We start from the raw sequence: 56086 nt of genomic DNA, 5'->3' as shown, positions 1-56086 counted from the left end.
GGTCAGCACCCAGATATCCGGATGACGGCGGATATGCTCCAGCGCCCGGTCGCCCATCAATTGCCAGCGCGGCTTGCGGGCCAGGAGTTTGCGGCCATGCTTGCGCCCCAGGAAATACCACAGCTGGTCGCCGGCATAGCTGCCGAAGAACGCCACGATAACCACCAGGTTGATGTCCATGTATCCGCGGAACGCGAGGAAGCCGGCCAGTACCAGAATGGTCTCGCCTTCGAAAAACGTGCCGAGAAACAGGGCGAAGTAGCCGAAATCCTGCAGAAATTGTTGGAGCATTGTCTGGATGCTGGCGAAATGAACGCGCAGCCTAACCCTTCGAGGACAGAGAGGAAAGTGTCGAAATGTGTCTCGACGTTAACATTTCCTACACAGGCGGCGACTGTGGCGACAGGTCGCAGGAGTAAGCACAACTGTAATTCCTTCGTCATAATGGCCGCTTATAACTGCCATGCTCGCCCGCTTGTGCGGGCTCAGGAGTCTGCCGTGAGCTTTACCCCCGCCAATCGCTTGTTTCCCGCCACCCGTCTGCGTCGCAATCGCCGTGATGATTTTTCTCGCCGCCTGGTGCGTGAGAATGTTCTGACAGTCGATGATCTGATCCTGCCGGTGTTTGTGCTGGACGGTGAGAATCGCCGCGAAGCCGTGGCGTCGATGCCAGGGGTGGAGCGTTTGACCATCGACCTGCTGCTCGAAGAAGCCGAGAAATGGGTCGAACTGGGGATTCCGGCACTGGCGCTGTTCCCGGTGACACCGCCTGAACTCAAGTCGCTGGACGCCAGCGAGGCCTGGAACCCGGAAGGGATTGCCCAGCGCGCCACCCGCGCCCTGCGTGCACGTTTCCCGGAACTGGGGGTGATTACCGACGTCGCCCTGGACCCGTTCACCACCCACGGGCAGGACGGCATCCTCGACGAGCACGGCTACGTGCAGAACGACATTACCGTCGACGCACTGGTCAAGCAGGCCTTGTCCCATGCCGAGGCGGGCGCCCAGGTGGTGGCTCCTTCCGATATGATGGACGGACGCATCCAGGCGATTCGCGAAGCCCTGGAACTGGCCGATCACGTCAATGTGCGGATCATGGCCTATTCGGCCAAGTACGCCAGCGCCTACTATGGACCTTTCCGCGACGCCGTCGGCTCTGCCCTGAACCTGGGCAAGGCGAACAAGGCGTCGTACCAGATGGACCCGGCCAACAGCCACGAAGCCCTGCATGAAGTGGCCGCGGACCTGGCCGAAGGCGCCGACATGGTCATGGTCAAGCCGGGCATGCCGTATCTGGATATCCTTTTTCGGGTCAAGGATGAATTCAAGGTGCCGACTTTTGTCTATCAGGTGAGCGGTGAGTACGCCATGCACATGGCGGCCATCCAGAATGGCTGGCTGGGCGAAGGCGTTATTCTTGAATCCCTGACCGCTTTTAAACGGGCGGGTGCCGATGGCATCCTGACCTACTTTGCCGCCCGCGCCGCCCAACTGCTACGAGAGCAGAAATAGCCCTCACAGGAACACTCGATGAATACCGAAGGACTCAGCGAAGTTGAAGTAAAAGACGCTCAACCGGTGGTCGAGCAGATCGCCGAAACGCCGCCGGAGCTGGAACCCGCGCCGGTGGTTGCCGAAGCCCCCCATGTGGCGGTGCCGTCGGCGGTGGCGATTCCGGGCCTGGATGACAGCAGCCTGTATATCCACCGTGAGCTGTCGCAGCTGCAGTTCAACATCCGCGTGCTGGAACAGGCGCTGGATGAGTCCTACCCGCTGTTGGAGCGGCTCAAGTTCCTGCTGATCTTCTCCAGCAACCTGGATGAGTTCTTCGAAATTCGCGTCGCCGGGCTGAAGAAACAGATCACCTTCGCCCGCGAGCAGGCCGGCGCCGACGGCCTGCAGCCGCACCAGGCCCTGGCGCGCATCAGCGAGCTGGTGCACGGGCATGTCGATCGCCAGTACGCGATCCTCAACGACATCCTCTTGCCGGAGCTGGAAAAGCACCAGGTGCGCTTTATCCGCCGGCGCTACTGGACCACCAAGCTGAAGACCTGGGTCCGCCGTTATTTCCGTGACGAGATCGCACCGATCATCACCCCGATCGGCCTCGACCCGACGCACCCGTTCCCGTTGCTGGTGAACAAGAGCCTGAACTTTATCGTCGAGCTCGAAGGTATCGACGCCTTCGGTCGCGATTCGGGCCTGGCGATCATCCCGGCGCCGCGCCTGCTGCCGAGGATCATCAAGGTACCCGAAGACGTGGGTGGGCCTGGCGATAACTATGTATTCCTGTCGTCGATGATCCACGCACACGCCGACGACCTGTTCCAGGGCATGAAGGTCAAGGGCTGCTACCAGTTCCGCCTGACCCGTAACGCCGACCTGGCGCTGGACTCCGAAGACGTCGAAGACCTGGCCCGCGCCCTGCGCGGCGAGCTGTTCTCCCGCCGCTACGGTGACGCGGTGCGCCTGGAAGTGGCCGATACCTGCCCGAAACACCTGTCGGACTACCTGCTCAAGCAGTTCAACCTGAACGAGACCGAGCTGTATCAGGTCAACGGTCCGGTGAACCTGACGCGGCTGTTCAGCATCACCGGCCTCGACAGCCATCCGGAACTGCAATACACGCCGTTCACTCCGCAGATCCCGAAACTGCTGCAGAACAGCGAGAATATTTTCAGCGTGATCAGCAAGCAGGACATCCTCCTGCTGCACCCGTTCGAATCCTTCACCCCGGTGGTCGACCTGCTGCGCCAGGCGGCCAAGGACCCGCACGTCCTGGCCGTGCGCCAGACCCTGTATCGCAGCGGCGCCAACTCGGAAATCGTCGACGCCCTGGTGGACGCGGCGCGCAACGGCAAGGAAGTCACCGCGGTGATCGAGCTGCGGGCGCGCTTCGATGAAGAGTCCAACCTGCAACTGGCCAGCCGCCTGCAAGCGGCCGGCGCGGTGGTGATCTACGGCGTGGTCGGCTTCAAGACCCACGCCAAGATGATGCTGATCCTGCGCCGCGAGGCCGGCGAGATCGTCCGCTACGCGCACCTGGGTACCGGTAACTACCACGCCGGCAACGCCCGCCTGTATACCGACTACAGCCTGCTGACCTCCGACGACGCCCTGTGCGAAGACGTCGGCAAACTGTTCAGCCAGTTGATCGGCATGGGCAAGACGCTGCGCATGAAGAAGTTGCTGCACGCGCCGTTCACCCTGAAGAAGGGCATGCTCGACATGATTGCCCGGGAAACCCAGTTCGCCATCGACGGCAAGCCGGCGCACATCATTGCCAAGTTCAACTCGCTGACCGATCCGAAGATCATCCGCGCGTTGTACAAGGCCAGCCAGTGCGGCGTGCGTATCGATCTGGTAGTGCGCGGCATGTGCTGCCTGCGTCCGGGCATCGCCGGGGTTTCGCACAATATCCATGTGCGCTCGATCATCGGCCGCTTCCTGGAACACACCCGGGTCTTCTACTTCCTCAACGGCGGCGAAGAGCAGATGTTCCTCTCCAGTGCCGACTGGATGGAGCGCAACCTCGACAAGCGCGTCGAGACCTGCTTCCCGGTGGAGGGCAAGAAGCTGATCCTGCGGGTCAAGAAAGAGCTGGAAAGTTATCTCACCGATAACACCCACAGCTGGAGCCTGCAGTCGGACGGTCGTTATATCCGCAACACGCCGACCGGCAACCAGAACCCGCGCAGTGCCCAGGCCATCCTGCTGGATCGCCTGAGCAACCCGGTCCTCAGCGTACGTTGAGGGTAATGTTGACTCGGGTCAGCCACTCCGCTTCCAGCGCGAAGTCGGCCTGAGTCAGCTGGTTCTGCTCCAGCCAGTCCTTGGGAAACACCACATCCAGGCTATCGCCGTCGGCACGCAAGGTGACCTGCGGCATTTCCTGGGTGCCGCGGATGTGATGGAACAGGATCGCGAAGCGCAGCAGCACGCACAGGCGAATCAGCTTGATGCCTTCATCGCCGAACTCGGCAAACTTGTCCTTGGGAATATTACGGCGGTGCCCGCGCACCAGCAGGGCGAGCATTTGCTGGTCTTCCCGGGAGAAGCCGGCCAGGTCCGAGTGCTCGATCAGGTAGGCACCGTGCTTGTGGTACTGGTAGTGGGCGATGTCCAGGCCCACTTCATGGACCTTGGCGGCCCAGCCCAGCAGTTCGCGCCAGACCCCGTCAGCCAGTTCCCAGGCATCCTTCACTTGATCGAAGGCGTGCAGCGCCTTGCGCTCGACCCGTGCCGCCTGTTCCAGGTCGACGTGGTAACGCTCCATCAGCGAGCTGAGGGTGCGTTCGCGCACGTCTTCATGGTGATGGCGGCCCAGCAGGTCGTAGAGCACGCCTTCGCGCAGTGCGCCGTCGCAGTGATCCATGCGTTGCAGGTCGAGGGCGTCGAAGATCGCTTCGAGAATCGCCAGGCCCGCCGGGAAGATCGCGCGGCGGTCGGGCTTGATCCCTTCGAAATCGATTTTCTCGGCATCGCCGAGCTTGAACAGCTTGCGCTTGAGCCAGGCCAGGCCTTCGGCGTTCACCTCGCCGCTGCCCTGGCCGCCGGCCTTGAGGGCCAGGCCGATGGCGCGGATGGTGCCGGAGGAGCCGATGGCCTCATCCCAGGTCAGGCGGTGCAGCGCGTGCTCGATGCTCATGATTTCCAGGCGCGCCGCGGTGTAGGCCTGGGCGTAGCGGGCCGGGGTGATCTTGCCGTCGCGGAAATAGCGCTGGGTGTAGCTGACGCAACCCATTTGCAGGCTTTCGCGCAGCAGCGGCTCGAAGCGCTGGCCGATGATGAATTCGGTACTGCCGCCGCCGATGTCGGCCACCAGGCGCTTGCCCGGGGTGTCGGCGAGGGTGTGGGACACGCCGAGGTAGATCAGGCGGGCTTCTTCACGGCCGGAAATGACTTCCACCGGATGACCGAGGATTTCCTCGGCGCGGCGGATGAACTCGCCACGGTTGCGCGCTTCACGCAGGGCGTTGGTGCCGACGATACGCACGGCGCCCAGGGGCATGCCGTTGATCAGTTGGGCAAAACGCTTCAGGCAATCGAGCCCGCGCTGCATGGACTCTTCGGTGAGCTGACGGTCCTCGTCGATGCCGGCCGCCAGTTGAACCTTCTCGCCGAGGCGCTCCAGGATCCGGATTTCTCCGTTCTGGGCCTTGGCCACGACCATATGGAAGCTGTTGGAGCCCAGGTCGATGGCGGCGATCAGGGACAGATTCTTGGCTTGGGAATGCGGCATGGTTGAAGGATCTCGGTCGATAACCTCGCCATCGTGCCACGATCAGGCCCGGACGCCAACGTAGGACGCCTGGGAGCATCAGGCCTGGGGCTTGTGGCGAGGTGATTGGAAAATCATTACTTCAATTTTCCTACATAAATATTTCACATTGATGACCTGCGTCATGAATTGTGATGACAGCGATATTTATGAAAGTTGGCAGTGCCTGTCTATCCGTCGCACCAAGAGCGTGGCGACTTCCGGTTTTTTTGTCAGCGGTCAGCGTGGAAACTAGCGTCCGGCGATTATGCCTGGGTGTTAATTATTTATCGGGCTGCATTCGGTGGGTCTAAGTGCTTGCCCTGTTTCGGGTGTGATCCCGGACCGAGTCGTGCAGTCCTGAATAACCTGCATCTGCACACACTTAATAACAGGGAGTAGGAAAATGAAGTTGGTATCCGGATTAGCGATCGGTGCTCTGTTGGCTGCGTTGGGGGGCAATGCCAACGCGGCGGACTTGTTGGTGAAGGGGACCATCGTGCCGGCCAGTTGCACACTCAGCCTGCACAATGGCGGTGTGGTCGATTTCGGGAAAATCCGTGCCGCGGATTTGGGCCTCAACGCCTACACGGCTCTGCAGCCGAGGGGCGTGCCGTTTGCGGTGAACTGCGACGGCGGCACCCGGGTCGGGGTGAAGGCGCTCGACAACCGCTCCAGCAGCAAGATCCCGGGGATCCTGCAGTCGGCCCTCGGCCCGGACTATAGCGATGTGTACAACTACGGCCTGGGGACCACGGCGGGTGGCCAGCGGATCGGCGGTTACGCCCTGAGCGTGACCGACTCCGTGGCCGATTTTCCGCTGGTCAACACCATCGTCTCGACCAATAACGGTTTGAACTGGAATCGTGGTAACGGGGCCTTGGGCCAGTATCAGAACATCATGTCCTGGAGCGGCTTCCTCGCCACTCATCCGGCATCGGTACAGCGGGTCAGCGGTACATTGGAAGTTAAAGCGGTGATCAATAAGACTTCCGACCTGGATGTCACCCAGGAACTGTATCTGGATGGCCTGGCGACGTTGGAACTGCGTTATCTCTAAAGCGCACTGATATTTGCCGGCGCAGGACGCTGTGCCGGCACTCTCTTTCTATGTCTGTTGAATAATAAAAATATATTCGCAAGGAGCGTATGGCTTGAAAGTTGTGCCCCTTATTCCGATGTTCAGGTCATTGTTTATCGGTGTGCTGTTCTTTTTCCTGGGTGTGTTCTGGAGCGCCGCCCGTGCCGATGGCATGCAGCCGGAAACCACGGTGGTGATTCTCTATGAGGAGGAGGGCGAGGCGAGTATCCAGATCAAGAACACCGACGGCGGTCCGGCCTTGCTGCATTCGGCTGTCGAATCCATTCCCGAGGATCTGGAGGCGCTGGTGGTGATCACGCCTCCCGTGATCCGGGTCGATGCCGGCGAGAGCCAATTGGTGCGGTTTCTCAGCGCCAACGGCGAGCCCCTCAAGACCCAGCGTCTGAAACGCGTCACCTTCGAAGGTATTCCCCTGCGCAAGACCGGTCCCGGCGCTACCGTCGGCGTCACGCTGCGCCAGAACCTGCCGCTGATCCTGCACCCCAAGGGGCTGGCCCGACATCCGGCGCCCTGGAAGGAACTGACCTGGCACCTGGAGAAATCCCGGCTGGTGGTGCGCAATGACAGTCCCTATGTGGTGCGCCTGTCGCCGGAACTGGAGCTTAATCCGCACAAGGTCAGCGTGATGCTGGGTCGTGATTATGTCCTGCCAGGGGAGGCGCTGGCGGTGGAAATAGATGCGACGCAGCCCGCGGCCACCTCGGTCACCCTGCAGCCGGCGACGGTCTATGGGTTTGCCGTGGCCCGTCACGAAGCGCCCCTTCTGGTCGAGGCGCTGTGACGCCTCCATGAGAAACCCAAGACAGCCAGCCAGGTTCGTCCCTGCATCGGGGCTGGCGAAGGCACTCGGTGTGGCGGCCTTGCTGGGGCTCGGCGAGCCAGTCGTCGCCGAGAAAAACGACGATGCCACTGAAGCGGAGTTTGACCTGTCGGTGCTTTCCGAGCGCGGCCTCGATCCCCAGGTGGCCGATTATTTCCGCTCGGCGCCACGTTTTCGCCAAGGGACGCAGCGGGTGGCGCTGGAGCTCAACGGCAATCGCCTGGGGCTGGTGCAGCTGCGTTTCGACCGCGACGGCGAGCTGTGTTTCACCAGCGGATTGCTGGACAAGGCCGGCTTGAAAATGCCTGGCGTCGGTGCGGATGCCGATGAGGAGGCCTGTCACGCCTTTCTGCATGAGTACCCGCAGACCCAGGTCATCCTGCGTCCCAACAGCGAGGAGGTTTCCCTGCTGGTGCCGACCCGGGCCCTGCGCGGGCCGGCGCTCGACAGTGGGGTCTACGCCCGTGGCGGCACGGCCGGGCTGCTCAACTATGAGGTGCTGGGGTTCGATACGCGCTCGCGCCAGGGTGGCGGGCGTTTCTTCTCGGCGACCACCGAGGCCGGTTTCAATGCCGGCGACTGGATTGTCCGCAGCCGCCAGTTGCATGTTTCCAATAACGGGCAGGAGCAGACCGAGCATCTGTATGCCTATGCGCAGCGCGACTTCCGACCGTGGCAGACGACCTTCCAGGCCGGTCAGCTCAACAGTGCCGGACCGGTGTTTGCCGGGGTCCAGCTTTCCGGTGTGCAGTTCATGCCCGATGGCGCGCAGCGCGGCCAGGCCGGGCGTGGTGTCCTGGTCGAGGGTGTGGCCTTCGACGCATCGCGGGTCGAGGTCCGCCAGTCCGGGGCGCTGATCCATACCAGCCTGGTGCCGCAGGGCCCGTTCAGCCTGGGCGGCTTGCCGTTGCTCAACGGCACCAGCGACCTGGAGGTCAGGGTGATCGGCCAGTCCGGCAGCGAGCGCCGTTTTGTCGTGCCGGCCGCGTCCTTTCCGGGCGCCACGGCGGTCCAGCCCGGCTACTACCTGGCCCTGGGCCGGCTGCGCGGCGCCAGCGGTCGCGCCGAAGAACCGCCGTTGCTCGCCACCGGCAGCGGCACCTGGGGGCTTGGCCAGGCGGCGTCATTCAGCGCCGGGCTGCTGGGCAGCGATGACTACCGCGCCAGCGGCTGGGCGCTCGACAGCCGCCTTTGGCAGCAGGTTGGCGTCGGCCTGCGCAACAGCCTGTCCCATGACACCCGGCGTGCGCTGGCGGGGAGCCAGAACAGCGTGTCGTTGAACAGCCCGCTGGGGGCGGGTGTCGATCTGGACCTCAGCGCCACCCTGCGCAGTGCCGGTTATCGCGATCTGCTGCAGGCCGGCGAAGTGGGCCTGAGCGACGATCCCGGTTCACGTTTCAAGCACCAGTACACCGCCGCGTTCGGCTGGTCGGACCTGAAACTCGGTGGTTTCAGTCTCGGTTACTCGCGTAATGTGATGTTCGACGGGAGCTTGTCCCGGCGTCTGCACGGCACGTGGAACAAGAGCTACCGCTACGCCAGCCTGAGCCTCAGCGTGGATTCCGACGTCGGCTCGGGTGACGACCGCCATGCCATCGACTCGGGCCTGGGGGTGCGGCTGGGGGTCAGTGTGCCGCTGGGTGGCGACCGGCGCATCAGCAGCTACCTCAATCGCCGTGGCAAGCGCCTCGATATCGGCGGCGACTACCGCGAGCGGGTCAACGAGACGCTCAGCTATGACCTGGGGCTGGAGCAGGACCTCAAGGGCGACCGGCAGATCAGCCGTGGCAACCTGAACCTGATGCCGCGCTACACCCAGGTCGGCCTGGGGGTGACCCGCAACGACTCCAGCAACAGCTACAGCGGGCAGTTGTCCGGAGGCCTTGTGCTGCACGAGGGCGGCCTGACGTTTTCGCCCTACGCGATCCAGGAGACCTTTGGCGTGGTCTCGGTCGGCGATCTTTCCGGCGCCCGGATCGCCACGCCCCAGGGCCCGGTCTGGACCGACTTCAGCGGCCAGGCGGTGGTCGCCGGCCTGCCGGCCTATCGCAGCAGCCAGTTGGAGGTCGACACCCGCTCGTTGCCGCGGCGGATCGACCTGCGCAATGGGGCGAAAACCCTTGAAGCCGGGCGCGGCTCATTCAATCGGGTGGACTTCACGGTGGTGAAGGTTCGACGGCTGCTGCTCAAGGTCACCGACGAAAACGCCGAGCCGTTGCTCCAGGGCGCCTCGGTGTTCGGCGAGGGAGAGACCTTCCTGACCACGGTGGTCGGCGATGGCAGTGTGTTCCTGAGTAATGTCGAGGCCGGTCAACGGCTGACGATCAGGCGGGCGGATCACACGGCCTGCACCTTGTCGGTCGAGTTGCCCGAGACCGTGGACAGCGATCGGCTTTATGAAACGGCCACGGCGGTTTGCCGGGCGAGCCCAGCTTCTGGAAGACCTTTATGAATTCTCGTGTCCGCGTGGTTTTGCGGCGTTGTTGCGTCGCGCTTGTCCTGTTTTCAGCTCCGGCCGGGGCCAATGACTGCACGCTGTCGCTGAGCCAGTCAGAGATCGAACTGGGAGCGCTGCGCTCGGGAGGTTTGTCGCGGGTGCCCGGGCAGCCTGACCTGTTCCTCGGGACGCGCCGCCTGAGCCTGAACATTGCCTGCCCCTGGCCGACCTCGATGGTGCTGCGCTTCGACGGGCCGGCGGCGGGACCGCAGGCCTTTCGCTTCGATCGCCAGGGACGTTTCACGGTCGGCCTGAGCAATGCCCAGCTCGATGGCAAGCCGGTGACCCTGGCCGCGGCGCAACGTCCGGCCGAGGCCGCGGCCAGCCACTTGATGGCGCCGGGCCAGAGCCTGGTGGTGCTGGCCCGGGACCTGCCGGTCAAGGGCCGTTTTTTTTCGGCGCAGGTGGAGGTCGACACCCACCTGCCGCTCAGTGCGACCCGGGTACACGACGAGACGTCGGTCGAAGGTCGCGGACGTTTCGAGCTGCTGTCGAGCGAATAACGGCTCAGGCCGGCTGTTCGACGCTGCCGATGAAGTTCGCCAGCTCCGGTGTCTGCGGACGGGCGAACAACTCCTTGGGATCGCCCACTTCATGCACCTTGCCCTGGTGCATGAACACCAGCTTGTCGCCGACTTCCCGGGCGAAGCGCATTTCGTGGGTGACCATGATCAGGGTCATGCCTTCCTTCGCCAGTTGACGGACCACGCTGAGCACCTCGTTGACCAGTTCCGGGTCCAGGGCCGAGGTGATCTCGTCGCACAACAAGACCTTGGGCGACATCGCCAGGGCCCGGGCAATCGCCACGCGTTGCTGCTGGCCGCCGGAGAGGCGATCCGGGAAAGCGTCGAACTTTTCCCCCAGGCCGACCCGTTCGAGCATCTGCCGCGCCAGCTCGGCGGCCTTGGCCTTGGGCACCTTCTGCACCACCTGGGGCGCGAGCATGACGTTTTCGCCGACGCTCAGGTGCGGGAACAGGTTGAACTGCTGGAACACCATGCCGACCGTCTGCCGCAGCTTGCGCAAATCGGCGCGGGCGGCGTCCAGGTAGTGGCCGTCGACCTCGATCACCCCGTCGTTGATCGACTCCAGGCCGTTGAGGGTGCGCAGCAGGGTGCTCTTGCCCGAGCCGCTGCGACCGATGATCGCCACCACCTGGCCTTCCTCGACGCTGAGGTCGATGCCTTTGAGCACGTGGTGATCGCCGTAATACTTATGCAGGGCAGAAACTCTAAGAAGCGGCATGCAGTCTCCTTTCCAGGTAGCGCGCACTGAGGGACAGGGGGTAGCACAGCAGGAAATACCCGAGGGCTACCAGGCCGTAGATCGTGAAGGGTTCGAACGTGGCGTTGGCGAGCATGCCGCCGGTCTTGGTCAGCTCGGTAAAGCCGATGATCGAGGTCACGGCGGTGCCCTTGATCACCTGCACCGAAAAGCCCACGGTCGGCGCCACGGCAATGCGCAGGGCCTGTGGCAGGATCACATGGCGCAGTTGTTCGTATGGGTTGAGCGCCAGGCTCGCCGAGGCTTCCCACTGGCCGCCCGGAATCGACTCGACGCAGCCGCGCCAGATCTCCGCCAGGTAGGCGCTGGTGAACAGCGTCAGGGCGATGGCCGCCGCCAGCCAGGGCGAGATGTCCACCCCGAGCAAGGCCACGCCGAAAAACACCATGAACAGTTGCATCAGCAGCGGGGTGCCCTGGAACAGCTCGATATAGGCCCGGGCGAAACCTCGGGCAAGGCCGTTGTCGCTGATACGCAGGACCATCACCAGCAGGCCGATCAGCCCGCCGCCGACAAAGGCCGTCAGCGACAGGGCGACGGTCCATTGCAGGCCCACCAGCAGGTTGTCGAGGATGTCCCAGAAGGTGAAATCCATCAGCGGTTCCTCGCGATGTAGCGGCGTCCGAGCCAGTTCAGCAACTGCCGGATCAGCAGCGCCATGACCAGGTAGATCAAGGTGGTCAGGGTGTAGGTTTCAAAGGCGCGGAAGTTGCGGGACTGGATGAAGTTGGCGGCGAAGCTCAGCTCCTCGGTGGCGATCTGCGAGCAGACCGCCGAGCCGAGCATGACGATGATGATCTGGCTGCTCAGGGCCGGCCAGACCTTGCCCAGCGCCGGCAGCAGGACCACGTGGCGAAAGGCTTCGAAGCGGGTCATGGCCAGCGCCGCCGCGGCTTCCAGTTGCCCGCGCGGGATCGCCTGGATGCCGGCGCGGATGATCTCCGTGGAATAGGCGCCGAGGTTGATCACCATCGCCAGTACGGCCGCCTGCCACTCGGAAATCTGCAGGCCGAGGGACGGCAGGCCGAAGAAAATGAAAAACAGCTGCACCAGGAACGGCGTGTTGCGGATCAACTCGACGTAGACGCCGAAGATCGCCGCGAAAGGGCGGATCTGCCAGGCCCTGACCACGGCCCCGACAATGCCCAGGCTGACCCCGAGCAAGGTGCCGATGGCGGTCAGTTCCAGGGTGAACAGGGCGCCGCGCAACAGCAGGTCGGCGTTGTGCAGCACCGGCAGGAAGTCGAACTGATAAGCCATGGAGCGGACCTCAGGCGGGCGCGGTCAGAGATCGGCCGGAAGCGGTTGCTTGAGCCACAGCTGGGCGTTTTTCTCCAGGCTGCCGTCGGCCTTGGCCGTGGCGAGGATCTGGTTCACTTTTTCCAGCAGCGCCGGTTCGTTCTTGTTCACGCCGACGTACACCGGCGAGTCCTTGAGCTTGACCTTCAGCGCCGGAATGCGTTTCGGGTTGCGCTCGGCGATGGCGACCATCACCACGTTGCCGCTGGCGATCAGGTCGACCTGCTTGGCCAGGTAGGCGGCGATGGTCGTGTTGTTGTCCTCGAAGCGCTTGATGGTCACGCCTTCGGGCGCCACGGCGGTCAGCTCGATGTCCTCGATGGCGCCACGGGTGACGCTGATGGTCTTGCCCTTGAGGTCGGCCAGGCCGTTGATCGGCGCGTCCGGCGGACCGAACACCGCGAGGTAGAAGGGCGCATAGGCCCGGGAGAAGTCGATGACCTTCTCCCGCTCGGGGTTTTTGCCGAGGCTGGAGATCACCAGGTCGACCTTGCCGGTGGTGAGGAACGGAATGCGGTTGGTGCTGTTGACCGGGGTCAGTTCCAGCTTGACCTTGAGTTGTTCGGCCAGCAGTTTCGCGGTGTCGATGTCCAGGCCACGGGGTTTCATGTCCGGACCCACCGAGCCGAACGGGGGGAAGTCCTGGGGCACGGCGACCTTGAGGGTGCCACGGGCGATGATGTCGTCCAGGCCATTGGCGTGGGCGGGGGCCTGACTCAGCATCAGGCTGGCCAGCAAGGCAGTGAGCAGGGCGCTACGGCGTTTGGTCATGGCAACTCTCCGAATCCAGAAGGCGATCTCTGTCCGGGGCAGTGCACAGCCCATGCCACACTTGTCCGAAGCCCTGCTCCTGCTGCCATGGCGGTGCTTTTCATGGTCTTACTGGTCTGAACAGTCGCAGTGCTTTTCGCACCCTTATCGCGCATTTGTTCGCGGCGCTGAACCAGTGCTGGGCGTGACTTGCCGGATCTTGCCAATAGCTTTACAACTAGCGCTTTCCCGGACCGACAGCTGAATAAAAACGATGAATTCGATCTCCCGCGCCGTCCCGGAAGTGGCGCTGCAAGCTATTCGTAAACTGATTGCCGACGAGGGTTTCGGCCCGGGCGACGTACTGCCTTCGCAGCGCGACCTGGCACTCCGGCTGGGGGTGAGCCGGGCGTCGCTGCGCGAGGCGTTGTCGTCCCTGAGTGCCCTGGGGGTGATCAGCGTGCAACCGGGCAAGGGTGTGTTCGTGCAGGCGCCGATGGAGTTGGCGCCGGCGGCCGGTGGCCTGGCCTGGCCGTTCGCGGCCCAGGCTTCGGCGGAGGATATCTTCCAGTTGCGTTATGCCCTGGAGGGTTTTGCCGCCGGCCTGGCGGCGGTGACGCTGACGGCCGATGAGCTGGATGCCTTGCAGGACAACGTCGAGGCCCTGCGGCTGGAACTCAAGGCCGGGGATTTCGAGGCGGCCGCGCGGCTGGATTTCGATTTTCACCGGCGCATCCTGCTGGCCAGCGGCAATCAGGCCATGGCCAGTATCCTCAGTGCCAGTGCCGAGCTGTTCCTGGAAAGCCAGAAACTGCCGTTCATCCGGGCGGAGCGGGCCATGGAAACCTGGCAGGAGCACCGCAAGATCCTTCGCGCCCTGGCCCGTCGCGCCTCGGGGCCGGCACAAAAGGCGATGCAGGAACATGTGCGCAATGCCGCCCTGCGCACCGGTATTGCCTTCGTCACGCCCGGCTGACCACTGGCATTTGTGTGCAGGGGGCGTATTGGCTATACCCAAACTAATCATTTGTCATAGTTAGACTCAATCAACTGCGGCTTCCTGTACGTAGGAAGGACGGCTATGATGGGCAACGTTTTTTTTGGCTTACAAATCCGGAGACTTCCATGAGCAGCGATCTGATCAAACACGTTAGCGACGCTAGCTTCGACGCTGATGTACTCAAGGCCGAGGGCGCTGTACTGGTCGACTACTGGGCTGAATGGTGCGGTCCCTGCAAGATGATCGCCCCTGTGCTGGACGAAGTCGCCGAGACCTACAAAGGCAAGCTGACGATCGCCAAGCTGAACATCGATGAAAACCAGGAAACCCCGGCCAAGCACGGCGTGCGTGGTATTCCGACCCTGATGCTGTTCAAGAACGGCAACGTCGAAGCGACCAAGGTCGGTGCACTGTCCAAGTCCCAGCTGACCGCTTTCCTCGACGCTCACCTGTAAGGTCGGCATCGTCAAAAAAGGCCCCGCAAATAGCGGGGCTTTTTTCGTTCTCAGGGGCTAGACGTTCACAATTGCAGGTGTTACATTCGGCCCCGCACTGGTTTCTCCACTGCCCCCTGCAAGCCGTCGCCGACGCACTCCATTTCGAACAAGTACGCGATCCTGTCGCCTTCTCTGCGGCGCGGCCTCATTAAGCCAAAAGCTTAATTTCTCCCCCCTCCATAAATGATTACGTCATTCCTATATGAATCTGACTGAACTCAAGCAAAAGCCGATTACCGAACTGCTCGAATTGGCCGAACAGATGGGCATAGAAAATATGGCCCGTTCGCGCAAGCAGGATGTGATTTTCTCCCTGCTGAAAAAGCACGCGAAAAGCGGCGAGGAAATCTCCGGTGATGGCGTGCTGGAGATCCTCCAGGACGGCTTCGGCTTCCTCCGCTCTTCGGATGCCTCCTACCTGGCCGGCCCGGACGACATCTACGTTTCGCCGAGCCAGATCCGCCGCTTCAACCTGCGCACCGGTGACACCATCGTCGGCAAGATCCGTCCGCCGAAGGAAGGTGAGCGTTATTTCGCTCTGCTCAAGGTCGACACGATCAACTTCGATCGTCCGGAAAACGCGAAGAACAAGATTCTCTTCGAGAACCTGACCCCGCTGTTCCCGACCGTGCGCATGAAGATGGAAGCCGGTAACGGTTCCACCGAAGACCTCACCGGTCGTGTGATCGACCTCTGTGCACCGATCGGCAAAGGCCAGCGCGGCCTGATCGTGGCACCGCCGAAAGCCGGCAAGACGATCATGCTGCAGAACATTGCGGCGAACATCACCCGCAACAACCCGGAAGTGCACCTGATCGTCCTGCTGATCGACGAGCGCCCGGAAGAAGTGACCGAAATGCAGCGCACCGTGCGCGGCGAAGTGGTCGCCTCGACGTTCGACGAGCCGCCAACCCGTCACGTGCAAGTGGCCGAAATGGTCATCGAGAAGGCCAAGCGCCTGGTCGAGCACAAGAAGGACGTGGTCATCCTGCTCGACTCCATCACCCGTCTGGCGCGTGCCTACAACACCGTGATCCCGAGCTCCGGCAAGGTCCTGACCGGTGGTGTCGATGCCCACGCCCTGGAGAAGCCAAAGCGTTTCTTCGGTGCCGCGCGTAACATCGAGGAAGGCGGTTCGCTGACCATCATCGCCACCGCGCTGGTTGAAACCGGCTCGAAGATGGACGAAGTGATCTACGAAGAGTTCAAGGGTACCGGCAACATGGAACTGCCCCTGGACCGCAAGATCGCTGAAAAGCGCGTCTTCCCGGCGATCAACATCAACCGTTCCGGCACCCGCCGCGAAGAGTTGCTGACCGCCGACGACGAGCTGCAGCGCATGTGGATCCTGCGCAAGCTGCTGCATCCCATGGATGAAGTCGCTGCCATCGAGTTCTTGATCGACAAGCTGAAACAGACCAAGACCAACGATGAGTTCTTCCTGTCGATGAAACGCAAGTAAGTCGAGCAGGGCCGCAAAAGCCGGGGAAACCCGGCTTTTTGCTGTCCGGGTGTTGTTCGATTGCGCGGTATCGGGGCGAACCGGGTAAACTGCCCACCCCGAACGCCACGGATCTACGAGGCTCACGCATGCAGTATCGCGACTTGCGCGACTTTATCAGCGGCCTGGAACAGCGCGGCGAACTCAAGCGCATCCAGGTTCCGGTTTCCCCTGTCCTGGAAATGACCGAGGTCTGCGACCGCACCCTGCGGGCCAAGGGGCCGGCGTTGCTGTTCGAGAATCCCACCGGTTTTGATATCCCCGTGCTCGGCAACCTGTTCGGCACGCCCGAGCGCGTAGCCCTGGGCATGGGCGCCGAAGCGGTCAGCGAGCTGCGGGAAATCGGCAAGCTGCTGGCCTTCCTCAAGGAGCCGGAGCCGCCCAAGGGGCTCAAGGACGCCTGGTCCAAGCTGCCGATCTTCCGCAAGATCATTGCCATGGCGCCGAAGGTGGTCAAGGACGCGCCCTGCCAGGAAATCATCATCGAAGGCGATGATGTCGACCTTGGCAAGCTGCCGGTCCAGCATTGCTGGCCGGGCGACGTCGCGCCGCTGATCACCTGGGGCCTGACGGTCACCAAGGGGCCGAACAAGGACCGCCAGAACCTCGGCATCTATCGCCAGCAGGTGATCGGCCGCAACAAGGTGATCATGCGCTGGCTCAGCCACCGTGGCGGTGCGCTGGATTATCGTGAGTGGTGCGAGAAGCATCCGGGCCAGCCGTTCCCGGTGTCCGTGGCCCTGGGCGCGGACCCGGCGACCATTCTCGGCGCCGTGACCCCGGTGCCGGACAGCCTCTCCGAATACGCCTTCGCGGGTCTTCTGCGGGGCAACCGCACCGAACTGATCAAATGCCGCGGCAATGACCTGCAGGTGCCGGCGTCGGCGGAAATCGTCCTGGAAGGCGTGATCCATCCGGGGGAAATGGCCCCGGAAGGCCCTTACGGCGATCACACCGGCTACTACAACGAAGTCGACAGTTTCCCGGTGTTTACCGTGGAGCGCATCACCCACCGGATCAAGCCGATCTACCACAGCACCTACACCGGTCGACCACCGGATGAACCGGCGATTCTCGGTGTGGCGCTGAACGAAGTGTTCGTGCCGATCCTGCAGAAGCAGTTCCCGGAAATCACCGACTTCTACCTGCCGCCGGAAGGTTGCTCGTACCGCATGGCCATTGTCACCATGAAGAAGTCGTATCCGGGCCACGCCAAGCGCGTCATGTTGGGTGTCTGGTCGTTTTTGCGACAGTTCATGTATACCAAGTTCGTTATCGTCACCGACGACGATATCAACGCCCGCGACTGGAACGACGTGATCTGGGCCATCACCACGCGCATGGACCCCAAGCGCGATACGGTGATGATCGATAACACGCCGATCGATTACCTCGACTTCGCCTCGCCGGTGTCCGGCCTGGGTTCGAAGATGGGGCTTGATGCCACGCACAAATGGCCCGGCGAGACCACGCGTGAGTGGGGCCGGGTGATCGTCAAGGATGAGGCCGTGACCCGACGGGTCGATGCCATTTGGAATCAGTTAGGAATAGATTGATGCGTGTGACCTTGCAGCCGTCCGGCGCCGTGCTTGAGATACGGCCCGGCGAGCGGATTCTCGACGGTGCCCGGCGCCTGGGTTATGACTGCCCGCAGAGCTGTCGCAATGGCAACTGCCATGTCTGCGCCGCGTTGCTGGTGGAAGGGCGGGTCGCGCAGGCCGGTGACGTGCGTGACCATGGCGAGTTCTACACTTGTATTGCCGAACCCCTGGAAGATTGTGTGGTGCTCTGGGATGGCGTGCTTGCGCAAGGAGAACTGCCGGTGCGAAAGCTGGCCTGCCAGTTGATCGAATGTGCCGAGATCGGCGGCGATGTCTGGCGTGTGCGCCTGCGTGCGCCGGCGGGCAAGCTGCCGCGTTATCACGCCGGCCAGTACCTGATGATCGAGCGCGACAGTGGCGAGAAATCGGCGTTTTCCCTGGCCTCGGCGCCCCATGCCGGGCGTGATCTGGAGCTGCATGTGCTGGTGCGCGAAGCCAGTGCCCAGCGTTTGATCGAGCAGTTGCAGCGCAACGGCATGGCGCGGGTCGAGCTGCCGTTTGGCGATACCCACCTGGCCCAGCTGCCGGATGGACCGCTGGTGTTGATCGCGGCGGGCACCGGCATGGCGCAGATGAACAGCCTGATCGAGCATTGCCGCTCCAGTGGCTTTCAGCACCCGGTGCACTTGTACTGGGGTGTGCGCCGGCCCGAGGATTTCTACACGCTGGAGCATTGGGAGGAGTGGAAGCAGTTGCCGAACCTGTTCCTGCACAAGGTGGTCAGCGATCTGTGTGGCTGGGAAGGGCGTTGCGGCATGCTGCACGAGGCGGTCCGCGAAGACATTGCCGATCTGTCGGGGGTGAGTGTCTATGCCAGCGGCTCGCCGGCGATGATCTATGCGACGCTGGACGCCCTGGTGAACGCCGGGATGGATGCGCATCAGATGCGTGCCGATGTGTTTGCTTACGCGCCCAGGCCCTAGTGCCCGGCGTTTGATTCTTCTGCACCTGTTCCATCGCCTTCGCGGGCAAGCCCTGCTCCTACAGTACGGCATCGATTGCAGATTTTGTGTACGACACAGAACTGTAGGAGCAGGGCTTGCCGGGACGCCGCATCGCCGCGAAGAGGCCCTCAAGACCGCCGAAGAATCCTCAGAAACGCACGCCGGCGGTGAGCATCGCCGCATTGAACCCCAGCAATACCACCTCCGTCGCCACCGGCCCGTAATGCGCGCCGACCGAAGGAATGATCACGGGCGCAACGCCCAACTGGTTCAAGGGAATCTTGTCGCGATATTCACCTTTGTAGCCTTGCAGTAAGCCGCCTGTGACCTTCAGGTACACCGGATAGCGATCACTCTCGAAGCGTTTGCCCGCATAGGCGTAATACGAACGCTGGCTGAACGAGTTGCGAAATGTCGCCGCCCCATAAAGAAACCCCGAAGCGTCATTGCGTTCCAGGCCGATCAGGTCCTGGTGATTGTTGTGGTCCGGGTCCGGCGAGAAATGGCGGGTGACGACGCTGGTTTGCAGATACCAGAAGCCCTTGTCAGCCGCGTCCGAATCGTTCGACGCCCAGGCGCTGGGCACCAGCAGGAACAGGCACAAGGCCCGGATAAGGAGTGATGGGTTCATGGTCATTGGCCCCTGGTGAAACCGTAGCGATTGAAGTAGGCGGCCGTTATACGTAAGTCGAAATCGGGTTATCAGACCGCGGCCTCTGAAATGTCTGTAGGGGTTTTCCCGTACGCGATGTTTAGCTTATCGTTATACGATTTTGATATTTAATTTATTTGTTACAGAACATTAAGCTATATATCCATCGGACCACCGGCTTTGTATCTGCCAATCAACAACACAATGACCGACACCGTTCGCCACACGGACCGATCGTGCGAACTCGGGGCAAGACGCCTCGACCTTGGATTCAAAGGGGAGCGGTATGGGGAGCAACACGCAACAACGTTTGTACACGGCGATTTTGTCGGCACATTTGCTGACCGCCGCCAGTGCTTTTACCTTCAGTTCTACAGCTGCCGCCGAGGCGGAAACCGCCGAAGCGCCAAAGCTCGACACCGTTATCGTCACCGGCACACGCTCTCAGGAGCGTACGGCCAGCCAGTCGTTGTCGCCCATCGATGTGATCAGCGGCGACAGCCTGCGCAGCACCGGCTCGGATGAGCTGGGCACCGTGCTGGCGAAGTTGATTCCGTCCATCAACTTTCCACGTCCGAGCCTGGTGGACGGCGCCGAGCTGGTGCGCCCGGCGCAATTGCGCGGCCTCTCGCCGGATCAGGTGCTGGTGCTGGTCAATGGCAAGCGGCGCCACACCAGCGCCTTCGTCAATCTGGGCGGCGCAGTGGGCCGGGGTTCGGCCCCGACCGACCTGAATGCGATCCCGCTGTCGTCGATCGACCATATCGAAGTGCTGCGCGATGGCGCGTCCGCCCGCTACGGCTCGGACGCGATTGCCGGGGTGATCAACATCATCCTCAAGAACGCCGACCATGGCGGTTCGATCTCCAGCAAGTTCGGCGAATACAAGAAGGGTGACGGTATCCAGCGGCAGATCTCCGGCAACAGCGGGTTCGCCATCGGTGACAACGGCTACCTCAACCTGTCCGGCGAAGGCGCCGACAACGACTACACCAACCGTGCCGGTAACGACTACCGTCCCGCCAGCATCGGTTCCACCACCTATGGCCAGCAAGTGTTCCGCCAGGGTGAGCCGGCCACCGACGAAGGCAAGTTCGCGTTCAACTCGGCCTACAGCTTCAACGACGCCGCCGAACTCTACAGCTTCGGTGGCTACAGCAAGCGCCGGGGCGAAACCGCCGGCTTCTATCGCGCCAGCAATGCCTCGAACAACCTGCCGGCGATCTTCCCCAACGGTTATCTGCCGCTGATTCGCGGCGATCTCGAGGACACTTCCCTGGTGGTCGGCCTGCGTGGCCTGCTGACGGATAACTGGCACTACGACCTGTCGGCCAACTACGGCAAGAACCAGTACGACCTGAGCACCGAGACCATCAACACCTCGCTGGGCCTGAACACTCCGCGCAAGTTTGATAACGGCACCCTGAGCAACGACCAGCGCCAGCTGAGCCTGGACCTGTCGCGGGAATTCAGCCTCGGCTGGCTGCCGTATCCGGTGTCCGTGGCTTTCGGCGGCGAGTACCTGCGCCAGGGCTACCAGATCAGTGCCGGCCAGCCTGAGTCCTATTACCAGAATGGCAGCTCCGGCCTGGGCGGCTTCCGCGAATCGGATGCCGGCAGCTATTCGCGGCATAACTTCGCCGAGTACCTGGACCTGGAAACCAACTTCACGGAAAAACTCAGTGCTTCGGCAGCGGTGCGTCGCGAGGACTACAGCGACTTCGGTGCCAACGTCAGCGGCTCGTTGTCGGCGCGCTACGATTTCACCCCACAGGTGGCATTGCGCGGCAGCGTCTCCAACGGTTTCCGCGCACCGTCCCTGGCCCAGCAGAACTTCGCCTTTACCTCCTCGCAGCTGATCGGCTCGACCGTGCAGGAAACCGGGGTGTTCCCGGCCAACGGCAAGGTGGCGCGCTTGCTCGGCTCCGATGATCTGAAACCGGAGAAGTCGCGCAACTACAGCCTCGGCCTGGTGCTGCAGCCGACGGACAACCTGACGCTGACCGCCGATATCTACCGGATCGATATCAGCGACCGCATCAGCCTGTCGTCCAACCTGTCGTTGAACAACGCGGCGATCGCCTATCTGCAGGCCAACGGCGTGGGCAACATCAACTACACCAGCGCCCGCTACTTCACCAACGCCACCAGTACCCGCACCGACGGCATCGACCTGGTGGCCAACTATCGCTACCAACTGGACAACGGGGTGCGCTGGAACAGTACCCTGGGCTACAACTTCAACCACACCAAAGTCACTGACGTGAAGGCCAACCCGGCGATTCTCAATCAGTTGGGGGTCAATCTGTTGCGGGTCGACCGTCGTGAAGAGCTTGGCTTGCTGGGTGACAGCACGCCGGAGCAGAAGCTGACCCTGGGCAACGACTTCAACTACGGCAACTGGACGCTGCACACGACCCTGGTGCGCTACGGTTCCTTCACCAGCTACCAGGCCGACCCGACCTACGACCAGACCTTCAAGGCGGCCTGGCTGCTGGACCTGGCGGCGGACTACAAGCTGAAGAACTGGACCTTTACCGTGGGCGGCGACAACGTCACCGACAAATACCCGGAGAAACTCAATGCCTACGCCAGTAACGGCGGCAACCTGGCCTATAGCACTTTTTCGCCGTACGGTTACAGCGGCGCGTTTTATTACGGTAAAGTGACTTACAACTGGTAATGATCAGGAATCCCGCGCAATCCGCCATGACCGCTATCGAACCCACGTTGTCGAGTTTGGCCTATCCGCCGCGCCTTGAACTGGGGGCGCAACTGACCCACGAGCAACTGCTCTGCTCCATGCAGGCCACCATGGCCCGGCACAAGGGCGGACCGGTCTGGCTGTTCGCCTACGGCTCGTTGATCTGGCGTCCCGAGTGCTCCGCCGTGGAGCGGGTACGCGGGCGGGTTCATGGTTATCACCGGGGGTTGTACCTGTGGTCCCATGAACACCGGGGCACGCCGGAGTTTCCGGGGTTGGTGTTCGGCCTGGATCGCGGCGGTTCCTGCAGCGGTTTTGCCTATCGCCTGCCGGACGATCAGTTGGAGGCGTCGCTCTATGCCTTGTGGCAGCGGGAGATGCCGGTGCCGTCCTATCGGCCGCACTGGCTCAATTGCCGCCTGGCCACGGGGCAGACGGTTCAGGCCCTGGGGTTCGTGCTCGAACGGCATCTGCCCAGCTATGCCGGCAACCTGCCGGATCATGTGCTGAACCAGGTGCTCGAAAGCGCTTGCGGGCGTTATGGCACCACCCGCGACTATGTCGAGCAGACCGCCAGTGCCTTGCGCAGCCATGCCATGCCGGATCGCAACCTGGAGGCGCGACTCAAGCGTTGCCGTTCGGCCTCGCATTAATACCACTACGACGTTTGAAAACAGCTCAGTGAAATATAACGCTCTATTTTTATAACCTTGAAAAGCGCTATTTGATATCGGCGCGAAAGAAGTTATCAAGGAGGGATGTATTTTATTAAGCTGTTTTGTGTTCAAGAATTGTTTCATTATCCGCGTTCATGAATGAACTGGGGCAGTGCTATAACGAGTGATCTTTTGCACTCAGGTAAAGCTCCATATGAAACTGAATATAGTGCGTGGGCTATCTGCCATTGTCAGTACCGGCATGCCAATACAACATGGTCGAGCCTTTCAGCGTGTGGCCGACACTCATGAATGCGTTATCGCCGTGCGGGCCGTGGGGGCTTGTGCCACAGGGTTGCTGCTGGAAAGTTATGCCACCAAGGGCTTTCACAACAAAGCCAAAAGTTGCACCTGGGGGCCGATGGCCGGGTTTGTCCTGGCGGACCCACGATTTACCAAAAACCCGGACATCTCCAGCCAGCGTAAAGCCTTGCAAGGGGCGGTCAGTTCAGGGGGCGACGAAACGCCGCTGTATATAACCAATGATCGGCGTCAGGCACTGGAAACTCAGCTGAAGTGCATGACACTGGTCGGGGGAAACAGCCAGGAAATGCGTTATACGGCGTCCGGCCCGATGGGGGTTTCCATGAGCTTCATATTGAAATATACAACGGGTGTGGCGGGCACCAAGGGCGAGGGACTCTGGGGCGTGTTTTATGGACCGCAGGAAAGCCGCCTGTCCAATAGCCTGACGGGACTCAACCAGGCACAGGATCGGACAAACCTGCTCCCGGTCATGGCCATCGTCGACCCCTATTGCCCGGTGGAGGTGCGCCAGACTTACCGGGCCGCGACCACCTGTGATTATGACTTGTGGGCGGTTTTCCCCCAGCGCAGCAGCTATTCCCGTTCAGGGGCGGACCGGCGCCGGGTGCCGGGCAGCGATCGCTTGCGCCAGGGGTTGAAGTCTTTTATCCAGCATGAGGATCCCCACCTGGGCAACATCACGCCGCGTATCAATCTACTCCGAACCGCGCTGAACACCGAGGTGCGTGCCCAAGGCTATCAAGGCGGAGATGTGGTGCATCACAGCGACGAAGCGGGCCGTCCGCTGGTTTCGGATATCGATTTTCCCTGCCTGTTCTTTACCCCCCATGAAGAGGCCTATTGCGCCCGGAATGTGCACGATGTGAAGCACCTGCTCAGTGTGTTGAGCTTCGACTATGTCCTTGGCTTGAATCCGGGCTGGCATCGCCAGTTGGGGCTTACGGTGAGCCGGGAAGGACACTACGAGGTCTAGCGTCGCTTCCCTTCGGTGTCAGCCGGGAAAGGGGGGTTCATCGATCTTTTCGCTGCGGGACTCGATCAACTGCCCTTTGTGGTCAAAGCGCAGCACGATCAGCCAGTCATATACCTCCTCCGGCCAATGCTTTTGCCCGGTCAGCATTTTCGCATCACCGCCGAAGGCTTCGATCAGGTTGTCGATATGCCCGTGGTGCCAGGCGATCAGCACCACCGGCACGCTGTTGTCCTTGCCGAGGGATTTGACCAGCTTGTCGACTTCGCCGTCGGCGTAGGGTTGTTCGATGGGCAGGTTCAGGCGCTGCGACAGTGGGGTGAGCGTCAGGCGTGGCCGCTCGCTTTCCTTGCTGTCGCTGGTGGCGATCAGGCGTTGCGGGGTCAGTTGCGCGCCGTCCAGCGACAAGGGATCGAAGTAGCTGGCGTAGGCCAGGGCCCGATGCTCGCCCGCGGGACTGAGCCCGCGACCCTGTTCGGGTTTTTCCGCGTGGCGGACGATCAGTACCGTGACATCGCTCAAGCCGACTTCCTTGTGGGCCATGGCCGGTGTAGCGAGGATCAGCGCGCAGAAGGCGAGTACGCCGGGGAGCAGGGGCTGTAGCAGTTTGAGCATGGATTTGCCTCGATGGGATGCAGGGGCGCGCTCGTCATGAGCGCGCCTCGATCATGGGCAAAATATAGCGGTATTCAGGCGTCTTGCCGGGTGAAACTGTTGTCAGGTGTTCAACGCACCTGCACCACCACTTTGCCGACGGCCTTGCGCTGGCCCAGGTCATTGATGGCCTGTGCGGTCTGCGCCAGTGGATAGGTCTGCGACACCAGCGGCTTCAATTTGCCCTCGGCGTACCAACTGAACAATTGCTGGAAGTTGGCGGCGTTGTCCTGGGGCTGGCGCTGGGCGAACGAGCCCCAGAACACGCCGACCACCGAGGCGCCCTTGAGCAGCGCCAGGTTCACCGGCAGCTCCGGGATGCGCCCGCTGGCAAAACCCACCACCAGCAGGCGGCCGTTCCAGGCGATGGAACGGATGGCCTGGTCGAACAGGTCGCCACCGACCGGGTCGTAGATCACGTCGGCGCCGTTGCCGTCGGTCAGGCGCTTGATTTCATCCTTGAGATTGTCCTGGCCATAGTTGATCAGTTCGTCGGCGCCCAGGGACTTGGCCACCGCGAGTTTCTCGGCACTGCTGGCGGCGGCGATCACCCGGGCCCCCATGGCCTTGCCGATTTCCACGGCGGCCAGGCCCACGCCTCCGGAGGCGCCGAGCACCAGCAGGGTTTCCCCCGGCTGCAACTGCGCACGCTGCTTGAGCGCATGCATGGAGGTGCCGTAGGTCATGCTGAAGGCGGCGGCGGTGGTGAAGTCCATGGCGGCGGGGATCGGCAGCACGTTATAGCCTGGCACTTTCACCTCTTCGGCAAAGCTGCCCCAGCCGGTCAGGGCCATCACCCGGTCGCCGACCTTGAGATGGCTGATCTTCTCGCCCACCGCGGCGACCACGCCGGCCGCCTCGCCACCCGGAGAAAACGGGAAGGGTGGCTTGAACTGGTACTTGCCCTCGATGATCAGGGTGTCCGGGAAATTCACCCCGGCGGCGTGCACCTGCAGCAGGATCTCGTTCTTCGCGGGCACCGGGCTGGCGACCTCTTCCAGCACCAGCGTTTCGGCGGGGCCGAAGGCTTTGCAGAGCACGGCTTTCATCGGGCTATTCCTTTGGGAGTGATGGCCGATAAGTGTAGGTGTGTGAGTCGAAGGGTCAACGAGCATGCCCCACCCTGATAGTCCGCCATAAGCTTTTGCTTGGGCAGGGCGGTGCGGGTCGCTATGCTAGGCCGCAAACCGGATAAGGAGCGAATTGTGAAAGCGTTGATCATGTTGATGTTGGCCTTGTCCCTGCCACTGGCGGCAGTGGCGGCGGAAGAAGCCAAGGAAGGGGAAGCGGCGGGCCCGAAAGTCAGCTATATCAGCCTGACGCCGCCGTTCGTCGGTAACTATGGCCTCGATGGCAGCCCGAAGCTCAAGGTCTACAAGGCCGATGTGGCCTTGCGCGTGACCGGTGAGGAAGCGGCCAAGGCGGTCAAGGCCAATGAGCCGTTGATCCGTAACCAGCTGGTGGCGTTGTTCGCCCAGCAGACCGTGGACTCGATGAGCAACGTCGAGGCCAAGGAAAAGATGCGCCAGGAAGCGCTGAAGCAGGTTCAACAGGTGATGAACGACGAAACCGGCAAGCCGATGATCGAGGACCTGCTGTTCAATAACCTGATCGTTCAGTAACGCTCGCAGGCATGCCGGGTTTGTGTGGCGAGCGGACGAGCCCGCTCGCCATGGAAGTCAGGACGCCAGGCTCTTGCGGAAGCGCATCAACGCAATCGCGAAGAACACCAGGCCGATGCCCGCCAGCGCCAGCAGGTCGGGCCAGACCACGCCGACCCCGGCATTGCGGAACAGGATCGCCGCCGCCAGGCTGACGAAGTGCGTCGACGGCGAGCCCTGCATCACCCATTGCAGCCAGGTCGGCATGCTGTCCAGCGGCGTGCTGCCGCCGGACAGCAGGAGCATGGGGATAATCACCGGGATCGCCAGCAGGCCGAACTGCGGGGTCGAGCGTGCCAGGGTCGCGAGGAAAATCCCCAGGGCCGTGCTGGCGAACAGATACAGCGCCGTGACCCCGAGGAACAACCCCATCGAGCCGGCCAACGGCACGCCCAGTGCGCCCTTGACGATCACCTCCAGCGACACCCAGGTGCAGATCACCACCACCAGCAGGTTGCTCCAGATTTTCGCCAGCATGATTTCCAGCGCCGTGAGTGGCAGCACCAGCAGGTGATCGAGGGTGCCGTGCTCGCGTTCGCGCAGCAGCGCGGTGCCGGTGAGGATGATCGCCAGGATGGTGATGTTGTTGACGATCTGGATCACCGCGAGGAACCAGCCGCCCTCCAGGTTGGGGTTGAACAACGCCCGGCTGGTCAGCTTGACCGGCGTCTGGCTCGCGGCTTCGGCCTGGCCGCTGTAATCGAGCAGCTCGCGCTGGAAAATCCGCCCGATATAGCCGGCGCCCATGAACGCCTGGCTCATGGCGGTGGCATCGACGTTGACCTGCACGGCCGGTGAGCGCCCGGCCAGCAGGTCACTCTGGAAGTTGGCCGGCACATTGATCACGAAGGTGTAGCGGCCGCTGTCCAGGGCGGCGTCCAGATGGTCGTAGGCCAACGCCGCCGGGCGCTGGAATTCCGGCGGTTGCAGGGCTTCGCCCAGTTGCCGCGACAGCGCGCTGTTGTCCTCGTCCACCAGGGCGACGCTGGCGTTGTGCACGCCGATCACCGAACCGGCCGCCGGCATGTAGATCGCCACGCTGAAGGCATAGAAGAGGAACAGCAGCAGGACGCTGTCATGGCGCAGGCTGGTCAGTTCCTTGATGCCAAGGCGCAGGATATGGGCGAGCTTGTGCATCAGACCTCCTGCTTCTTGAGCATGATCAGGCTCAGGCCGGTAAAGGCGACGAAGAACCCGAACAAGGCCAGGCACTGCGGCCACAGCTGGCGCAGATCCAGGGCCTTGGTGAAGGTGCCGACGGCGATATCGAGAAAGTGCCCGGCGGGGAACAGCGTGCCCATCAGCGCGGCGGCGCCGTCCAGCGACGAGCGGGGCACGATCAGCCCGGAGAACTGGATGGTCGGCAGGCTGGTGATGATCATGGTGCCGAGGATCGCGGCGATCTGGGTGCGGGTGAAGGCCGAGATCAGCAGGCCCATGCCGGTGGTCGCCAGCACATAGAGCACGCCGCCCAGGGCCAGGGTCAGGCCGCTGCCCTTGAACGGTACGCCGAACAGCCAGCGGTTCATCGCCACCAACAGGCCCAGGTTGACCAGGCTGACCGCCAGGTAAGGCGCCTGCTTGCCCAGCAGGAACTCCAGGCGGGTCAGGGGCGTGGCATAGAAATTGGTGATCGAGCCCAGCTCCTTCTCGCGGACAATGCCCAGGGCCGTGAGCATGGCCGGGATAAAGGCCAGGATCAGCGCCATCACCCCCGGACCGATGGCGTTCACGCTGACCACGTCCTGGTTGTAGCGAAAGCGGGTTTCCAGCTTGGCGGCGGGGCGCGCGTTGTGAGCGGGGCTGCTTTGCGCCGCCAATTGTTCGAGATTGGCCTGGTGCACCGCCTCGACATAATTGCGGCTGGTTTCGGCGCGGAACGGCATGCCGCCGTCCAGCCAGGCGGCGACCGTCGGTTGGCGCCCGGCATACAGGTCGCGTCCGAAGCCAGCAGGAATTTCCAGCGCGAGTTTGATCTCCGAGCGTTGCAGGCGCCGATGCAACTGCGCGGCGTCGTGGATCGGCGCTTTCTCCTCGAAGTAGCGCGAACTGCGGAAGGCCTCCAGGTAGGCCCGGCTTTGCGGCGTCTGGTCCTGGTCATACACGGCGAAGGCGAGGTTCTCCACGTCCAGGGAAATCCCGTAGCCGAAGATCACCATCATGAACAGCGCACCCAGCAGGGCAAAGGCCAGCCGCACCTTGTCGCGCAGCAGCTCCTTGCCTTCCCGGCTGGCCACCGCCAGCAAGCGCGCCAGGCTGAAGCCGGTCTTGTTCGGTGGCAGGCCGGACGAGGGCGGGGCGGTCTCTGTGACCGTGCCTTGCGGTTCCGCCTGGCTGCCCTGTGCCTGTTCCAGGCAGCGGACAAAGGCCGCTTCCAGGGTGTCGCCGTGGAACTGCCGTTGCAGGGCGTCCGGGGTGTCGCAGGCGAGCACCTGGCCGGCATGCATCAGGGAAATGCGGTCGCAGCGCTGGGCTTCGTTCATGAAGTGGGTGGAGAGAAAGATCGTCACTCCCTGTTCCCGCGACAGTTCGATCAGCAGGCGCCAGAAGTCGTCCCGTGCCGCCGGATCGACCCCGGAGGTGGGTTCGTCGAGGATCAGCACTTCCGGGCGATGCAGCACCGCCACCGCCAGCGACAGGCGTTGCCGCAAGCCCAGGGGCAGGGCGGCGGAGGGCTGGTCGGCGATCTCGCCGAGGTCGAAGCGCTGGATCAGTTCCTCGATTCGTGTCGTGCTGTCGGCCTTGGGCAGGTCGAACAGGCGCGCGTGCAATTCAAGGTTCTGCCGCGTGCTGAGTTCGCCATACAGCGAGAAACTCTGGGACATGAAGCCGACGCGCTTGCGGGTCGCCAGGTCCGCGGCGTCCACCGGTTTGCCGAGCAGCTTGGCGCTGCCTTCGCTGGCCGGCATCAGGCCGGTGAGGACCTTCATCGTGGTGGTCTTGCCGCAGCCGTTGGAGCCGAGAAAACCGAAGATCTCGCCGCGTCCGATGGCGAAGCTGACTTTGTTCACCGCCGTGAAGTCACCGAAACGCAAGGTCAGCTCGTGGGCTTCGATGGCGATATCGGTCTGGCTGCTGTCCCGGGGTGGGATCACCAGGGGCTGGTTGTCATGGCCGCTGTCGCCCTGGAAATGGGTGAAGGCGTCGTCGAGCTTGCCGCTCGCGGTGCTGGCGGCCAGTTCCTGGCTCAGGCCCACGGCGATCAGGCGGCCACGGTCGAGCATCAGGCAGTGTTCGAATTGCTCGGCCTCCTCCATATAGGCGGTGGCCACCAGCAGCGTGAGTTGCGGGCGCTGACTGCGGACCTGGTCCACCAGCTCCCAGAAGCGTCGCCGCGACAGTGGGTCGACGCCAGTGGTGGGCTCGTCGAGAATCAGCAGGTCGGGGTCGTGGATCAGCGCGCAGCACAGGCCGAGCTTCTGCTTCATGCCGCCGGAGAGCTTGCCGGCCGGGCGGTCGGCGAAGCGCTCCAGGTCAGTGGCGCGCAGCAGGTTCTGCATGCGCTGGGTGCAGTCGGCTTTGCCCAGCCCGAAGAGGGTAGCGAAGAAGCGGATGTTCTCGCTGATCGACAATTCGGGGTAGAGGTTGCCGCCCAGGCCCTGGGGCATAAAGGCGATGCGCGGGTACAGGCTGTTGCGGTGGCGGCGCTCGTCGATGGCGCCGCCGAGCACCTGCAACTGGCCTTGCTGGAGCTTCTTGACCCCGGCGATCAGCCCCAGCAGGCTCGATTTGCCGGCGCCGTCCGGGCCGATCAGGCCGCAGCGGGTGCCGGCGGGCAGGCTGAACGCGATGTCGATCAGGGCCTGTTGGTTGCCGTAGCGGTGCTGGATGCCACTGGCTTGCAGTGCCAGGTCGCTCATTTCAGGTTGGCCGGCCAGTCCACGGGGCTCGTACGCACGTAGCCGGCGCCGGGCATGCCGGGTTTGGCCTGGGGCACGGCGGCGGGCTCGGTCAGGCGCAGTTTGACCCGGAACACCAGTTTCTGCCGCTCGTCGCGGGTTTCCACTTCCTTGGGAGTGAACTGCGACTTGGCGGCGACGAAGGCGACTTTTGCCGGCAGGGGGTGCTCGGGCAGGGCGTCGAGCACGACCCGCGCGTCGTCACCCTGGGTCAGGCGACCGACCACGGAGGCGGGCAGGTAGAGGTTCATGTACTGATCGCTGGGATCGATCAGCAACAGGACCCGACCGCCGGCCCCGAGGACTTCCCCGGGTTCGGCCAGGCGCAGCTGGATAATGCCGTTGAGGGGCGCGCGCAGGCTGCTGTCGTCGATTTCGCTGGTCAGTTGGGCGACCTGGGCCTGGGCGGCACCGATGGCGGCGCTGACGGCCGAGACCTGGGCCTTGGCGGCGGCCAGCGCGGCGGTGCTGGTGTCGTAGCGGGCCTGTTGCTGGTCGATCACCTGGCCGCTGGCGAAACCGCGCTGTGACAGTTCGCGAAAGCGCTTGAGCTCCTGGCCGGCCAGCAGCAGTTCGCTCTGGCGCAGTTGCACATTGGCCTGGGCCGCGGCGAAGTTCTCGCGGGCGCGCAGCACTTCGGCCTCGGCCTGGTTGCGCTGGGCTTCGAGGGTGCGGGTGTCTAGGCGGGCGAGCAGTTGGCCCTGGGTGACCTTGTCGCCTTCGTTGACCAGCACTTCGGCCAGCCGGCCCGGGGTCTTGCTGGCGATCTGTACTTCGGTGGCTTCAAGGCGGCCATTGCCCATGCCGAGGCCTTCGGGCAGGCGGTCGTGAAGGGATTTCCAGTAGCCGAAGCCACCGGCGGCGGCCAACAGCACGAGCAGGGCACCGGCGAAAAGACGGGAACGACGTTGATTCATCGACATTGCTGCATCCTGCATCAGTAGCGTCCGATTTTGACCGAATACGTGGTGAAACGCGTTGATATTGGTCAAATGAACGGCAAGCCTAACCTGAATCGGGTGGGGGATGCATGGTCGGATGATGTGTTGTCAGTGCGGGCCCGCGAAGAGGCCAGTCGCTTCAGCGCAACGCCAGAACCGCAGCCCACTGTTCGGCTGTGACCGGCATCACCGACAAGCGGCTGCCTTTCTGCACCAATGGCATCTCCGCCAACTCGGCCTGCTGTTTCAGGTAGCCGAGCCCGAGAACTTTGCCGAAGGTCTCGACGTGCGCGACCTGCAAGGCGCTCCACGGATTCTTCTCGGCACTGGCCTTGGGGTCGTGATACGGGCTCTCGGGGTCCAGCGCCGTCGGGTCCGGGTACGCTGCGGCGACGATCCGACCAATCCCGGCAATCCCCGGCTCGGGGCAACTGGAGTGATAGAAGAAAAACTCATCACCCACCGCCATCGCCCGCAGGAAATTGCGCGCCTGGTAATTGCGCACGCCATCCCAGCGTGTCTCACCGAGCTTGGCCAGGCCTTCGATGGACAGTTCGTCGGGCTCGGATTTCATCAGCCAATAGGCCATGGTTTTGCTCCTTGGGCAATTTGTCGGGCAATTTCGCGCACTAACCGACGGTCGGTTGACGCCAGCGTTTGCGTAGTGCTTCACGTTATCGCAAAATGCCGGGATTTTAAGCTTGACGCTGCTGCACGGCCTATAACGAAAACCGTTGCTGTCATCGTGGGTCATTTGCCTAGGGGGGCAATCGATGAAACGCAAACCGGATTTACTATGGATTTTGGTGATTTTGTTCGGTTTGGGCGTGGTCACTACAGGCTATGCCCAGGGCCTTTGGTCCGGCAAGAAAGATGTACCGGTGGAAATCGTCCAGCAGCAACCGCAGCAGTCGACCCTGTTCAAGCGCTGATCCCGGCGTTTCTTGCCGGATAGACCCGATTGTTTATGGCGCGAAATACCAGGCGCGGTCCGTGACCGTGCCCTGTAGCGGCACATCCCAGCTGGCCTGATTCAACTTCCCGACTTTCTGACATTCATGGGCCAGCCCCAGCAGTGTCGGCTTGCGCCAGCTTTGGCGGCGGGCCAGATACGCCAGGCTGCGGTCATAGAAACCGCCGCCCATCCCCAGTCGTCCGCCCTCGATATCAAAACCCACCAGTGGCAACAGCACCAGGTCCAGCGTCCAGACCTTGCGTTGCGCGGCCAGCTTGACCCGTGGCTCAAGAATACGAAAACGATTGGGTTGCAGCTTTTCCCCCGGCCGAATGCGCTGGAACACCATCCGCGTGCGCGGCCAGGCGCTCAGCACCGGCAGATAGGTGTGCTTGCCACGTCGTTGTGCTTCACGCAGCAGCAGGCGCGGGTCGATCTCACCGTCGGTGGGCAGGTACAGGGAAATATGGCGGGCACGGCGAAACAGCGGGTGTTGCGCCAATTGCCGATACAGGCCGCGGGCAGCCTGGCGTTGCTCGCTGGCGCTGAGTGCGCGGCGGGCTTTGCGCAGCAGTCGTCGAAGTTGCGGGCGGGAAGGCGGCGCAGGTTCGGTCATGGCATCTGGCTTGGGCAATCGAGCGGCCAGGACGGCAACTCGTTAACACCACTGCCGGCAGCGATAGCCGGCACTGGGTTGAAATCAGGCTCCCCGACGTACCGCTGTCGGCTTAGCCCTTGAACCCGAGAGTTCAAGGTGGAAGATGCAGGGGGCCTTAAGGCTTTCCGTCTAGCGGACATGCACACCGGCCCCAACGTGCAACTTCCGTGGTTTTGCGAATCGGCTCAGGGACATCACCAACTGGCAAGCACTCCAGGGAGTGGCATCAGTATACCCGAAACTGGCTGTAGGAATCAGCCTTTGCTGTTGTCCGGATCAGCGGACAGCGCCAAATCGACACGATCAAGCAGATCACGCACCTGTTCGCGGGTCGAGCCGCTGGCCTGGACATCAGGGCGTTCCTGGCGGTGCAGCAGGTCATGGGTAATGTTCAGCGCGGCCATCACGGCGATGCGATCGGCACCCACGACTTTGCCGCTGCTGCGGATCTCGCGCATCTTGCCGTCCAGGTAGCGAGCGGCACTGACCAGGTTGCTGCGTTCTTCCTGCGGGCAGATGATCGAATATTCTTTATCGAGGATCTGCACGGTCACGTTATTGCTTGAACTCATGAGTCTTGCTCCAGGGCTTTGAGGCGCGAAATCATGGATTCGACCTTACGCCGGGCGATTTCGTTTTTTTCAATGAGGGTTGCGCGCTCCTCGCGCCAGGTCTTTTCCTGAGCTAGTAAGAGTCCATTTTGGCTTTTTAGTTGCTCGACCCGGGTAATCAGCAGTTCGAGTCTGGCCATCAGCGCGTGCAGGTCGGTGTCTTCCATCGGGTATCCACTGAAATATGACTGATGAGCGGTAGTAATCAAAGCCCGGAGCAAACGTTTGGACGGCCGATGGTCTGGCTCGTGCGCGAATGCTAGGATACAAGGCCTTCATTCTAGACATTGCGCCGCTTGGCGCCTAGCCGCCCATGCCCATTCAGAATTCCCCGTATAACGCCTTTGCCACCCTGCTGAGCACCAGCGGTCACCCTGTCTCGCCGGCCGAACTGCACGGCCTGTTGCTCGGCCGCAGCTGCGCCGGTGCCGGCTTCGAAGCCGACAGCTGGCTGGTGGACGCCGCCGAGCTGCTCGAAGGCGAACCGCAAGACAACGTGCGCAACGCCCTGATCGGCCTGCAAGAGATGGTCAAGGGCGAGCTTACCAGCGACGACATGACCGTTGTCCTGCTGCTGCCCACCGACGACGCGCCCCTGACCGAGCGTGCGATTGCGCTGGGCCAGTGGTGCCAGGGCTTCCTCGCCGGTTTCGGCCTGACCTACCGCGCCAACGCCCTGAGCGTCGAGGCCACCGAGGTGCTCCAGGACCTGGCGGCCATCGCCCAGGTGCAGGAAGCCCTGGAAGAGTCCGACGACGGCGAAAGCGACTATATGGAAGTCATGGAATACCTGCGGGTCGCGCCGCTGCTGCTGTTCACCGAAATCAACAAACCGGCTGAACCGGCTGCCAAGCCTTCTCTGCATTAAGAAGCCTTCAGACAGGGAGCTCCATCTGCCCATGATCCATATCCCGAAAGCGGAATACGCCCGGCGCCGCAAGGCCCTGATGGCGCGGATGGAACCCAACAGCATCGCGATCCTGCCGGCTGCCGCCGTGGCGATCCGCAATCGTGATGTCGAACATGTCTATCGTCAGGACAGCGATTTCCAGTACCTGAGCGGCTTTCCCGAGCCCCAGGCGGTGATCGTGCTGATCCCTGGCCGGCCCCACGGCGAGTACCTGCTGTTCTGCCGTGAGCGCAATGTCGAGCGTGAGCTCTGGGACGGCCTGCGTGCCGGCCAGGAGGGTGCGATCCGCGACTTCGGCGCCGACGACGCGTTCCCCATCAACGATATCGACGACATCCTCCCGGGCCTGATCGAAGGGCGCGACCGGGTCTATTCGGCCATGGGCAGCAACCCGGAATTCGACCGGCACCTGATGGAGTGGATCAACGTGATCCGTTCCAAGGCCCACCTCGGTGCGCAACCGCCGAACGAATTCGTTGCCCTGGATCATCTGCTGCACGACATGCGCCTGTATAAATCGGCGGCGGAAGTGAAGGTGATGCGCGAGGCCGCGGCGATTTCCTGCCGGGCCCATGTGCGGGCGATGCAGGCCAGTCGCGCCGGGCTGCATGAATTCAGCCTGGAAGCCGAGCTGGACTACGAGTTCCGCAAGGGCGGGGCGAAGATGCCGGCCTACGGTTCCATCGTCGCGACCGGGCGCAACAGCTGCATCCTGCACTACCAGCAGAATGACGCGGTGCTCAAGGACGGCGACCTGGTGCTGATCGACGCCGGTTGCGAGATCGACTGCTACGCCAGCGATATCACCCGCACCTGGCCGGTCAACGGGCGGTTTTCGCCGGAGCAGAAGGCGATCTACGAACTGGTGCTGGCTTCCCAGGAAGCGGCCTTTGCCGAGATCGCGCCGAACAAGCATTGGAACCAGGCCCACGAGGCGACGGTGCAAGTGATTACCGCCGGGCTGGTGGAGCTGGGGCTGTTGCAGGGCGATGTCGACGAACTGATCGCCAGCGAAGCCTACAAGGCGTTCTACATGCATCGCGCCGGCCATTGGCTGGGGATGGATGTGCATGATGTCGGCGACTACAAGGTCGGCGATCAATGGCGCGTGCTGGAGGTCGGCATGGCGCTGACCGTGGAGCCGGGGATCTATATTTCCCCGGACAACCAGAATGTGGCGAAGAAATGGCGAGGCATTGGTGTGCGCATTGAGGACGATGTGGTGGTGACCAGACAAGGTTGTGAAATCCTCACCGGCGGCGCGCCCAAGACCGTGGCCGAGATCGAGGCGCTGATGGCCGCTGCCCGGACCCAGGCGGCATGAGTCGGGTCAATCTGGCGATTATCGGCGGTGGCCTGGTCGGTGCCAGCCTGGCGTTGGCCTTGCAGGCCGGGGCCAAGGCCCGGGGCTGGAAGATTGCCCTGATCGAGCCGTTCGCTCCCGGCGACAGTTATCAGCCCAGCTACGACGCGCGCTCTTCGGCGCTGTCCTTCGGCGCCCGGCAGATCTATCAGCGCCTGGGGGTGTGGCAGTCGATCAGCCAGCGCGCCGAGCCGATCAAGCAGATTCATGTGTCCGACCGCGGGCGTTTCTCCACGGCGCGGCTGTCCGCCATGGAGGAGGGCGTGCCGGCCCTGGGTTACGTGGTGGAGAACGCCTGGCTGGGGCAATGCCTGTGGCAGGCGCTGGACCAGGAGGTGATCAGCTGGCGTTGTCCGGCCGAGGTCACCCACCTGCAACCGCTGGAAGACGGCTATCGCCTGACCCTGGGGGATGAAACCCAGCTGGACTGCGACCTGGCGGTACTGGCTGACGGCGGCCGTTCCGGCTTGCGCGAGCAGTTGGGCATCGGTGTGCGCAAGCGGCCTTATCGGCAGAGTGCGCTGATCGCCAATATCACCACCAGCGAAGCCCATAACGGCATGGCCTTCGAGCGCTTTACCGATGAGGGGCCGATGGCCCTGCTGCCGTTGCCGGAAAATCGTTGTGCGCTGGTCTGGACCCGACTCGGGATGGATGCCCAGCGTCTGGCCGCACTGGACGAGCGCAGTTTCCTCGCGGAATTGCAGGGGGTGTTCGGCTATCGCCTGGGCACCTTGCGCCAGGTCGGTGCGCGGCACCTGTACCCGCTGAGCCTGGTGGAAGCCGAAGAACAGGTGCGTGCGCATCTGGTGGTGCTGGGCAATGCGGCCCACAGCCTGCATCCGATTGCCGGGCAGGGTTTCAACCTGTCCCTGCGCGATGCCCAGGCCCTGGCCGAGACGTTGCTGGCGAGCACGGCACCCTTGGGCGACCTGGGCACATTGCAGGCCTATCAGGAGCGTCAGCGCCTGGATCAGCAGCTCACCGTGGGTTTCTCCGACCAGGTCACCCGCCTGTTCGGCAATGCCCAGCCGCTGGTAGCCCTGGGGCGCAATATCGGCCTGCTGGGCCTCGACCTGCTGCCGCCGGCCAAACGCTGGTTCGCCCGGCAGGCGATGGGCCTGGGTACCCGTTCCGATGTCTAGGGCCTTGCCGAGCACGGCCCGCGTTAACTTCATTAAGGCTTAAAGCATGGAAATGCGCGCAGATGTGCTGATTGTCGGGGCCGGAATGGTCGGAAGCGCCCTGGCCCTGGCGTTGAAAGACAGCGGGCTGGAGATTCTCCTGCTCGACGGCAGCCCCCTGAGCGTCAAGCCGTTCGACCCGCAGGCGGCTTTCGAACCGCGGGTCAGCGCCCTGTCCGCCGCCAGCCAGCGGATTCTCGAACGCCTCGGCGTGTGGGGCGGGATCAGCGCGCGGCGGGCCAGCCCGTATCGCGACATGCAGGTCTGGGACGGCAGCGGTACCGGGCAGATCCACTTCTCGGCGGCCAGCGTGCATGCCGAGGTGCTCGGGCATATCGTCGAGAACCGGGTGGTCCAGGATGCCTTGCTCGAACGTCTGCATGACTGCGACATGGGGTTGCTGGCCAATGCGCGCCTGGAGCAGATGCGCCGTTCCGGCGACGACTGGCTGCTGACCCTGGCCGACGGCCGCAAGCTGCGCGCGCCCCTGGTGATCGCAGCGGACGGCGCCAATTCGGCGGTGCGCCGCCTGGCCGGTTGCGCCACCCGCGAGTGGGACTACCTGCACCATGCGATCGTGACCAGCGTGCGCAGCTCTCAGCCGCACCAGATGACCGCCTGGCAGCGTTTTACCGATGACGGCCCGCTGGCATTCTTGCCCTTGGAGCGCGATGGGCAGCAGGACTGGTGCTCGATCGTCTGGTCGACCACGCCGGAGCAGGCGCAGCGCCTGATGCTGCTGGAAGAGGACGAGTTCTGCCGGGAGCTGGAGCGGGCCTTCGAAGGTCGGCTGGGGACCGTGCTGTCGGCGGACTCACGGCTCTGTGTGCCGCTGCGTCAGCGCCATGCCAAACGTTATGTGGCCGAAGGGCTGGCGCTGATCGGCGATGCCGCGCACACCATTCACCCGCTGGCCGGCCAGGGCGTGAACCTGGGCTTCCTTGATGCGGCGGTGCTGGCTGAAGAACTGCTGCATGCGCGCGAGCGCGGCGAGCGGCTGGCGGATGTGCGGGTGCTCAGCCGTTTCGAACGGCGGCGCATGCCGCACAACCTGGGGTTGATGGCGGCGATGGAAGGTTTCGAGCGGCTGTTCCAGGCCGACTCGCTGGCGCTGCGCTGGCTGCGTAATACCGGCTTGAAGAGCGTCGAGCAGATGCCCGAGGCCAAGGCGCTGTTCGTGCGCCAGGCGCTGGGGCTGACGGGCGACCTGCCGGAGCTGGCCAGGGCCTGACGGGCCCCGTGCAACATCTGGTAACTCCTCCGTCTCCGGTTAGGTTTGAGAAGCGAAATGTGAGTCACTATCATTTCGCGCTCATTTCGTAATCGAGAGACCGCTCCCATGTTGGCACCGAAGCGTCTACTGACTGCCCTGGCCCTTTCCCTCATGGCCAGCACTGCCCACGCTGCCGACGAAGTGGTGGTCTACTCCTCGCGCATCGACGAACTGATCAAACCGGTCTTCGACGCCTACACCGCGAAGACCGGGGTCAAGATCAAGTTCATCACCGACAAGGAAGCGCCGCTGATGCAGCGGATCAAGGCCGAAGGCGAAAATGCCAGCGCCGACCTGCTGCTCACCGTCGATGCCGGCAACCTCTGGCAGGCCGAGAAGATGGGCATCCTGCAGCCCTTCACGTCCAAGGTGATCGACGCCAATATTCCGCTGCAATACCGTTCGTCCGCCCATGCGTGGACCGGCCTGAGCCTGCGGGCGCGGACCTTGGCGTATTCCTCCGACCGGGTCAAACCTTCCGACCTGAGCACCTACGAAGCCCTCGCCGACAAGCAATGGGAAGGCCGCCTGTGCCTGCGCACGGCGAAGAAGGTCTACAACCAGTCGCTGACCGCCACCCTGATCGAAGTGCATGGCGCCGAGCAGACCGAGCAGATTCTCAAGGGCTGGGTCAGCAACCTGTCCACCGATGTGTTCTCCGATGACATCGCCGTGCTGGAGGCGATCAATGCCGGGCAGTGCGACGTCGGGATCGTCAACACCTACTACTACGGTCGCCTGCACAAGCAGAACCCGAACCTGGCGGTGAAGTTGTTCTGGCCGAACCAGGGTGACCGTGGCGTGCATGTGAACCTCTCGGGCATCGGCCTGACCCGGCACGCGCCGCATCCGGAGGCAGCCAAGGCCCTGGTGGAGTGGATGACCACCCCCGAGGCGCAGCACATCTTTGCCGACGTGAACCAGGAGTTCCCGGCCAACCCGGCGGTGCTGCCGTCGGCCGAAGTGGCGAGCTGGGGCAAGTTCGTGCCCGATACCTTGCCCGTCGAGATTGCCGGCAAGCGCCAGGCCGAGGCCATTCGCCTGATGGATCGCGCTGGCTGGAACTGACTTGGCCCATCCCGCCCAACGCCGCTGGTACCTTCCGGTATTTGCTGTCGCCGCCCTGGTACTGCTGCCGCTGAGCGTGCTGCTGTTGTCCTGGCAGTCGATCGACCTGCAGATCTGGTCCCACCTCTGGGACACCCAGCTGCCGCGTCTGCTGGGCAACACCCTGACCCTGGTGCTGGGCGTCGGCATCGGCGTCACCTTGCTCGGCGTGAGCCTGGCCTGGCTCACCAGCCTCTGCGAATTCCCCGGCCGGCGCTGGCTGGACTGGGCGCTGATGTTGCCGTTCGCCATCCCGGCCTATGTGCTGGCGTTTGTCTTCGTCGGCCTGCTGGATTTCTCCGGCCCGGTGCAAAGCCTGTTGCGCGAGTGGTTCGGCAGTGGCCTGCGCCTGCCCCGGGTGCGTTCCACCGGCGGGGTGATCCTGGTCCTGGTGCTGGTTTTCTACCCCTACGTCTATCTGCTCGCGCGCACCGCCTTCATGGCCCAGGGCAAGGGCCTGATGGAAGCCGCCCGGGTGCTCGGGCAATCGCCCTGGCAGGCGTTCTGGCGGGTGGCGCTGCCCATGGCACGTCCGGCCATCGGTGCCGGCGTGGCCCTGGCGCTGATGGAGACCCTGGCGGATTTCGGTGCCGTCGCGGTGTTCAACTTCGACACCTTCACCACCGCCATCTACAAGACCTGGTACGGCTTCTTCAGTCTCTCCAGCGCCGCGCAACTGGCCAGCCTGCTGCTTCTGGCGGTGATGCTGGTGCTCTACGGCGAACGCCGCGCCCGTGGCGCCGTGCGTGCTGGCAATGAGCGCCCGCGGGCCCAGCCGCTCTATCGTCTGCACGGGCTCAAGGCGCTGGTGGCCAGCGCCTGGTGCCTGCTGGTATTCGCCTGCGCCTTTGTCATCCCACTGCTGCAACTGCTGGTCTGGTTCTGGCAGCGCGGCCGCTTCGATCTCGATGAGCGTTACACCGGATTGATCCTGCACACCCTCTACCTGGGCGTCATGGCGGCGTTGATCACCGTCAGCGTGGCCCTGTTGCTGGCCTTTGCCCGACGCCAGGCGCCGACCCGGGTCATCCGTTCCGGGGTCAGCCTGGCCAATCTTGGCTATGCGCTACCGGGTTCGGTACTGGCGGTGTCGATCATGCTTGCGTTCAGCTATCTGGACCGGGTGCTGGTGATCCCGCTGTCGGGCTGGTTGGGCGGGGCGGGCAAGCCGTTGCTGCTGGGCAGCCTGTCGGCTTTGTTGCTGGCCTATCTGGTGCGTTTTATCGCCGTGGCCTATGGCCCGCTGGAAAACAGCCTGGCGCGTATCCGACCGTCCTTGCCCGAGGCGGCGCGCAGCCTTGGGGTCAGCGGGCCACTACTGTTTTGCAAAGTGTATCTGCCGTTATTGCTGCCCGGCGCCTTGAGCGCGGCGTTGCTGGTGTTCGTCGATGTGCTCAAGGAAATGCCCGCCACCCTGCTGATGCGCCCGTTTGGCTGGGACACGCTGGCGGTACGGATCTTCGAAATGACCAGCGAAGGGGAGTGGGCGCGAGCCTCGCTGCCGGCCCTGACCCTGGTGCTGGTCGGCCTGTTGCCGGTGATCGGCTTGATTCGTCGTTCGGCGCATCGAATCGGCTAGGTGTCATGGCTCCCCCTTGCGGCTACAATGCGCGGCATTCGGTGCGGTCCGTCTGACAGACCGGGTACGAAACAGGACTCAAGGCCCCACTCATAAAGGGCTCAAGCCGGTTTCCTGCCTGTCCGCGCCTTCGCCACGCCCGGAAGGAGAAACCCATGGGACAGCGTACGCCTCTCTATGACCTGCACCTCGCCCTTGGCGCGAAGATGGTCGATTTTGGCGGTTGGGATATGCCACTGCATTACGGTTCGCAGGTCGAGGAGCACCATCAGGTGCGACGTGACTGCGGCGTGTTCGATGTTTCGCACATGACCGTGATCGATATCACCGGCAGCCAGGCCAAGGCTTGGCTGCGCCATCTGCTGGCCAATGATGTCGAGCGCCTCGACGGACCTGGCCGCGCCTTGTACAGCGCGATGCTCAACGAGCACGGCGGGGTGGTCGACGACATGATCGTCTATCGCATCGAGTCCGGTTATCGCCTGGTGGTCAATGCCGCCACCCGTGATCAGGACATGGCCTGGATGCAGGCCCGGCTCGCCGGCTACGACGTGCTACTGCACGAGCGCCCGGAGTTGGCGATGCTGGCGATCCAGGGCCCCCACGCCCGGCACAAGATCGCCGAACTGGTGACCCAGTCCCGCGGCCAACTGATCCAGCAGCTCAAACCCTTCGAAGGCCGCAGTGACGGCGACTGGTTTATTGCCCGCACCGGTTACACCGGCGAAGACGGTCTGGAGATCATCCTGCCGTCCGACCAGGCCCCCGGCTTTTTCAACGACTTGGTGGGCGCGGGTATCTCGCCCATCGGTCTTGGCGCCCGGGATACCTTGCGCCTGGAAGCCGGCATGAACCTGTACGGCCAGGATATTCACCAGGATGTTTCGCCGCTGGCGGCCAATATGGCCTGGACCATTGCCTGGGAACCGGCCGATCGCGACTTTATCGGACGCAGTGCCCTGGAAGCGGAAAAAAACGCCGGGGCCAAGCTCAAGCTGGTCGGTTTGGTGCTGGAAGAGCGCGGCGTTCTGCGGGCTCACCAGGTGGTTCGGATCGCCGAGGTTGGCGAAGGAGAGATCACCAGTGGTAGTTTCTCTCCTACGCTAAGCAAGTCGATTGCGTTGGCGCGTGTTCCCTCGGCCACGGCTGATCGCGCTGAAGTTGAAATTCGTGGCAAATGGTACCCGGTTCGCGTGGTAAAGCCGACGTTCGTGCGTCATGGTAAAACCCTGATCTGACTTTTCCGGCGGGCCCTCAATCGCTCCGCCACTGAAACTTAAATTTGAGGACACTGAATATGAGCGATATCCCAGCTGATCTGCGTTTTGCCGAAAGCCACGAGTGGGCCCGCCTGGAAGCTGACGGTACCGTCACCGTCGGCATCAGCGACCATGCTCAGGAAGCCTTGGGGGATGTGGTGTTCGTGGAGCTGACTGAAGTCGGTACCGAGTTCGCTGCGGGCGATGCCGCCGGTGTGGTCGAGTCGGTGAAGGCGGCTTCGGATATCTATTCGCCGGTGTCGGGCGAGGTGATCGCGGTCAACGAAGCGTTGTCCGGCGAGCCTGAGCTGCTGAACTCCGATCCGCACGGCGCGTGGATCTTCAAGCTCAAGCCGAGCAATGTGGCGGAGCTGGAGAAGTTGCTGGATGCGGCGGCTTACAAGAAGACTATTGGCGAGTAACCCGCCACAGGGTTGAGCCAGCCCTCTCTCCACCGTAAGGGGAGAGAGGGCCGCCGGGGTTACGGCTGCAAGACCGCCTTGACCGCTGCCACCGAACGTTCGACGTCGGCCTTGGTCATGGCGTTGAACATCGGCAACGATACGATCAGGCGCCCGACGCGCTCTGAAATCGGGAACATGCCTTCCTTGAAGCCGCGCTCGCGGTACAGGCTCAGCAGGTGGATCGCCGGGTAGTGATAACCGATGCCGATGCCGCGCTGCTTCATCTCTTCCATGAAGGTCGCCCGTGCCGGCTGGCCGTCCTGACGCTCCGGCAGTACCAGCTGGAACATGTGCCAGTTGCTGTTGGTGAAATCCTTCACCGGTAGCTGGGCACCGTATTTCTCTTCGAAATCACTGCCAAGGCACTCGAAGTAGTACTCGGCCAGCCCGCGACGGTGCGGGGTGATCGCGTCGATATGGGCAAACTGGCCCAGGCCGATGGCGGCGGCGACGTCGGTCATGTTGAACTTGCCGCCCAGCACGTCCACGTCCAGCCCGTCATGGCCGGTACGGGTCACGCCCTGCAGGCGATACTTCTCGGCCAGACGGGCTTCTTCGGCGTTGTTCAACACCAGGCAGCCGCCTTCGGACGACGTGATGTTCTTGTTCGCCTGGAAGCTGAACGACACCAGGTCACCCAGGGCACCGATCTTCTGGCCGTTCCATTCCGAACCCAGGGCCTGGGCCGCGTCTTCGACGATGCGCAGGTTGTGTTTCTTGGCGATGGCGTACAGGCGGTCCATGTCCACCGGCAGGCCGGACAGGTAAACCGGGATGATCGCCTTGGTGCGCGGGGTGATGGCCGCCTCGACCTTGTCCAGGTCGATATTGCGGGTCACCGGGTCGATATCGGCGAACACCGGGGTCGCGCCGACTTCGATGATCACGTTGGCGGTGGCGACCCAGGAGATTGGCGTGGTGATCACTTCGTCGCCCGCGCCGATACCGGCGATGCGCAAGGCGATTTCCATGGTGCAGGTGCCGGAGTTGAAGGTGCGCACCGGACGTCCGCCGAAGTATTCCGACAGTTGCGCTTCAAAGGCCGCGACCTTCGGACCGCTGGTGATCCAGCCGGAGCGCAGGACATCGCCCACGGCGGCAATGGTCGCTTCGTCGATGGTCGGTTTGGAAAAAGGCAGGAAAGGAAGTTCGCTCATGGGGTCGTGACGTCCGATGTGAAGGCCGGGAGTGCTCTACCGGCAGTGAAGAGTAGACAGCAAGGCTGCAATGCTGGCGATGATACTGTTTTAAGGTGAAAAATCGGTGCTTTTTTTGCTGTCCGGACGCTGAACGAGCACGTCGGGCCGGTGCCTGGGCGTCAATCGGCGGTTTTTGCCGGGCAACGCAAAACGCCGCAGGTAAGCGGCGTTTTGGTGTGCGGGTGGAGCGCTTGAATCAGTTTTCGGCGACGGCGTTCTTCGCCAGGATGGCGTTGGCCAGTTCCATGTCGGTGGCCTTCAGGTCTGGATTCTCGGCGCGCAGCTTCTGCATGGCGGCCTCCAGGTAAGGGCCACGGATACCACCATTGCTGGCGACGAAGCTACCGGCATCATCCTGGGCCGCGACCACCAGCTTGTGGTCCTTGAAGGTCAGGTAGGTCGAGCCGGTGGTGGCGCCAGAGGAAATGACGTCACGCAAGAAGCCGTCGGCCATCGCCGCACCAACGGGGAGGGAGAGCAGGGCAAACACGGCAACAGCTGATTTGAGACGCATGAGAGTGACTCCGGTGTGGGTATCTGAAAGGTTTGATGCTCGTCGTCACGCCGTAGTTCCATCGACCTTACTGAATCCTTTCCACCTGCAGGGTACTGCCGTCCTGGCCGACCACCCGGACCTGGGTGCCCACCTCGCTATCCGGCCCGCTGGCCATCCAGACGCTGTCACCGACCTTGATCTTGCCGCGCCCGGCGACAATCGCGACATGCACCACGAACGTCTTGCCGACCAGATCGTGACCGCGCTCATTGAGCCCCGGCTGGTCGCTGGGCCGGGCGTTGCTGCGCTGGCGTTTCCACCAGAGCCAAGCCGTGAGGACCGACAGCACGCCGAACAGCACGAGCTGCAAGGTCCAGTGCAGGCCGGGAATCAGGTAGGTCAGGACGCCCACGGCCGCAGCAGCGGTCCCGACCCATAGCAGGTAGCCGCCGGCGCCGAATATCTCGAAAATCAACAACAGCGTGCCGAGGGCCAGCCAGTCCCAGAACGACAGGTGTTGCAGGAATTCCCACATGGGCGTTGCCTCAGGGTTTCTTGCTGTCGAAGGTGGCCTTGACGATCTCGCCGATGCCGCCGATCGCGCCGATCACCTGGCTGGCTTCCAGCGGCATCAGGATCACCTTGCTGTTGTTGGCCGAGGCCAGCTTGCCCAGGGCGTCGATGTATTTCTGCGCGACGAAGTAGTTCACCGCCTGCACGTTACCCTTGGCGATGGCCTCGGAGACCACCTGGGTCGCCCGGGCTTCGGCTTCGGCCTGGCGCTCACGGGCTTCGGATTGCAGGAAGGCCGACTGCCGGGCGCCCTCGGCTTCGAGGATCTGCGCCTGCTTCTTGCCTTCGGCGGTGAGGATCGCCGAGGCACGCAGGCCTTCGGCTTCGAGGATTTGCGCGCGCTTGACCCGTTCGGCCTTCATCTGCCCGGACATGGCCGCCATCAGGTCGGCGGGCGGGCTGATGTCCTTGATCTCGATGCGGGTCACCTTGATCCCCCACGGCGCGGTCGCTTCATCGACGGTGCGCAGCAGGCGCTCGTTGATGGCGTCGCGCTGGCCGAGCATGGCGTCCAGTTCCATGGAGCCGAGCACGGTACGGATATTGGTCTGCAACAGGTTGCGGATGGCGTGCTCGAGGTTGTTCACCTCGTAGGCGGCCTGGGCCGCGTTGACCACCTGGAAGAAGCACACGGCGTCGATCTGCACCGTGGCGTTGTCGGCGGTGATGACTTCCTGGGGCGGGATGTCGAGCACGCTTTCCATCACGTTGATCTTGCGCCCGATGCGGTCCATGACCGGAATGATGATGTTCAGGCCGGGCTTGAGGGTGTTGGTGTAGCGCCCGAAGCGTTCCACCGTCCATTGATAACCCTGGGGCACGACCTTGAAGCCCATGAACACCAGGGCAATGGCCAGGCCGACGAAGAGTAAAAGTACGCTACCGATTTGCATGACAATTCCCTGTTGCAAGTGTTGATCGAGAAGGCTGTTACCTTGAGTGTAACGGGGCTTGCCTGGATAAAAAGTGTTTACTCGGCAATGGACGCATGTCGTGACACTTTCATCAGCGCTGCTCGCTCTGGGGGGTGACCCGCAACACTTCCTCGACCGTGGTCAGCCCCGCCGCGACCTTCTGCGCGCCGGACAGGCGCAGGCTGCGCATGCCGTCCTTGAACGCCTGGCGACGCAGGGCCAGGAGGTCGGTGTCGGCGTGGATATGCGCCTTGAGGCCATCGTTCAGGACCAGGATCTCGTAGACCCCGGCGCGCCCGCGATAACCGGTGTCGCGGCATTCCAGGCAACCGACGGCGCGCTGCGCACCGCTCGGCATCGGCGCCTGCCAGGGCCGGGTCAGGCTTTGCCAGTCGTCTTCTTCCAGCTGGGTCGGCGCCTTGCAGTGCGGGCACAGGGTGCGCACCAGGCGCTGGGCCATGACCCCGAGCACGGTGGCCTTGATCAGGTAATGCGGCACGCCCAGTTCCAGCAGGCGGCTGATGGCGCTCGGCGCATCGTTGGTGTGCAGGGTCGAGAGCACCAGGTGCCCGGTGAGCGCGGCCTGGATCGCCATTTCGGCGGTTTCCAGGTCGCGGATCTCGCCGATCATGATGATGTCCGGGTCCTGGCGCATCAATGCGCGCACGCCGCTGGCGAAGGTCAGGTCGATGTTGTGCTGGACCTGCATCTGGTTGAAGGCCGGTTCGATCATCTCGATCGGGTCCTCGATGGTGCAGAGGTTGACCTCCGAGGTCGCCAGCTTCTTCAGGGTGGTGTACAGCGTGGTGGTCTTGCCCGAGCCGGTGGGGCCGGTGACCAGGATGATGCCGTTGGGCTGGCGGGTCATTTCCTGCCAGCGGCGCAGGTCGTCGGCGCCGAAGCCCAGTTGGTCGAAGTTCTTGAGCAGCACTTCCGGGTCGAAGATGCGCATCACCATCTTTTCGCCAAAGGCGGTGGGCAGGGTCGACAGGCGCAATTCGACTTCACCGCCGTCCGGGGTCTTGGTCTTGACCCGGCCGTCCTGGGGTTTGCGCTTTTCCGCGACGTTCATCCGGCCCAGGCTTTTCAGGCGGCTGACAATCGCCATGGTCACCTGGGGCGGGAACTGGTAGACGTTGTGCAGCACGCCGTCGATGCGAAAGCGCACCGTGCCCTGTTCGCGGCGCGGCTCGATGTGGATATCGCTGGCCCGTTGCTGGAAGGCGTACTGGAACAGCCAGTCGACGATATTGACGATATGGGCGTCGTTGGCGTCCGGCTCCTGGTCGCTGGCGCCGAGGTTGAGCAACTGTTCGAAGTTGCCCGGGTTATGGTTTTTCTGGTCGACCAGGCTGGCCCCGCTGACCGACTTGGCCAGGCGGAAAAACTCCACGGTGAAGCGCTGGATATCCACCGGGTTGGCCACCACCCGGCGAATCGGCAGCTTCAACACGTGGCTGAGGTCGGCTTCCCAGGCCCGTACATGGGGCTGGGCGCTGGCGATGGTCACGCCGTCGCGGTCGACCGCCACCGCGAGGATCTTGTGCCGCTGGGCGAAGGCGTAGGACATCAAGGCGGTCACCGCCGCCACGTTGATCTTCAGCGGGTCGATGCGCAGGTACGGCTGGCCGGCGTGGCGGGCCAGCCAGAGGGTGAGGTTTTCCAGGTCCAGGGGTTTGCCGGGACGGCTCAGGTCGGCCAGTTGCTGGCTGGCGATGAACTCCAGCGGATGCTGCTGGGTATCGCGCGAGGTGCGTCGGGTGGCCAGGGCCTGTTCGGCCGCGTCCTGGCTGATAAAACCCTGGGTCACCAGTTCGCGCAACAGCTCGTTGAGATCCAGCCAACGGTCCTGGGAGAGTGAGGCGACGGACATGCGGGCTCCTATGCGGTCGGTCCTGCAACGGGCGATTCAGACGTAGTCCCTGTCTGATCGTCAATTGCCAAGAATAGACGCGAGGCTGCCTGACGTTGGCGTCGATACCAAGACAAAGATTGCGATTCTTTTCAAAAAACCGTCAGCCCGTGGCCTGTGCACTGTGCAGCTGTGCGCCCTGGGTTGGTTGCAGGGCCACCGAGCAGACGCAGACCAGGTTGCGCATTTTCTCACCAATGACCTGGGCGCGGTGCCAGCTCAGGCCGTCCAGCACGATATCGATCGCCAGCAGCCCGTTGTTCTGTTGCGCCTGCACCTGTTGCGGGGTCAGGAACTGCAGGGCAAACAGGTTCAGCAGGCGACAGAGCAGGTCCGGTTCGGCTTCGGCGAGCACCTGGTAGCGCACCTGGCAGTGGGCGTTGCCCGCCGCCCAGACATCGGCACGGGTGGGAGCGTCATGGAGGGCTTCGGGGGAAGGCATGGTGGATTTTCCTGGGGCGGCGATGGGATAGGCTGGGGAAATTTTTACACGCCTGGCCGGGTATTTCTTATCTATGATGGGCTGATATCGTCTGATCAAGACATGATCTATTCGCTAATATCTGATTAGAGGGGTTTTTTATGCAAGGCGAGCTGGACATCTACGACCGCCGGATCCTGGCCTTGCTGCAAGAAGACGCCTCGCTTTCCAGCGCGCAGATTGCCGAGCAGGTGGGATTGTCCCAGTCGCCCTGTTGGCGGCGGATTCAGCGGCTCAAGGAAGAGGGGGTGATCCGTGCCCAGGTGACCTTGCTCGATCGCAAGAAAATCGGCCTCAACACGCAGATCTTCGCCGAGGTCAAACTCAACGCCCATGGTCGCTCCAACTTCACCGAGTTCACCGAGGCGATTCGCGGTTTCCCGGAAGTGCTGGAGTGTTATGTGCTGATGGGCGCGGTGGATTTCCTGCTGCGCATCGTCACGGCGGACATCGAGGCCTATGAGCGGTTTTTCTTCGAGAAGCTGTCGATGGTGCCGGGGATCCAGGAGGTCAACTCCATCGTTGCCCTGTCCGAGATCAAGTCCACCACCAGTTTGCCGGTATTGCGCCCGGCCTGAGGGTTTATTGGGCGAAGACGTCCTTGACGAACACCAGGGCCGGTTTGCCGTTCTGCGACAAGAACAGCACCGTGTAACGCTCTCCCTGTTCCAGCAGGCCCAGGTCCAGGGGCTCCGTGATCAGGTCGTCGTCGCAGAAACCTTGCACGGACAACTTGACCGGATTGACCTCACGTCGTTCCAGCAAGCCGGGGTTCACGTCATGGAAAATCAGCTGATCCTGCCCGCCTTCGCGGCGCAGACCGCCGCGGCTGCAGTCGGGGTCGGCGTTGATCAAGGCCACTGAAGCCTGGAGGTCATTGAAGTCTTTCGGTTGCTCGCGCACGGTCAGCAGTTCGAAGCCCTTGTCGCCGGGCACGACCACGACGGTCACGAACTCGCCGGGGTCCAGTTTCAAGCTGACCGGCACGCTGACACCGGCACTGCTCAAGGCGCCCGTGACCGATTTGTCAGCGGGTACCGTGGAGAACACCGAGATGGCTGACGGGGCCAGCGTCGAAGGGGTCTGTTCGCCCTCCGGGAGCACGTCGAGGGGCGTGTCCAGGGCGTTGACGAAGCGAATGAAAGCCGAGTCCCGGCTCGGCCCGGTGGGATAGAGCGCGGGATCGGCGTGGGCGGCAGCGAAGCTCATCAGCATCGCCAGACCCAACAGCAGCTTGCCTGCCCTGTTCATTTTTCGACCGCCTTGAGCGCCGGGGCCTGCAACAGCGCCTTGACGATGTCCTCGCTCCAGGTCTGGTAGCCGGTGCGGGTCAGGTGCTGGCCGTCAATGGTTGCCCATTGGCCCTTGGTGGAGAACTGCAACGAGTCGATATAGCTGCACGGCGCGACGTTTTTCGCCAGGAAGTCCGACATCGTCTTTACCCGTTCGTAGGTCTTGCCGTACATACCGCCCTCGCTACCCCAGTTCGGCCCGACCCAGACGCAGGGCGTGTGGTGGGCGGCGATGGCCTTGACCAGGCTGTCGGTCTGTTTCCAGATCCAGGCCTTGGGGAAGCTCGGCTTGTCGTAGCTGGCCATGGTGTCGCCCATGACAATCAGCGTGAGGTTGGGTTTGTCGCTGTCGAGCAAATCGCCGATCGAACGGGTCGATGCACCGACCAGCACTGTGGCCTCGGCCGTGCCCCGACGTTCGGCGCCTCCGCAGGGGCTGGGCGTGGCCTTGAGCCAATCGCCGGCATTGGCCCCGCAAATGCCCAGGGAGTGGACCTGGGCACCCTGTCGGCTGAGGGCATCATGCAGCGGGTTGAGCAGAAAGTCCGGGGTGGCCAGGTGGCTGTCGCCGATGATCAGGATGGTCAGGCCCGCCAGTACGGATGAGGTTGCCACGGTGCACGCTCCCTGGAGTCAGTTGGAGTAAGGCGAACGATAGGGGCTGACCGGCAAGGCCATGGGCCCGGTCATTTTCTCGAACAGGTAACGCAGGTACAGCTCGGCGCTCACCTGGCGGTAATCCTGGGCGTTATCAATGCCCAGGGAACCGCCGAGCAGCACGTTCGAGCCGAGCCGGTATTCGCCCGCCGCATTCAGGTTGTAGCCGATGCCGGTGCTGCTCTGGCCCGGATACGAGAGGTTGTTGGCGGCCTGTTCGGCGGCGTGGCCGGGAAAGTAGTCGGCGCCTTTCTGGTCGATGTGCTGGACCCCCACCGCGCCGCTGAGCTTGTAGGTGAAACGGTCGGAACGCTGGGACCAGGTGACCGGTACCGCCATGGAGAAGAACGTCTGCGGGCTGAAGTAGCCGCCGTGGCCGTAGGTGAAGAAGCCCTGGTTGTTCGCGTAGGACAGGGCCGTGGTGCTCAGGCCCACGGTCAGTTTGTCGTCGGGCTGGTTGTCCAGGTACCAGTAGATCCCGCCGCCCAGTTCGGAGCGGGTGTTGGACTCGACGTTGTTGCCGATCAGCTTGTGCAGGGCGCCGTAGCCGTAGACCCCGACTTCCTGGTCGTCGTAGCCGAGCTGGGCGCGTCCGCCGTTGGCCGTTACGCCACCCCAGGTCACGCCGGTCCGCCGGTCCTCGGTGCCGGCGAAGGAGGTCACGCTGTCGGTGACCGGGCGCCGCGAGAGGGCGATGCTGTAGTGCATGTTGGGGCTGGACACCAGCGGCTGGTCCAGGCTCACGCCGCCGATCACCGTGTTGTAAGTGAAGCCCACGGGGCTGACGCCGATATCGGCCTTGATGCCGTGTTCCGGGTTTTCCACCGCCACCGCCATGCCCACGCCGTTGGCCTGCTGCGAGCCGGGGGAGCCGCTGGCCAGGCCGCTGCCGAAGCGCGTGAGGCTGTCGCTCTGGACACTCCCGGCGTGCAGCGAGACCGGCGTCACCCGTAGCGCCACGCGATTGTCACCGGCGGGCAGATTGGCTTCGAAGGGCGTTTCGACATCGGTCAGTTTGCTCAGGCCCGATTCATTGTTGTTGCTGCGCACGCTCAGGCCCTGGGCGATATAACCGCTGCGCTCCTGGAGAATGTCATTCAGGGCCTGCTGCGCCGGGCTCAGGTCCGCACGCGAGGGTTCTCCCGAGCGGCTCCCGGGGGCAAAGGGATTACCGCTCGGGGTCGGGTCGCTGTCCGGGCCGCCGTCGGAAGCGTCCGAGCTGGCGTAGAGCGACGGCGCCATGGCCGGATCCGGCGGCATGGTATCGGCGGCCTCGCTGCCCGGCATCAGCGGATCCACGCTGCGGGCCGCGGTACGGCGCGATTGTCCGGTCTGAGTGCGGAAGGGGTTGTCGCTGTCGTCGTCCGGGCTGTCGAGGGGCTGGCTGTCGCGGCGCTGGCCGCCTTCGATGGCCACGGCCTGGCGCAGCAGGTCGGCGGCCTCGGCGCTTTTGCCCATGGCTCGGTAGGTTCCGGCCGCGCTGATCAGCACTTTCGGCACCCCCGGCTTGAGCGCCAGGGCGGTCTTGAGGGACTGGTCGGCCTGGGCATAGTCGTGGTCCTGGGCGGCCAGGCTGGCGACGCTCAGTTGCAGGTCGGCGTTGCGCGGATCGTTCTGCAGCAAGGGTTTGTACAGCGCCATGGCCTTGGCGTTGTTGCCGTTGGCGGCATACATCCGCGCCAGCGCCGAGATCGCCTGGGTGTCGTGGGGGTATTGCTTCAGGATCGGCTTGAGCAGGTCGTAGGCCCCGGCCAGATTACCTTTCTCGCGCAACTGGTCGGCCTGCTTGATGCGGTACAGCTTCACCAGCTCGGCGTAGTGGCGGTGATCGCTGTCGTTGAGCCGCGCTCCTTGCAGGGAACGGAGGATGTCCGCGGCATCGTTGTCCTGGTCGGCCTTGAACAGGATATCGGCGTACAGCAGTTGCAGTCTGGCGTCGGGACTGGGGGAGCGTTCCACCAGGTCGCGCATCAGGGCCACGCCCTGTTGCGGTTGCCCGGCGTCGATATAGGCCGAGGCCAGGATCGCCACCCGATCCGGCTTGCCGGCGGTCAGGGCCTGGCTGCGGGCCAGCAGCGCCTGGGCTTCCTGGCGCTGGCCGCGTCTGAGGTTATCGACGGCGGCTTGGGTCTGCACATGCAGGGCGATCTCCTTGCCCAGTTCGTCCATCTCGCGGCTGCGTTTGGCCGGCGGGATGCGCGCGAGGGTGGCCTGGGCGTCCTGCCATTCGCCCAGCTGGACCGCGAGCAAGGTCCGGGTATAGAGCGCATCGGGTTGATCAGGGTGACGTTTGAGCAGGTCGTTGACCTGGTCCTTGGCGGCCTGGGTACGGCCTTGCCCCAGGTAGATCCGCGCCAGGGCAAAGCGCGTCCAGGTATTGCCCGGGTCATCCACCAGCGCCTGGCGGTAGGCTTGCTCGGCGGCGCGCAGGTCGCCGCGCTGTTCGGCGAGCCGCGCCACCTGGGTGGCGCGCAACGAGCGGATGGACACGGCGGAGCCCAGGCGGGCCTGGTCCGCCGGCGGGATCGAGTCGATCAGCTTGAGCGCTTCATCGGCTTTGCCCTCCTGCGAGAGCACCGCGATCAGGCCGCTCAGGGCCTGGGGATCGTCGCGATGACTGGCGAGGATGCGCCGGTAGCTGGCCTCGGCCTGGGCCAGTTGGCCGCGCTCGGCCTGCAAGTTGGCCAACGCCACCTGGCTGGCTGGCTGGCCGGGGTTCTGGCGGGCGGCCTGTTCGATCATGTTTCGCGCCTGGTCCTCACGTCCGGCCTTTTGCGCCTCGCTCGCGCCGGCCATCAGCCGCCAGTAGCGGACGTTGTCCAGTGCCTGTTTCCAGGGGTGTCCGCCGGGCTGTTGGGTGGCCCGCTGCAGCAAGTCCTCGGCCTCGTTCAAACGGTCCTGCTTTTGCCGCAGGATACCCAGGCCGCCGAGGGCGTCGGGGTCGTTGGGTTTCTCCTTGAGGCGCGCCTGGAACGCCTGTTCGGCGGCGGCCAGGTCACCGCCTTCGAGCGCCTGAAGGCCTTGGGCGTCCTGCGGGTCGCGTTGCCAGGCCGGGGCCTTGCGGACGGGGGCCGCACTGCTGCGGGCGAGGGTCTTGCCCTTGTTCATCAGGTCGCGGATTTCCTTGTCGTCCGGGTGCGCGGCGAGGAACTGTTCGAACAGCGGGACTTGCGCCGGCGCCGGCGGGCCGATCCAGGTCAGGGCGAAGCGCCAGGTTTCGTTGGCGTCGCCGCCGACATCCTTGTCCTTGGCGAGGACCGCCAGGCGACGGATGCCTTCGGCCCGGGTATCGAGGTTGCGGACCATGTGCTTGGCCAGGAACAGCGCCACGGCGTGGTCGTCCGGGCGCTCACGCAGCAGTCGTTCAAGACCGGCCCGGGCCTCCTGTTCACCGCCCTTGGTGTAACCCAGCAGGTAGTAATACTCGCGGGCCAGGGTTCCCTGGGGCTGGCGACCGTTGAGCAACTGGCGGTAGATCTTCACCGCGTCGTCGTACTTGTCGGCGTCCACCAGTTGCCGGGCCTGGGCCAACAGCCGGGCCTGCTCATCGCTGCCCAGGGCAATGTCCTGTTCGAGTTGCTGGGCCTGGCGGGGTTGCGGCACCAGAGCCTGCAAACGGGCCAGGTACTTTCTTGCTTCCTCCGGGCGCTTGAGCTGGACGTTGCTCAGCCCCAGGCCATAGAGCGCTTCCGGTTGATCGGGGGCGATCAGCAGCAACTTGTTCCAGGCGTCGATGGCCCGGTCGGGGTTGTTCTGCGACTGCCAGTAGCGTCCTTGCTCGATCAGTTGCGCCTGTGGATCGTCGGCCCGGGCCTGAAGGATCGGGCTGGCCAGGGCAAACAACAACGTCAGGGTGAGGGTGTGGCGCATGCCTGTTCTCCCGCGCCGCGCATTCACGATAACCGCCGTTTGGCCTGGGCTCGCAGCCCCAGGAAGATCAAGGCACAGAGCAGTACGAAGCCGATCAGGACCGCGAGCAGCATCCCGCTCAGATGCCGCGACAGCAGCAGCTGCAAGTGCCGGAACCAGCCCAGGTGGCCGACGTAGTACGGCTGGTCGGCGGCCAGGGTGGTGATCTGCTTGTCCTGGATCACGGCCAGGCTGCCCTGGATCAGGTCCTTGTAGTCATCGCCACCGATCATCGCCGCGGTCACCTCGCCCAGTCGCGCCGGGTCGCTGCTGGAGACCACCACCACACTGCGACCGCTTTTGAGCGGCGACTCGAAGCCCGCCAGGTAAGGCGTGCCTCGGCCCGACCAGGCCAGGGTGGTGCGGGTCTTGCGCAGCGCCGCCTCCGAGGCGGGGCTGAACCAGTCGTGAATGCGCAAGGCCAGGTCGCTCAGGTCGAAGAAGTGCCGGCTGCCTTCGCTACGGGCCGGCGACGCGTCGGCCCATTGCTTGAGCAGGGGTTGGTCGTTGCCGGTGGCGAACACCAGCAGGTCCTTGTCGCTGACCGCCTCGACGTCACGGGCCTGGATCACTTGCAGGCCGGTGGCCGGATAGCCGGTGGATTCGCCGAAACGCCCGAGCACGGTGAGGAAGGCGCTGAGGGTCGCGGGCTCCTGGGTGTCGGGCATCACCACTGCGGTTTCCGAGAGGTCGGCCAGGCGGGTGAAGGGGAAGCCGCTGTCGCGGAACTTGCCCAGGTCGGGCATCGCCGTGTAGTGGTCCAGGCCGCTCAGGTCGAGGGTCGAATCGCCTTCGATCTGGCCGCGCATGTCTTCGACGATGACGTCCCGGCATTCGCCTTGTTTGACATAGTCGTACAGGTAGCGCATTTGCAGCTGCGATTCGTAGGTGGCGATGCCCAGGGGCAGATACATGCTGGCTTCGCGGGGCAGGCTGTCGTCTTTCTTCAGCCATTCGAGCAGGTCCGGGCTGCCGTTGAGATTGGGGATCGACGGCAGTTGCATCGAGCGCACAAGGTGATCGTTGAGGTGCACCAGCAGTGCCGAGTTGGTCGAGAACTGCTGCGGTGTGTAACGGTATTTGAGCAGCAGCGGGGCGCCGCGTCCGCGCCACTCGAACAGGTCCGGCGGCAGGCGCAGGGGAATGATGATGTCCTCGGGGCTGTAGCCGGAGACGTGCAATATCCGGGCGTCGACCAGTTCGCCGAGCTTCACCGGCCGGTCGGTCGGCAGCCAGTTGGGCGCGTCATAGGGCACGCGCACCGGCAGCGGGTCGAGGTGGTCGATCAGTGCGGTGGCGCCGGACAGCGACTGGCTGCCCAGGGCCACGGCCATGGCGGCGGTCTTCAGCTCCGCGTCATTGCGCCCGCTGATCACCAGCAACTTGCCATAGGGGTCGTTGGGGTTGGTCATCATGGTCACGCTGGGGCCGCTGGCCGGATTGCTCGACAGCTCGCCCAGCGCCAGGGTTTCGCGGTGGGTGACGAAGACAATCGCATTACCCTTGGCTGGCAGTTGCCCGACGCTGGCGGGGAAGGTCGCGGTGCGGTAGCTGGCCAGGGCGCCGAACTTGGAAGCGATCGCCGCGGCCGCTTCCAGCTTGGCCGGGCTGGGGTTGGCGTCGAAGACGAAGGGCAGGACCAGCGGGCGAGCATCGTGGCGGTCGAAGAACGGCACCGGCAGCAGGGCCAGGTCGTTTTTCAGGGCGATGGGCGAATACTGGATATTCAGTTGGCTGTCGTTGCCGACCCTGGCCCACAGGCTCGAGTGCAACGGGTCTTCGCATTGCATCGTGTAGTGCCCGATCAGTTGCAGGTCCAGCCGGTTGAAGTCGGTGATCAGTCGCGCGGGGATTTCGACGACTTTCTCCAGATCCTTGCCGGCTTGCTCCCGAGGTAGTGGCAGGCTGACGGCGACCTTGTCGTTGACCAGCACGTTGATCTGCGACAGTTCGGGCAGCATCAGCGCCGAATAGCCGTAATGCAGGACCACCTGGACGCCGGTCACCACCTGGTCGGCGGGAATCCCGAAGTCGACGCTGTCGGTCGACTCGACGCCGCGCAGGTACAAGGGGTCGCGGCGTCCCAGTTGCTTGAAGGTCAGGCTGTAGCTGTTCTTGTCGCCGACGATCACCTGGGCCTGGCTGGTGCCGACGGCCGGGCTGCTGCGGTTGTCTGTTTGCGTCACGGCGTTGCCGCTGCCCGGATAGACGCCGCAGCAGACCAGCAACAGGAGGGCGTAACGAATGCAGCGTCCATCGCTGCCAGCGGAG

Annotated in this window: 51 protein-coding genes and 1 other RNA gene (2 of these 52 running past the window's edge); 25 read left to right on the top strand and 27 right to left on the bottom strand. The window is 63.5% G+C overall.

Annotated features, from left to right (window positions below):
* Positions 1–291: the 5' end (the start) of a DedA family protein gene (locus CWE01_RS19135; RefSeq protein WP_100942109.1), read on the bottom strand. 312 nt of this gene lie to the left of the window's left edge; 291 of the gene's 603 nt are visible here — the first part of the coding sequence; it begins with the start codon at positions 289–291; the stop codon falls past the left edge of the window.
* Between the two features lie 207 nt (positions 292–498).
* Between CWE01_RS19135 and hemB the strand changes: the two genes are divergently transcribed.
* Both hemB and ppk1 read left to right on the top strand, forming a co-directional pair.
* Complete coding sequence (gene hemB / locus CWE01_RS19130) at positions 499–1512, top strand: porphobilinogen synthase (RefSeq protein ID WP_100942108.1); 1014 nt, start codon at positions 499–501, stop codon at positions 1510–1512.
* Between the two features lie 18 nt (positions 1513–1530).
* Positions 1531–3753, top strand: a complete 2223-nt coding sequence (gene ppk1, locus CWE01_RS19125; protein ID WP_100942107.1) for a polyphosphate kinase 1 — start codon at positions 1531–1533, stop codon at positions 3751–3753.
* Here ppk1 and ppx read toward each other — a convergent pair.
* Positions 3740–5242, bottom strand: a complete 1503-nt coding sequence (gene ppx / locus CWE01_RS19120; RefSeq protein WP_100942106.1) for an exopolyphosphatase — start codon at positions 5240–5242, stop codon at positions 3740–3742. The two genes, ppk1 and ppx, sit on opposite strands and share 14 nt — an antisense overlap.
* A gap of 424 nt (positions 5243–5666) precedes the next feature.
* Between ppx and CWE01_RS19115 the strand changes: the two genes are divergently transcribed.
* From CWE01_RS19115 to CWE01_RS19100, 4 genes are all read left to right on the top strand, one after another.
* Positions 5667–6320, top strand: coding sequence for a DUF1120 domain-containing protein (locus CWE01_RS19115; protein WP_100942105.1), 654 nt, complete (start codon positions 5667–5669; stop codon positions 6318–6320).
* A 118-nt stretch (positions 6321–6438) separates the two neighbouring features.
* The gene (locus tag CWE01_RS19110) at positions 6439–7143 is read left to right on the top strand and encodes a fimbria/pilus chaperone family protein (protein ID WP_100942104.1); all 705 of its coding nucleotides are present in this window, start codon (positions 6439–6441) and stop codon (positions 7141–7143) included.
* A gap of 7 nt (positions 7144–7150) precedes the next feature.
* A complete protein-coding gene (locus tag CWE01_RS19105) occupies positions 7151–9634 on the top strand; it encodes a fimbria/pilus outer membrane usher protein (RefSeq protein ID WP_100942103.1) in 2484 nt (827 codons plus the stop codon).
* Entirely contained in the window at positions 9631–10182 is a 552-nt protein-coding gene (locus CWE01_RS19100) for a hypothetical protein (protein ID WP_100942102.1), read from the top strand. Before CWE01_RS19105 ends, CWE01_RS19100 begins: the two co-directional genes overlap by 4 nt.
* 4 nt (positions 10183–10186) lie before the next feature.
* Here the strand turns inward: CWE01_RS19100 and CWE01_RS19095 are convergent, their stop codons facing one another.
* The 4 genes from CWE01_RS19095 to CWE01_RS19080 are packed head-to-tail and all read right to left on the bottom strand — an operon-like array spanning position 10187 to position 13033.
* On the bottom strand, positions 10187–10924 hold the full coding sequence (locus CWE01_RS19095) for an amino acid ABC transporter ATP-binding protein (RefSeq protein WP_100942101.1): 738 nt from the start codon (positions 10922–10924) through the stop codon (positions 10187–10189).
* Positions 10911–11561 (bottom strand): amino acid ABC transporter permease, encoded by a 651-nt coding sequence (locus tag CWE01_RS19090; protein ID WP_177410497.1) that lies wholly within the window; start codon positions 11559–11561, stop codon positions 10911–10913. Before CWE01_RS19090 ends, CWE01_RS19095 begins: the two co-directional genes overlap by 14 nt.
* A complete protein-coding gene (locus tag CWE01_RS19085; protein ID WP_100942099.1) occupies positions 11558–12223 on the bottom strand; it encodes an amino acid ABC transporter permease in 666 nt (221 codons plus the stop codon). The genes CWE01_RS19090 and CWE01_RS19085 overlap by 4 nt, the downstream gene beginning before the upstream one ends.
* Before the next feature lie 24 nt (positions 12224–12247).
* Entirely contained in the window at positions 12248–13033 is a 786-nt protein-coding gene (locus CWE01_RS19080) for a transporter substrate-binding domain-containing protein (RefSeq protein ID WP_100942098.1), read from the bottom strand.
* Between the two features lie 253 nt (positions 13034–13286).
* Between CWE01_RS19080 and CWE01_RS19075 the strand changes: the two genes are divergently transcribed.
* From CWE01_RS19075 to CWE01_RS19055, 5 genes are all read left to right on the top strand, one after another.
* Complete coding sequence (locus tag CWE01_RS19075; RefSeq protein ID WP_100942097.1) at positions 13287–13988, top strand: FadR/GntR family transcriptional regulator; 702 nt, start codon at positions 13287–13289, stop codon at positions 13986–13988.
* A 149-nt stretch (positions 13989–14137) separates the two neighbouring features.
* Positions 14138–14467 (top strand): thioredoxin TrxA, encoded by a 330-nt coding sequence (gene trxA, locus CWE01_RS19070; RefSeq protein ID WP_100942096.1) that lies wholly within the window; start codon positions 14138–14140, stop codon positions 14465–14467.
* 244 nt (positions 14468–14711) lie between these two features.
* Positions 14712–15971, top strand: coding sequence for a transcription termination factor Rho (gene rho / locus CWE01_RS19065; protein WP_100942095.1), 1260 nt, complete (start codon positions 14712–14714; stop codon positions 15969–15971).
* A gap of 128 nt (positions 15972–16099) precedes the next feature.
* Positions 16100–17566 (top strand): 4-hydroxy-3-polyprenylbenzoate decarboxylase, encoded by a 1467-nt coding sequence (gene ubiD / locus CWE01_RS19060; protein ID WP_100942094.1) that lies wholly within the window; start codon positions 16100–16102, stop codon positions 17564–17566.
* On the top strand, positions 17566–18534 hold the full coding sequence (locus CWE01_RS19055; RefSeq protein WP_100942093.1) for a CDP-6-deoxy-delta-3,4-glucoseen reductase: 969 nt from the start codon (positions 17566–17568) through the stop codon (positions 18532–18534). Before ubiD ends, CWE01_RS19055 begins: the two co-directional genes overlap by 1 nt.
* A 169-nt stretch (positions 18535–18703) precedes the next feature.
* Here CWE01_RS19055 and CWE01_RS19050 read toward each other — a convergent pair whose 3' ends face one another.
* Complete coding sequence (locus CWE01_RS19050; protein ID WP_218177101.1) at positions 18704–19186, bottom strand: sn-glycerol-3-phosphate transporter; 483 nt, start codon at positions 19184–19186, stop codon at positions 18704–18706.
* A 307-nt stretch (positions 19187–19493) separates the two neighbouring features.
* Between CWE01_RS19050 and CWE01_RS19045 the strand changes: the two genes are divergently transcribed.
* The 3 genes from CWE01_RS19045 (at position 19494) to CWE01_RS19035 (ending at position 23867) form a co-directional block, all read left to right on the top strand.
* Positions 19494–21890, top strand: a complete 2397-nt coding sequence (locus tag CWE01_RS19045) for a TonB-dependent siderophore receptor (RefSeq protein ID WP_100942092.1) — start codon at positions 19494–19496, stop codon at positions 21888–21890.
* 26 nt (positions 21891–21916) lie between these two features.
* Positions 21917–22564 carry a gamma-glutamylcyclotransferase gene (locus CWE01_RS19040; protein WP_100942091.1) on the top strand — a complete coding sequence of 216 codons (648 nt, stop codon included), beginning with the start codon at positions 21917–21919 and terminating at the stop codon, positions 22562–22564.
* Between the two features lie 217 nt (positions 22565–22781).
* Positions 22782–23867 (top strand): anthrax toxin-like adenylyl cyclase domain-containing protein, encoded by a 1086-nt coding sequence (locus CWE01_RS19035; protein ID WP_100942090.1) that lies wholly within the window; start codon positions 22782–22784, stop codon positions 23865–23867.
* A gap of 18 nt (positions 23868–23885) precedes the next feature.
* Here CWE01_RS19035 and CWE01_RS19030 read toward each other — a convergent pair whose 3' ends face one another.
* A complete protein-coding gene (locus CWE01_RS19030; protein ID WP_100942089.1) occupies positions 23886–24479 on the bottom strand; it encodes a flagellar basal body-associated protein FliL in 594 nt (197 codons plus the stop codon).
* Positions 24480–24589: 110 nt separating this feature from the next.
* Positions 24590–25567: an NADPH:quinone oxidoreductase family protein gene (locus CWE01_RS19025; protein WP_100942088.1), complete on the bottom strand. Its 978-nt coding sequence runs from the start codon at positions 25565–25567 to the stop codon at positions 24590–24592.
* 156 nt (positions 25568–25723) lie between these two features.
* Here CWE01_RS19025 and CWE01_RS19020 point away from each other — a divergent pair, with 156 nt between their 5' ends.
* Positions 25724–26140, top strand: a complete 417-nt coding sequence (locus CWE01_RS19020) for a flagellar basal body-associated protein FliL (protein ID WP_100942087.1) — start codon at positions 25724–25726, stop codon at positions 26138–26140.
* 57 nt (positions 26141–26197) lie between these two features.
* Here the strand turns inward: CWE01_RS19020 and CWE01_RS19015 are convergent, their stop codons facing one another.
* The 4 genes from CWE01_RS19015 to CWE01_RS19000 form a co-directional block, all read right to left on the bottom strand.
* Entirely contained in the window at positions 26198–27316 is a 1119-nt protein-coding gene (locus CWE01_RS19015; RefSeq protein ID WP_100942086.1) for an ABC transporter permease, read from the bottom strand.
* The gene (gene rbbA, locus CWE01_RS19010; RefSeq protein ID WP_100942085.1) at positions 27316–30039 is read right to left on the bottom strand and encodes a ribosome-associated ATPase/putative transporter RbbA; all 2724 of its coding nucleotides are present in this window, start codon (positions 30037–30039) and stop codon (positions 27316–27318) included. Before rbbA ends, CWE01_RS19015 begins: the two co-directional genes overlap by 1 nt.
* The gene (locus CWE01_RS19005; RefSeq protein WP_100942084.1) at positions 30036–31001 is read right to left on the bottom strand and encodes a biotin/lipoyl-binding protein; all 966 of its coding nucleotides are present in this window, start codon (positions 30999–31001) and stop codon (positions 30036–30038) included. Before CWE01_RS19005 ends, rbbA begins: the two co-directional genes overlap by 4 nt.
* Positions 31002–31158: 157 nt before the next feature.
* On the bottom strand, positions 31159–31608 hold the full coding sequence (locus CWE01_RS19000) for an EVE domain-containing protein (protein ID WP_100942083.1): 450 nt from the start codon (positions 31606–31608) through the stop codon (positions 31159–31161).
* A 184-nt stretch (positions 31609–31792) separates the two neighbouring features.
* Between CWE01_RS19000 and CWE01_RS18995 the strand changes: the two genes are divergently transcribed.
* Positions 31793–31951 (top strand): hypothetical protein, encoded by a 159-nt coding sequence (locus CWE01_RS18995; RefSeq protein WP_100942082.1) that lies wholly within the window; start codon positions 31793–31795, stop codon positions 31949–31951.
* A gap of 33 nt (positions 31952–31984) precedes the next feature.
* On the opposite strand, the gene CWE01_RS18990 is transcribed toward CWE01_RS18995, so the two are convergent.
* The 4 genes from CWE01_RS18990 to CWE01_RS18975 form a co-directional block, all read right to left on the bottom strand.
* Positions 31985–32590, bottom strand: coding sequence for a 5-formyltetrahydrofolate cyclo-ligase (locus CWE01_RS18990; protein ID WP_100942081.1), 606 nt, complete (start codon positions 32588–32590; stop codon positions 31985–31987).
* Positions 32591–32676: 86 nt separating this feature from the next.
* Positions 32677–32855, bottom strand: a non-coding RNA gene (gene ssrS, locus CWE01_RS18985) — 6S RNA.
* A gap of 31 nt (positions 32856–32886) precedes the next feature.
* A complete protein-coding gene (locus tag CWE01_RS18980) occupies positions 32887–33204 on the bottom strand; it encodes a cell division protein ZapA (protein WP_100942080.1) in 318 nt (105 codons plus the stop codon).
* Positions 33201–33410, bottom strand: coding sequence for a TIGR02449 family protein (locus CWE01_RS18975; protein WP_100942079.1), 210 nt, complete (start codon positions 33408–33410; stop codon positions 33201–33203). The genes CWE01_RS18980 and CWE01_RS18975 overlap by 4 nt, the downstream gene beginning before the upstream one ends.
* Before the next feature lie 146 nt (positions 33411–33556).
* On the opposite strand from CWE01_RS18975, the gene CWE01_RS18970 reads away from it, so the two are divergent.
* From CWE01_RS18970 to gcvH, 8 genes are all read left to right on the top strand, one after another.
* Positions 33557–34111: a YecA family protein gene (locus CWE01_RS18970; RefSeq protein WP_100942078.1), complete on the top strand. Its 555-nt coding sequence runs from the start codon at positions 33557–33559 to the stop codon at positions 34109–34111.
* 31 nt (positions 34112–34142) lie between these two features.
* Complete coding sequence (gene pepP, locus CWE01_RS18965; RefSeq protein WP_100942077.1) at positions 34143–35477, top strand: Xaa-Pro aminopeptidase; 1335 nt, start codon at positions 34143–34145, stop codon at positions 35475–35477.
* Entirely contained in the window at positions 35474–36661 is a 1188-nt protein-coding gene (gene ubiH / locus CWE01_RS18960; protein WP_100942076.1) for a 2-octaprenyl-6-methoxyphenyl hydroxylase, read from the top strand. Before pepP ends, ubiH begins: the two co-directional genes overlap by 4 nt.
* 52 nt (positions 36662–36713) lie before the next feature.
* Complete coding sequence (locus tag CWE01_RS18955) at positions 36714–37931, top strand: 2-octaprenyl-3-methyl-6-methoxy-1,4-benzoquinol hydroxylase (protein WP_177145403.1); 1218 nt, start codon at positions 36714–36716, stop codon at positions 37929–37931.
* A gap of 108 nt (positions 37932–38039) precedes the next feature.
* Positions 38040–39041 (top strand): extracellular solute-binding protein, encoded by a 1002-nt coding sequence (locus CWE01_RS18950; RefSeq protein WP_100942074.1) that lies wholly within the window; start codon positions 38040–38042, stop codon positions 39039–39041.
* A gap of 1 nt (position 39042) precedes the next feature.
* On the top strand, positions 39043–40659 hold the full coding sequence (locus CWE01_RS18945; RefSeq protein WP_100942073.1) for an iron ABC transporter permease: 1617 nt from the start codon (positions 39043–39045) through the stop codon (positions 40657–40659).
* Between the two features lie 155 nt (positions 40660–40814).
* Positions 40815–41897: a glycine cleavage system aminomethyltransferase GcvT gene (gene gcvT, locus CWE01_RS18940; protein ID WP_100942072.1), complete on the top strand. Its 1083-nt coding sequence runs from the start codon at positions 40815–40817 to the stop codon at positions 41895–41897.
* Positions 41898–41956: 59 nt separating this feature from the next.
* Positions 41957–42340, top strand: coding sequence for a glycine cleavage system protein GcvH (gene gcvH / locus CWE01_RS18935; RefSeq protein WP_100942071.1), 384 nt, complete (start codon positions 41957–41959; stop codon positions 42338–42340).
* Between the two features lie 59 nt (positions 42341–42399).
* On the opposite strand, the gene CWE01_RS18930 is transcribed toward gcvH, so the two are convergent.
* From CWE01_RS18930 to CWE01_RS18905, 6 genes are all read right to left on the bottom strand, one after another.
* A complete protein-coding gene (locus CWE01_RS18930; protein WP_100942070.1) occupies positions 42400–43539 on the bottom strand; it encodes a DegT/DnrJ/EryC1/StrS aminotransferase family protein in 1140 nt (379 codons plus the stop codon).
* A gap of 238 nt (positions 43540–43777) precedes the next feature.
* Positions 43778–44095 (bottom strand): DUF2388 domain-containing protein, encoded by a 318-nt coding sequence (locus tag CWE01_RS18925; protein ID WP_100942069.1) that lies wholly within the window; start codon positions 44093–44095, stop codon positions 43778–43780.
* Positions 44096–44162: 67 nt separating this feature from the next.
* Complete coding sequence (locus CWE01_RS18920; RefSeq protein WP_100942068.1) at positions 44163–44612, bottom strand: NfeD family protein; 450 nt, start codon at positions 44610–44612, stop codon at positions 44163–44165.
* 10 nt (positions 44613–44622) lie between these two features.
* Complete coding sequence (locus CWE01_RS18915) at positions 44623–45543, bottom strand: SPFH domain-containing protein (protein WP_100942067.1); 921 nt, start codon at positions 45541–45543, stop codon at positions 44623–44625.
* 112 nt (positions 45544–45655) lie between these two features.
* Positions 45656–47437, bottom strand: a complete 1782-nt coding sequence (locus CWE01_RS18910) for a GspE/PulE family protein (protein ID WP_100942066.1) — start codon at positions 47435–47437, stop codon at positions 45656–45658.
* A gap of 142 nt (positions 47438–47579) precedes the next feature.
* Positions 47580–47918, bottom strand: coding sequence for a hypothetical protein (locus tag CWE01_RS18905; RefSeq protein ID WP_100942065.1), 339 nt, complete (start codon positions 47916–47918; stop codon positions 47580–47582).
* Between the two features lie 140 nt (positions 47919–48058).
* Between CWE01_RS18905 and CWE01_RS18900 the strand changes: the two genes are divergently transcribed.
* On the top strand, positions 48059–48535 hold the full coding sequence (locus tag CWE01_RS18900; protein ID WP_100942064.1) for an Lrp/AsnC family transcriptional regulator: 477 nt from the start codon (positions 48059–48061) through the stop codon (positions 48533–48535).
* Positions 48536–48539: 4 nt separating this feature from the next.
* On the opposite strand, the gene CWE01_RS18895 is transcribed toward CWE01_RS18900, so the two are convergent.
* The 4 genes in view from CWE01_RS18895 to bcsB are tightly spaced (at most 23 nt apart) and all read right to left on the bottom strand, a layout consistent with a single transcriptional unit that may run on beyond the window.
* Positions 48540–49208 carry an alginate O-acetyltransferase AlgF gene (locus tag CWE01_RS18895; RefSeq protein WP_100942063.1) on the bottom strand — a complete coding sequence of 223 codons (669 nt, stop codon included), beginning with the start codon at positions 49206–49208 and terminating at the stop codon, positions 48540–48542.
* Complete coding sequence (locus tag CWE01_RS18890; protein ID WP_100942062.1) at positions 49205–49864, bottom strand: SGNH/GDSL hydrolase family protein; 660 nt, start codon at positions 49862–49864, stop codon at positions 49205–49207. The genes CWE01_RS18895 and CWE01_RS18890 overlap by 4 nt, the downstream gene beginning before the upstream one ends.
* 18 nt (positions 49865–49882) lie before the next feature.
* Positions 49883–53776, bottom strand: coding sequence for a cellulose biosynthesis protein BcsC (locus CWE01_RS18885; protein ID WP_100942061.1), 3894 nt, complete (start codon positions 53774–53776; stop codon positions 49883–49885).
* Positions 53777–53799: 23 nt separating this feature from the next.
* Positions 53800–56086: the 3' portion of a cellulose biosynthesis cyclic di-GMP-binding regulatory protein BcsB gene (bcsB, locus tag CWE01_RS18880; protein WP_100942060.1), read on the bottom strand. It continues 14 nt past the right edge of the window; the window shows 2287 of its 2301 coding nt (coding positions 15–2301); the start codon falls outside the window, past its right edge; its stop codon occupies positions 53800–53802.

It is taken from the genome of Pseudomonas sp. QS1027 (assembly GCF_002814235.1).
Lineage (GTDB): Bacteria > Pseudomonadota > Gammaproteobacteria > Pseudomonadales > Pseudomonadaceae > Aquipseudomonas.
The sequence above is the reverse complement of the archived record's forward strand: the minus strand, read 5'-3'. Positions and strand labels throughout refer to the sequence as shown.

Coding starts and splice junctions, on each gene's coding strand:
- ppk1 (WP_100942107.1), top strand. CDS start 1,531: ATGAATACCGAAGGACTCAGCGAAGTTGAAGTAAAAGACGCTCAACCG.
- ppx (WP_100942106.1), bottom strand. CDS start 5,242: ATGCCGCATTCCCAAGCCAAGAATCTGTCCCTGATCGCCGCCATCGAC.
- CWE01_RS19115 (WP_100942105.1), top strand. CDS start 5,667: ATGAAGTTGGTATCCGGATTAGCGATCGGTGCTCTGTTGGCTGCGTTG.
- CWE01_RS19110 (WP_100942104.1), top strand. CDS start 6,439: ATGTTCAGGTCATTGTTTATCGGTGTGCTGTTCTTTTTCCTGGGTGTG.
- CWE01_RS19105 (WP_100942103.1), top strand. CDS start 7,151: ATGAGAAACCCAAGACAGCCAGCCAGGTTCGTCCCTGCATCGGGGCTG.
- CWE01_RS19100 (WP_100942102.1), top strand. CDS start 9,631: ATGAATTCTCGTGTCCGCGTGGTTTTGCGGCGTTGTTGCGTCGCGCTT.
- CWE01_RS19095 (WP_100942101.1), bottom strand. CDS start 10,924: ATGCCGCTTCTTAGAGTTTCTGCCCTGCATAAGTATTACGGCGATCAC.
- CWE01_RS19085 (WP_100942099.1), bottom strand. CDS start 12,223: ATGGCTTATCAGTTCGACTTCCTGCCGGTGCTGCACAACGCCGACCTG.
- CWE01_RS19080 (WP_100942098.1), bottom strand. CDS start 13,033: ATGACCAAACGCCGTAGCGCCCTGCTCACTGCCTTGCTGGCCAGCCTG.
- CWE01_RS19075 (WP_100942097.1), top strand. CDS start 13,287: ATGAATTCGATCTCCCGCGCCGTCCCGGAAGTGGCGCTGCAAGCTATT.
- trxA (WP_100942096.1), top strand. CDS start 14,138: ATGAGCAGCGATCTGATCAAACACGTTAGCGACGCTAGCTTCGACGCT.
- rho (WP_100942095.1), top strand. CDS start 14,712: ATGAATCTGACTGAACTCAAGCAAAAGCCGATTACCGAACTGCTCGAA.
- ubiD (WP_100942094.1), top strand. CDS start 16,100: ATGCAGTATCGCGACTTGCGCGACTTTATCAGCGGCCTGGAACAGCGC.
- CWE01_RS19055 (WP_100942093.1), top strand. CDS start 17,566: ATGCGTGTGACCTTGCAGCCGTCCGGCGCCGTGCTTGAGATACGGCCC.
- CWE01_RS19050 (WP_218177101.1), bottom strand. CDS start 19,186: ATGAACCCATCACTCCTTATCCGGGCCTTGTGCCTGTTCCTGCTGGTG.
- CWE01_RS19045 (WP_100942092.1), top strand. CDS start 19,494: ATGGGGAGCAACACGCAACAACGTTTGTACACGGCGATTTTGTCGGCA.
- CWE01_RS19040 (WP_100942091.1), top strand. CDS start 21,917: ATGACCGCTATCGAACCCACGTTGTCGAGTTTGGCCTATCCGCCGCGC.
- CWE01_RS19035 (WP_100942090.1), top strand. CDS start 22,782: ATGAAACTGAATATAGTGCGTGGGCTATCTGCCATTGTCAGTACCGGC.
- CWE01_RS19030 (WP_100942089.1), bottom strand. CDS start 24,479: ATGCTCAAACTGCTACAGCCCCTGCTCCCCGGCGTACTCGCCTTCTGC.
- CWE01_RS19025 (WP_100942088.1), bottom strand. CDS start 25,567: ATGAAAGCCGTGCTCTGCAAAGCCTTCGGCCCCGCCGAAACGCTGGTG.
- CWE01_RS19015 (WP_100942086.1), bottom strand. CDS start 27,316: ATGCACAAGCTCGCCCATATCCTGCGCCTTGGCATCAAGGAACTGACC.
- rbbA (WP_100942085.1), bottom strand. CDS start 30,039: ATGAGCGACCTGGCACTGCAAGCCAGTGGCATCCAGCACCGCTACGGC.
- CWE01_RS19005 (WP_100942084.1), bottom strand. CDS start 31,001: ATGTCGATGAATCAACGTCGTTCCCGTCTTTTCGCCGGTGCCCTGCTC.
- CWE01_RS19000 (WP_100942083.1), bottom strand. CDS start 31,608: ATGGCCTATTGGCTGATGAAATCCGAGCCCGACGAACTGTCCATCGAA.
- CWE01_RS18995 (WP_100942082.1), top strand. CDS start 31,793: ATGAAACGCAAACCGGATTTACTATGGATTTTGGTGATTTTGTTCGGT.
- CWE01_RS18990 (WP_100942081.1), bottom strand. CDS start 32,590: ATGACCGAACCTGCGCCGCCTTCCCGCCCGCAACTTCGACGACTGCTG.
- CWE01_RS18980 (WP_100942080.1), bottom strand. CDS start 33,204: ATGAGTTCAAGCAATAACGTGACCGTGCAGATCCTCGATAAAGAATAT.
- CWE01_RS18975 (WP_100942079.1), bottom strand. CDS start 33,410: ATGGAAGACACCGACCTGCACGCGCTGATGGCCAGACTCGAACTGCTG.
- CWE01_RS18970 (WP_100942078.1), top strand. CDS start 33,557: ATGCCCATTCAGAATTCCCCGTATAACGCCTTTGCCACCCTGCTGAGC.
- pepP (WP_100942077.1), top strand. CDS start 34,143: ATGATCCATATCCCGAAAGCGGAATACGCCCGGCGCCGCAAGGCCCTG.
- ubiH (WP_100942076.1), top strand. CDS start 35,474: ATGAGTCGGGTCAATCTGGCGATTATCGGCGGTGGCCTGGTCGGTGCC.
- CWE01_RS18955 (WP_177145403.1), top strand. CDS start 36,714: ATGCGCGCAGATGTGCTGATTGTCGGGGCCGGAATGGTCGGAAGCGCC.
- CWE01_RS18950 (WP_100942074.1), top strand. CDS start 38,040: ATGTTGGCACCGAAGCGTCTACTGACTGCCCTGGCCCTTTCCCTCATG.
- gcvT (WP_100942072.1), top strand. CDS start 40,815: ATGGGACAGCGTACGCCTCTCTATGACCTGCACCTCGCCCTTGGCGCG.
- gcvH (WP_100942071.1), top strand. CDS start 41,957: ATGAGCGATATCCCAGCTGATCTGCGTTTTGCCGAAAGCCACGAGTGG.
- CWE01_RS18930 (WP_100942070.1), bottom strand. CDS start 43,539: ATGAGCGAACTTCCTTTCCTGCCTTTTTCCAAACCGACCATCGACGAA.
- CWE01_RS18925 (WP_100942069.1), bottom strand. CDS start 44,095: ATGCGTCTCAAATCAGCTGTTGCCGTGTTTGCCCTGCTCTCCCTCCCC.
- CWE01_RS18920 (WP_100942068.1), bottom strand. CDS start 44,612: ATGTGGGAATTCCTGCAACACCTGTCGTTCTGGGACTGGCTGGCCCTC.
- CWE01_RS18915 (WP_100942067.1), bottom strand. CDS start 45,543: ATGCAAATCGGTAGCGTACTTTTACTCTTCGTCGGCCTGGCCATTGCC.
- CWE01_RS18910 (WP_100942066.1), bottom strand. CDS start 47,437: ATGTCCGTCGCCTCACTCTCCCAGGACCGTTGGCTGGATCTCAACGAG.
- CWE01_RS18905 (WP_100942065.1), bottom strand. CDS start 47,918: ATGCCTTCCCCCGAAGCCCTCCATGACGCTCCCACCCGTGCCGATGTC.
- CWE01_RS18900 (WP_100942064.1), top strand. CDS start 48,059: ATGCAAGGCGAGCTGGACATCTACGACCGCCGGATCCTGGCCTTGCTG.
- CWE01_RS18895 (WP_100942063.1), bottom strand. CDS start 49,208: ATGAACAGGGCAGGCAAGCTGCTGTTGGGTCTGGCGATGCTGATGAGC.
- CWE01_RS18885 (WP_100942061.1), bottom strand. CDS start 53,776: ATGCGCCACACCCTCACCCTGACGTTGTTGTTTGCCCTGGCCAGCCCG.